The following is a 54391-nucleotide window of genomic DNA, read 5'->3' as shown; positions in this document are numbered from 1 at the left end:
CTCCTTCGTGGGTTTCCTCTTCAGGTCTGCTCCCCGTCCGGTTCCGGGACCGACTCGCCTGTCGTGCCCTCTGCTTGCGCTTCGGGTGTCCCGGCCCCGGCCTGAAGTCCGGGGGTGAACCGGGCCACTCGCGTGGCCCGGCAGGTGCGGGGAGGTTGTGTAGCCGTCAATCCACTCTGGTCGAGTGCTGGGCGATCAGCCCTGCCGCTGCTTGTGCCGCAGGTTCTCGCAGATCACCATGATCCGGCCGTGACGGCGGATCACCTTGCACTTGTCGCAGATCTTCTTGACGCTCGGCTGGACCTTCACGTCTTCTGCTCTCCTAGTAGCTGCTCTTCGTGATCACTTGTAGCGGTAGACGATGCGACCACGAGAGAGGTCGTAGGGCGAGAGCTCCACGACAACCCTGTCCTCGGGCAGGATGCGGATGTAGTGCTGCCGCATCTTGCCGCTGATGTGTGCCAGGACCTTGTGACCGTTCTCCAACTCGACGCGGAACATCGCGTTGGGGAGCGGCTCGACTACGCGGCCTTCGACCTCGATGGCCCCGTCTTTCTTCGCCATGTCCTCCGCATTTCCCTGTCGGTATCGTCTGTCGCCACACCTGATCAACTCGAGCACTAGTGCTGGGTCGGGTGTTGCGTGGCACACTGGTGCCCGGTTCCCAAGATCGTGAATTCACGAGCGCGCAGGATCCGGGCGCGATAAGTGCGCCGACTTGACAGTGTACGCAACCCGTGTCGCGACCCCCAAACCGGGGGTGACCATGCTAAAGGAACGTGCAGGTGGACGTGACCGCGATCACCGCTTGTGGGTGAATGCGCAGGTCAGTGACATCCGGGGCTGCGCCCCGGGCCGGGGGCGCCGCCACCCGGACCCCCGAAAGCGTCAGGCGTCTTCGGGGGCAGTGAGGACCCAGGGACCGTTCTCGGTGATCGCCACCGTGTGCTCCCAGTGCGCCGCGCGGGAGCCGTCGGCCGTGACGACCGTCCAGCCGTCGTCCAGCTCGCGTGTCTCCCCACCACCGCCGGTCAGCATCGGCTCGATCGCCAGCGCCATGCCGGGCTTGAGCCGCGGGCCCTTGCCGGGCTTGCCGACGTTCGGCAGGAACGGGTCCATGTGCATCTGGCGGCCGATGCCGTGGCCGCCGTACTCGAGGATCATCCCGTACTCGATGCCGTCGTCGCGGCCCGCGCGCTCGGCCGCCGTCTGGACGGCGTGCGAGATGTCGGTCAACCGGCCGCCGGCGCTGACGGCCTCGATGCCGGCCCACATCGCCGCTTCGGTCGCCGCGGACAGCGCCAGGTCGGCGTCGGAGACGGCGCCGATGGCCAGCGTGACGGCGGAGTCGCCGTGCCAGCCGTCGAGGATCGCCCCGCAGTCGACGGAGATGATGTCGCCGTCGGCGAGCACCTGGGTCTTCGCCGGGATGCCGTGGACGATCTGTTCGTTCACCGAGGCGCAGATCGACGCCGGGAAACCGTGGTAGCCCTTGAACGACGGCACCGCGCCGGCGTCCCGGATCGTCTGCTCGGCCAGCTCGTCGAGCTCGGCGGTGCTGACACCCGGTTTCGCCGCGGCGCGGACGGCCGCCAGCGTGCGAGCGACGACGAGACCCGCCGCCCGCATCGCCTGGAGCTCGTCCGGGGTCTTGACCTCGATCATGCGCCCGCGGCGGAGCACTTGCAGAACACGCAACCCTCCGAGATTCACGTGCGGTCGCGCAGCGCTTCCAGCACCCGGCCGGAGATCTCCTCGACGCTGCCGACGCCGTCGACGGTCACGAGGATGTCGGCGTAGTACTCCAGCAGCGGCGCGGTGTCCGACACGTAGATCTGCTGACGGCGGCGGATGACCTCTTCGGTGTCGTCCGCGCGGCCGCGCGACATGAGCCTGCCGACGACGACGTCCTCCGGCACCTGCAGCTGGATCACCGCGTCGAGCGAGACGTCCGTGTCGCCCAGGATCTCCCCGAGGACCTCGGCCTGCTTGGTGTTGCGGGGGAAGCCGTCGAGCAGGAAGCCGACCTTGGCGTCCGGCTCCGCGAGGCGCTCGCGGACCATTTCGTTGGTCACCGAGTCGGGCACGAGCTCGCCCGAGTCCAGGTAGCGCTTCGCTTCCTGGCCGAGCGGGGTCTCCTGGCCGACGTGCGCGCGGAACAGGTCGCCGGTCGAGATGTGCGGGATCCGCAGCTGCTCGGACAGGGCCACCGCCTGCGTACCCTTACCCGCGCCGGGCGGACCCACGAGAACCAGCCGCGTCACTTCAAGAACCCTTCGTAGTTGCGCTGCATCAGCTGGCTTTCGATCTGCTTCACGGTGTCGAGCCCGACACCGACCATGATCAGCACAGCCGTGCCGCCGAACGGGAAGTTCTGGTTGTTCCCGCTACCGGTCAACGACAGGAAGAAGTTCGGGAGGATCGCGATGATGCCCAGGTACAGCGAGCCCGGCAGGGTGATCCGGCCGAGCACGAAGCTCAGGTACTCCGCGGTCGGGCGGCCGGGGCGGATGCCCGGGATGAACCCGCCGAACTTCTTCATCTCTTCCGCACGCTCGTCCACGTTGAACGTGATCGTGATGTAGAAGTACGTGAAGAAGATGATGAGCGCGAAGTACAGCGCGATGTGCACCCAGCTGGACTGGTTCACGATGTAGTTCTTGATGAACACCTGCCAGCCGGAGTTGGCGTTCTGGTCGCCGACGAGGCGGCTGATCAGGTCCGGCAGGTACAGCAGGGAAGACGCGAAGATGACCGGGATGACACCGGCCTGGTTCACCTTGATCGGCAGGTAGGTCGACGTGCCGCCGTACATCCGGCGGCCGATCATGCGCTTGGCGTACTGCACCGGGATCCGGCGCTGCCCCTGCTCGACGAAGATGACGCTGGCGATGATGATCAGGCCGAAGACACAGACGACCGCCAGGCCGACCCCACCCGCGTTGCTGAGGATGTTGCCGCCCTCGACCGGGATGCGCGCCGCGATGTTCAGGAAGATCAGGACGGACATGCCGTTGCCGATGCCGCGCTCGGTGATCAGCTCGCCCAGCCACATCATCACGGCCGTGCCCGCGGTCATCGTGACGACGATCAGGGTCAGCGAGTAGATGCTGTTGTCCGGGATGATCGGCGAGGCGCAGTCGGGGAAGAGCTGCTTGCGGTCCGCGAGCGCGACCACACCGGTGGCCTGCAGGATCGCCAGCGCGATCGTCAGGTACCGGGTGTACTGGGTCAGCTTGCCCTGGCCGGACTGGCCTTCCTTCTTCAGCTCTTCGAACCGCGGGATGACCACGGTCAGCAGCTGGATGATGATGCTCGCCGTGATGTACGGCATGATGCCGGTCGAGAAGAGCGACAGCTGGAGCAGCGCACCGCCGCTGAACAGGTTCAGCAGCTGGTAGACGCCTTCCTGCTGCGCCTGGGAACTACAGGCCTGGACGGCTCCGTACGAGATCCCGGGTGCCGGAATGGTCGCACCGATTCGGTAGACCGCGACGATGGCTAGCGTGAACAGGATCTTCTTGCGTAGATCCGGCGTCGCGAGAGCCGAGCGGAAGGCGCTGAACACGCGGGGGACCTCCTCGGCGTCGTCGGCCGTCCTCAACCGACGATCGGCTTGGCCGGCACGGTGGCCGGCGGGAACACACAGCACTACTGGCACGCAAGCCAGGAACGCTTCGGGGCACACTCGTCCCGAAGCGTGTCGCCGACTCTAACAGCTTCACAGGGCGTGTCCGCAGTCCGTGTGCGTTTTCCGTACCAAGGTTGCTCCGGCGGGTTGATCCACATCGTCGTCTTGGCGGTATTCCTTGACAGATTGTGGATCAAGCGCTTAATGCCGGGTACACGGGATTGCGGCTTCCACCTGCGGGACGGCTGCCGGGCGGGTGCCCGTCGCGGGGTTTCGGAGGTGTTCCCGCACCGGCGCGGGCCGAGGGGCGCCGTAGCCCGTTCGATGATCGTCGGCGGGACCGGCCCGGCGAGCACCGTCGGTCAGCGTTCGCCCCTGGCGCAAGCGCGATCAGCCGGACTGCCCGGGCGGTTCCGGCTCTTCGGGCGGCAGGACGGTGATCGCGACTCCGCTCGGCGGTGTCGGGGTGTCGGCGTAGGCGACGGCGGGGTCGGCCCAGTCGCGGTTCCGGAGCGGCAGGTGGGCGACGACCGCGGCGGCGACGGCCACGGCGGCGGCCAGGATCAGCAGCCACATCCCGGTCGCGGTGACGACCTCGAGGTCGACGTCGCCGACCAGGGCGCTCAGCTCGAACCGGTTCATCCCGACGGTGGTGACCACGCCGGCGGTGAAGACGGCGGCCGCCCCGATGAGCAACCGGCCGCGCCCGGTCCGGGAGAAGGCCACGAAGGCGGCGGCGAACAGCAGGACGGCGGCGAGGACGAGCGGCACCCCGAGCGGCGCGCCGGCCCGGTCGGTGGCGTCCTGGCCGGGGATTTCGACGCTGGTGCCCCAGGCGGTCTGGGTGATGACCAGGCGGGTTTCGAAGGACCGCTGGCGGACGCTGAGGTGCTCCTGGACGCGGAAGAGCGGCAGCAGGGTGCCGGCGACGGTCAGGAGGGCCGCGAGGAAGGAGAGGGCGGCCGGGAGGAAACGCAGAACCCCGGCGGCGGGGGCCGGCGCGGGGTCCTCGCCGGGCTGGGCCGGCTCCGGCTGGGCCGGCTGAAGCGGCAGGCCGGGCAGCTGCGCGACGGGGAACGGCGCCGGCAGCGAAGGCTGTGGGTGCGACGCATCGGCCGGGAAGACCGGGGTCGCGGGCGGCTCCACCGGGAAGTCCCACAGCGCCGGCTGCGAAGGGCGTGCCGGCTCCCCCGCCTGCGCACCCGCGCCCGGCTCGAGACCGGCCGGCCTCGGGGCCTCGACCGGGAAGCTCAACGGCGACTCGGCCGGCTCAGCCGGGTCGACCGGGTCCTGCGGTGATCTGTCCACTCCCCGATCCTGGCGTCCGGATCCGCCTCCCGGCAAGGAACCCGGGTACGCCGAAGGCCCGCCTGGCGCGAGCCAGACGGGCCTTCGAAGAGCGGAACAGCTCAGTTGGTGGTGGCTGAACCGCCGGCCGCCTCGAGCTTCTCCTTGGCGGAGCCGGAGAAGGCGTCCGCCGTGATGTCCAGCTTGACGCCGTTGAGGTCGCCGTTGCCGAGGACCTTCACCAGCTTGCCCTTGCGGACCAGGCCGCCCTGCACGAGCTCCTCGGCGCCGATCTTGCCGCCGTCCGGGAAGACGCGGGCGATGTCGCCCACGTTCACCGGCTGGTACTCGGTGCGGAAGCGGTTCTTGAACCCACGCAGCTTCGGGAGCCGCATGTGGATGGGCATCTGCCCACCCTCGAACCCGGCGGGCACGTTCTTCCGGGCCTTGGTGCCCTTCGTACCGCGACCGGCCGTCTTGCCCTTCGAACCTTCACCACGACCCACGCGCATCTTCTCGCGCTTGGCGCCCGGAGCCGGACGCAGGTGGTGGATCTTGATGGCCGTCATGCCTTGACCTCCTCGACCTCCACCAGGTGGCGGACGGTGTGGATCAGGCCGCGCACCTGGGGGGTGTCTTCACGCACGACGCTCTGGCGGATCTTGCGCAGCCCGAGGGTGCGCAGCGACTCGCGGTGAGCGTGCTTCGTGCCGATCTTGCTCTTGACCTGCGTGACCTTGAGCTCAGCCATGTCAGACCCCCTGGCCCGCACGCTGGCGCAGCATCCGGGCCGGCGCGACGTCCTCGAGCGGGAGACCGCGGCGGGCCGCGACCTCTTCGGGACGCTGCAGACCCTTCAGGGCCGCCACGGTCGCGTGCACGATGTTGATCGCGTTGTCGGAGCCGAGCGACTTCGACAGCACGTCGTGGACGCCCGCGCACTCCAGCACCGCGCGCACCGGGCCACCGGCGATGACGCCGGTACCGGCGGACGCCGGGCGGAGCAGCACGACACCGGCGGCTTCCTCGCCCGTGATCGGGTGGGGAATGGTGCCGCCGACGCGCGGGACGCGGAAGAAGTTCTTCTTCGCTTCCTCGACGCCCTTGGCGATCGCCGCGGGAACTTCCTTGGCCTTGCCGTAGCCGACGCCGACCTGACCGTCACCGTCACCGACGACGACGAGGGCGGTGAAGCTGAAGCGACGACCACCCTTGACGACCTTGGCGACGCGGTTGATCGTCACGACCTTCTCGAGGTGCGGGGTCTTGTCCTGGCCGGCCCCGCCACGGCCGCTGTCGCGCCGGTCCCGGCCGCCACCGCGACGGTCATTGCGGTCGTTGCCGCCCTGCCCGCCGGGTCCGCCCTGTCCGCCGCCGAATTGCCGTGTACGTCCCGGCATCAGGCTTTCCTTCCGTTAACAAGCTTCTGCATCGTCAGAACTCCAACCCCGCCTCGCGGGCGGCGTCGGCGAGCGCGGCGATGCGGCCGTGGTAGGCGTTGCCCCCACGGTCGAACACCACGGCCGAGATCCCGGCGTTCTTGGCGCGCTCGGCGACGAGGGCCCCGACCTTGGCGGCCTTGGCCTTCTTGTCACCGTCGAACGCACGCAGGTCCGCCTCGAGGGTGGACGCCGACGCCAGCGTGTGGCCGGCCAGGTCGTCGATCACCTGCACGGCGATGTGCCGCGAGGACCGCTTGACGACCAGGCGCGGGCGCTGCTCGGTGCCCGAAACCTTCTTGCGGAGCCGGAAGTGCCGACGGGCCTTCGCGACGCGGCGCCGGGTCGAGACGTCCGTGCCGACCGGCTTGCGCTTCGTAGTCGTGTCGCTCATGATCACTTACCCGTCTTTCCGACCTTGCGGCGGATCTTCTCACCCTCGTACCGCAGGCCCTTGCCCTTGTACGGGTCCGGGCGCCGCAGCTTGCGGATGACGGCCGAGATCTGGCCGACCTTCTGCTTGTCGATGCCGGAGACCGAGAACCGGGTCGGGGTCTCCACCTTGAAGGTGATGCCCTCGGGGGCCTCGATCTTCACCGGGTGCGAGTAGCCGAGGGCGAACTCGAGGTCCGAACCCTTCGCCTGCACGCGGTAACCCACGCCGTGGATTTCCATCTTCTTCTCGTAGCCGGCGGTGACGCCGACGACGAGGTTGTTCACCAGCGTGCGGGTGAGCCCGTGGAGCGCCTTGGAGGTGCGCTCGTCGTCCGGGCGCTTCACCAGCAGCGTGCCGTCTTCGTCGCGCTCGACGGTGATCGGCTCGGCGATGGTGTGCTCAAGGGTGCCCTTGGGCCCCTTGACCTTGATCTGCTGACCGTCGATGGTCACCTCGACCCCGGAAGGGACGGCGACCGGCAGCTTTCCGATGCGTGACATGCCTGTACCCCTTCCCTTACCAGACGTAGGCGAGGACTTCGCCGCCCACGCTGTTTCGCTTGGCCTGACGGTCCGTCTGCAGGCCACCGGACGTCGAGATGATCGCGATGCCCAGGCCGCCGAGCACGGACGGCAGTTCGGTCGATTTGGCGTAGATCCGCAGACCGGGCTTGGAGACGCGCCGGAGGCCGGCGATGCTCCGCTCACGGTTGGGGCCGTACTTGAGCTCGACGACGAGGTTCTTGTGCTTCTCGCCCGGCTCGTCGTGGTAACCCGCGATGTAACCCTCGCGCTTGAGGATCTCGGCGATGTTCGCCTTGAGCTTCGAGTGCGGGAGCTTGACCTCGTCGTGGTACGCCGAGTTCGCGTTACGCAGACGCGTCAAGAAGTCTGCGATGGGGTCGGTCATCGTCATGGTGACCTGTCAACCTTTCTCGCCCTGGTTCCCCGCCGCCCGGTATCCGGGCGGCAGGGCCTGTGGCGAAGTGGGAGTTAAAAAAAGCTCTTACCAGCTGGACTTGCGGACGCCGGGCAGCTCGCCCGCGTGCGCCATCTCGCGAAGGCAGATCCGGCAGAGCCCGAACTTGCGGAACACGGCGTGCGGGCGGCCGCACCGCTGGCAGCGGGTGTAGGCGCGCACGGCGAACTTCGGCTTCTTCGCGGCCTTGTGAACCAGTGCTTTCTTGGCCATCGGCTCAGTTCTCCTTGAACGGGAAGCCGAGCTTGCGCAGCAGCGCCCGGCCCTCGTCGTCGTTCGTGGCGGTCGTGACGACGGTGACGTCCATGCCGCGCGGGCGGTCGATGGAGTCGGGGTCGATCTCGTGGAACATCGACTGCTCGTTGAGACCGAACGTGTAGTTGCCGTGGCCGTCGAACTGCTTCGGCGAAAGCCCGCGGAAGTCGCGGATACGCGGCAGCGCGATGGTCAGCAGCCGGTCGAGGAACTCCCACATCCGGTCGCCGCGCAGCGTGACGCGCGCGCCGATCGGCTGGCCCTCGCGCAGCTTGAACTGCGCGATGGACTTGCGGGCCTTCCGGACCTCGGGCTTCTGACCGGTGATCAGGGCGAGGTCCTTGACCGCACCCTCGATCAGCTTGCTGTCACGGGCGGCGTCGCCGACACCCATGTTCACGACGACCTTCACGACGCCCGGGATCTGGTGGACGTTGGCGAAGGAGAACTCCGCCTGCAGCTGGCCCTTGATCTCTTCGCGGTAGCGCACCTTGAGGCGCGGCGCGACCTTCTCTGCGGTGGTCATCAGATGTCCTTACCGTTCCGGCGCGAGATCCGGACCTTCTTGCCGTCCTCGCCGATGCGGTAACCCACCCGTGACGGCTTGCCGTCCGAGTCGACGACCATCACGTTCGAGACGTGGATGGGCGCCTCCTGCGTGACGATGCCGCCGGACTGCGCGCCGCGCTGGGTCTGGCTGATCCGCGTGTGCTTCTTGATCCGGTTCACGCCCTCGACCAGCACGCGGTCGCGCTCGGGGTAGGCCTGGATGACCTTGCCCTTGGCGCCCTTGTCCTTGCCGGCGATGACGACGACCGTGTCGCCCTTCTTCACCTTCATCACAGCACCTCCGGCGCGAGCGAAATGATCTTCATGAACTTTCGGTCGCGCAGCTCGCGGCCCACCGGGCCGAAGATGCGGGTGCCGCGGGGCTCGTTGTCGTTCTTGATGAGCACGGCGGCGTTCTCGTCGAACCGGATGTAGGAACCGTCCGGACGACGACGCTCCTTGACCGTGCGGACGATGACGGCCTTGACGACGTCGCCCTTCTTCACCCCGGCGGCCGGGATGGCGTCCTTCACGGTGGCGACGATGATGTCGCCGATGCCGGCGTAGCGCCGCCCGGAACCACCGAGAACGCGGATGCAGAGGATTTCCTTCGCACCCGTGTTGTCGGCTACCCGAAGCCGCGACTCCTGCTGGATCACGTCAACTCCTGTATGTCGCGCCGGTTCTCGCCCGACGAGCGAGCCTTGCGGAACTAAGAACTCTCGAAAGAGCCCTGCTTACTTGGCCTTCTCCACGATCTGCACGAGGCGCCACCGCTTCGAAGCCGACAGCGGGCGGGTCTCCATCAGGGTGACCCGGTCGCCCACGCCCGCCTCGTTGTTCTCGTCGTGCACCTTCACCTTGGAGGTGGAGCGGACGACCTTCGAGTAACGGGGGTGCTTCTTGCGGTCCTCGAGCTCGACCACGATCGTCTTGTTCATCTTGTCCGAGACGACGTAGCCCTCGCGGACCTTGCGGTCGTTCCGGGCCGGCGTCTCGGTGGTGGGCTCGCTCATGCGGCACCTTCACTCTCGGCGTCGGGGGCAACGGACAGGCCGAGTTCGCGCTCGCGCATGACCGTGTAGATCCGCGCGATGTCCGTGCGGACGGTGCGCAGACGGCGGTTGTTGTCGAGCTGCCCGGTCGCCATCTGGAAGCGGAGGTTGAAGAGCTCCTCCTTGTATTCCTTCAGACGCAGGACGAGCTCTTCCGCGGTGAGCTCACGCAGCTCCGATGCCAGAGCACCAGCGTTCGCCATCAGAACTCACCACCTTCACGGGTCACGATGCGGCACTTCATGGGCAGCTTGTGGATCGCGCGGCGGAGCGCCTCACGGGCGGTCTCCTCGTTCGGGAACGAGATCTCGAACATCACGCGGCCCGGCTTCACGTTGGCGATCCACCACTCGGGCGAACCCTTACCGGAACCCATGCGGGTCTCGGCCGGCTTCTTCGTCAGCGGGCGGTCCGGGTAGATGGTCGTCCACACCTTGCCACCACGCTTGATGTGACGGGTCATGGCGATACGAGCGGACTCGATCTGCCGGTTCGTCACGTAGCTGTGCTCAAGCGCCTGGATGCCGTACTCGCCGAAGCTGACCTTCGTGCCACCCTTGGCGGCGCCGTGGCGCTTCGGGGAGTGCTGCTTCCGGTGCTTGACCCTGCGCGGGATGAGCACGTCTCAGCCCTCCGTCTTTTCTGCGGTCTCGGTGGCCGGGGCCGCCGGGGCCTCGGTCGTGGCGGCAGCGGCGGCCCGACCGGCTTCGGTCGAGGTCGCCGTGGTGCCCGACGCGCCGGAACGACGCGGGCGGGACGGCCGGTCGCTGCGCTCGCGACGCGGCGCGCGCTCGGCGGCGTCACGGGCTTCGCGGGCCTTCAGGCCACCGACGAGCTCACCCTTGTAGATCCACACCTTGACGCCGATGCGACCGAACGTCGTCTTGGCCTCGAAGAAGCCGTAGTCGATGTCGGCGCGCAGCGTGTGCAGCGGGACGCGGCCATCGCGGTAGTGCTCGGAGCGGGACATCTCGGCACCGCCGAGACGACCGCCGCACTGCACGCGGATGCCCTTGACCTGCGGCGAGCGCATGGAGGTCTGGATCGCCTTCCGCATCGCGCGGCGGAACGCCACGCGGTTGGAGAGCTGCTCCGCGACCGCCTGGGCGACCAGCTGGGCGTCGGCCTCGGGGTTCTTGACCTCGAGGATGTTCAGCTGGACCTGCTTCTTGGTCAGCTTCTCCAGCGCGCCGCGGATCCGGTCGGCCTCCGCGCCGCGGCGGCCGATGACGATGCCCGGCCGGGCGGTGTGGATGTCGACGCGGACGCGGTCACGGGTGCGCTCGATCTCGACCTTGGAGATGCCGGCGCGCTCCATGCCCGTCGCCAGCAGCTTGCGGATCTTGACGTCCTCGGCCACGTACTCGGCGTACTGCTTGTCGGCGTACCAGCGCGACTTCCAGTCCGTGGTGATACCCAGGCGGAAACCGTGCGGGTTGATCTTCTGGCCCACTACCGGCCACCTGCCTTCTTCTTGCTCTGCGCCTTCTGCGTGACGGCCGGACGCGACTCCACCTCGACGGTGATGTGGCTGGTCCGCTTGCGGATCCGGTACGCACGGCCCTGGGCCCGCGGCCGGATGCGCTTGAGGGTCGGGCCCTCGTCGGCGTACGCGTTCTTGACCCAGAGGGTGTCCGGGTCCAGCTGAAGGTTGTTCTCGGCGTTGGCCACGGCGCTGGCGAGCACCTTCGCGACCGGCTCGCTGGCCGCCTGCGGGGCGAACCGGAGCACGGCCAAGGCGTCGGCGGCGCTACGTCCCTTGATGAGCTCGATCACCCGGCGCACCTTGGTCGGCGAGTCCCGGACGAAGCGAGCCCGCGCGTAAGCCGTAGGCAGGGCCTCGACCGTCGCGTCGTTCTGGGCGTTCATCGCTACTTCCCTTGTCTGGTTTCGTGCCCGCTCAGCGGCGGCGCGACTTGCGGTCGTCCTTGATGTGGCCCTTGAAGGTCCGCGTCGGGGCGAATTCGCCCAGCTTGTGACCCACCATGGCCTCGGTGACGAACACCGGGACGTGCTTGCGGCCGTCGTGCACGGCGATCGTGTGACCCAGGAAGTCCGGGATGATCGTCGAGCGGCGCGACCAGGTCTTGATGACCGTCTTCTTGCCCGATTCGTTCAGCGCGTCCACCTTCTTGAGCAGGTGGTCGTCCACGAACGGGCCCTTCTTAAGGCTGCGTGGCATTGCTTCTACCTCCCTGCTCAGCGCTTGTTCTTGCCGGTGCGGCGGCGGCGGACGATGAGGGCGTCGCTCGGCTTGCGCCGGCGCGTACGACCCTCGGGCTTGCCGTTCGGGTTGACCGGGTGGCGACCACCGGAGGTCTTACCCTCACCACCACCGTGCGGGTGGTCGACCGGGTTCATGACGACACCGCGGACCGTGGGGCGCTTGCCGCGCCAGCGGTTGCGGCCGGCCTTGCCCCAGTTGATGTTGGCGTGGTCGGAGTTGCCGACCTCGCCGACCGTGGCGCGGTTGCGCACGTCCACGTTGCGGATCTCACCCGAGGGGAGACGCAGCTGGGCGTACGGACCGTCCTTGGCGACGAGCTGCACCTTCGCGCCCGCGGACCGCGCCATCTTCGCGCCGCCACCGGGGCGGAGCTCGATCGCGTGGATCACGGTGCCGACCGGGATGTTGCGCAGCGGCAGGTTGTTGCCCGGCTTGATGTCGGCCCGGGGGCCGTTCTCGACGGTGTCGCCCTGCTTCAGCTTCTCCGGCGCGATGATGTAGCGCTTCTCGCCGTCGGCGTAGTGCAGCAGCGCGATGCGAGCCGACCGGTTGGGGTCGTACTCGATGTGCGCGACCTTGGCGGGGATGCCGTCCTTGTCGTTGCGACGGAAGTCGATGACTCGGTACGCGCGCTTGTGGCCGCCACCCTTGTGCCGGGTGGTGATCTTGCCGGACGAGTTGCGACCGCCCGAACCGCTCAGCGGACGAAGCAGCGACTTCTCCGGGGTGGAGCGGGTGATCTCGGCGAAGTCCGAGACGCTCGAACCGCGACGACCCGGGGTCGTCGGCTTGTACTTGCGGATGCCCATTGTCAGCTCAGTCCTTTACGCGGTGGGTCCGCCGAAGATCTCGATCGCCTTGCTCTCGGGCGAAAGAGTCACGATGGCGCGCTTGGTGTCCTTGCGCTTGCCGAAGCCCGCGCGAGTCCGCTTCCGCTTGCCCTGACGGTTGGCCGTGTTGACGCTGACCACCTTGACGCCGAACACCTTCTCGACCGCGATCTTGATCTGGGTCTTGTTGGCGTCCGGGCGGACGATGAACGTGTACTTGTGGTCCTCGAGCAGCCCGTAGGACTTCTCGGAGATGACCGGCGCGAGCAGGATGTCGCGGGGGTCCGGAATGGCGACCGAACTCACTTCTCGTCACTCCCTTCCGTGACCTCGCCCGACCGCGCGGAAGCCTTGACGGTCTTGCCGCGGGCGGGGCCGGCGACGAACACGTCGTACGCGGCCTTGGTGAACACGACGTCGTCGTTGACCAGCACGTCGTAGGTGTTGAGCTGGTCGGCCCAGAGGATGTGCACCTCGGGCAGGTTCCGCAGCGAAACCCAGCTCAGCTCGTCGTCCCGGTGCAGCACCACGAGCACGCGCTTCGCGGCCGTGACGGCGGCGAGGGCGGACTTGGCGGCCTTGGTGTTCGGCTTCTCGCCGGTCACCAGTTCGGTCACGACGTGCAGCTGGCCGGCGCGGGCCCGGTCGGAGAGAGCGCCACGCAGAGCGGCGGCCTTCATCTTCTTCGGGGTGCGCTGGGAGTAGTCACGCGGCGTGGGGCCGTGGACGACGCCACCGCCGACGAACTGCGGCGCGCGGGTCGAACCCTGGCGGGCACGGCCGGTGCCCTTCTGCCGGTACGGCTTCTTGCCGCCACCGGAGACCTCACCACGGGTCTTCGTGTCGTGCGTGCCCTGGCGCGCGGCGGCCTGCTGGGCCACCACCACCTGGTGCATCAGCGCGACATTGGCCTGCACGTCGAAGATCTCCTCGGGGAGGTCCACGGTGCCGTCGGCTTTACCGGCCGGGGTCTTCAGCTCGACGCTTGTCATTCGGAGTTACCACCCTTCGCGGCGCTGCGCACGAACAGCAGGCCGCCCTTGGGACCGGGCACGGCGCCCTTGATCAGCAGCAGGCCGTCCTCGGCACGCACGGCGTGCACGGTCAGGTTCTGCGTGGTGACCCGGTCGTTGCCCATCCGGCCTGCCATGCGCAGGCCCTTGAAGACGCGGCCGGGGGTGGCGCAGCCACCGATCGAACCCGGCTTGCGGTGCACGGCCTGGGCACCGTGGCTCGCGCCCTGGCCCTTGAAACCGTGGCGCTTCATGACGCCCGCGTAGCCCTTGCCCTTGCTGGTCCCGGTCACGTCGACCTCGACGCCGGCGGCGAACACCTCGGCGGTGATCTCCTGGCCGACCTCGTAGGTCTCGGCGTCCGTGGTGCGCAGCTCGGCGAGGAACCGGCGCGGCGTCACGCCCGCCTTGTCGAAGTGGCCGGTGCGCGGCTTGTTCACCTTGCGCGGGTCGACCGCGCCGAACGCCAGCTGCACGGCCCCGTAGCCGTCCTTGTCCTGCGTCCGAACCTGGGTGACCACGTTCGGACCGGCCTTCACGACGGTGACCGGGACAACCCGGTTCTGTTCGTCGAAGACCTGGGTCATGCCGAGCTTGGTGCCCAGGATGCCCTTCATCTGCCTGTCAGACATGAGTCTCTTACTCTCCGCCGCTCGCCCGCCGCTACTACTGGATGTTGACGTCGACGCTCGCCGGCAGGTCGATGCGCATGAGCGCGTCGACCGTCTTCGGCGTCGGGTCGAGGATGTCGATCAGACGCTTGTGCGTGCGCATCTCGAAGTGCTCGCGCGAGTCCTTGTACTTGTGCGGCGAGCGGATGACGCAGTAAACGTTCTTCTCGGTGGGCAGCGGCACCGGCCCGACAACACGGGCGCCGGTGCGCGTGACCGTCTCCACGATCTTGCGCGCCGAGGTGTCGATCGCCTCGTGGTCGTAGGCCTTGAGCCGGATGCGGATCTTCTGTCCCGCCATGGTGGCTGCTCGTTCCTTGTCGTCTCGTGCCGCTATCTCACAAACCCCGCCCGGATGTCGCCACCCTGGCTGGGTTTCCGCAGTTCAACGGCCCTGTCCCCGGTCCACGCGGTCGGGCGTGTCGCGCCCGACGCACAGACGGATCCCGCGGGATCGTCGTCTTGCCTGGTCTTCCTCAACGTGAGGAGGCTATGAGCCGGCTGCCCTTTTGCAAGAACGCCGTCTCACCGCCTTTGCCCGCTCGCCTACCCGAAGGAAGAGGCTCGGCGGACCGTGGCCACTCGCGCCAGGGCGGCCGGACCCTCGTGGAGAAAACTCCGACGTGGATCGGCCGCCCCAGGACGAGCAACCCGAATAGTGTCGCACACGTGATTTGACGCCCCTGAGCCGGGGGTGTATTACCCCCGGCCGGGGCGTCGAATCACTTGTTGATCTTGGTGACCTGGCCGGCGCCGACGGTCCGGCCACCCTCGCGGATGGCGAAGCGCAGACCCTCGTCCATCGCGACCGGCTGGATCAGCGCGACCGTGATGTCGGTGTTGTCGCCCGGCATGACCATCTCGGTGCCCTCGGGGAGGGTCACGACGCCGGTCACGTCGGTGGTGCGGAAGTAGAACTGCGGGCGGTAGTTGTTGAAGAACGGGGTGTGACGGCCACCCTCGTCCTTCGACAGGATGTAGACCCGGCCCTCGAAGTCGGTGTGCGGGGTGGTGGTACCCGGCTTCACGACGACCTGGCCGCGCTCGACGTCCTCGCGCTTGATGCCGCGGACGAGGAGGCCGACGTTGTCGCCCGCCTGGCCCGAGTCGAGCAGCTTGCGGAACATCTCGACACCGGTGACGGTGGTCTTGGTCGACTTCTCGCGGATACCCACGATCTCGACCTCTTCGTTGACGTTGATCTGGCCGCGCTCGACGCGACCGGTCACCACGGTGCCACGACCGGTGATGGTGAAGACGTCTTCGATCGGCATCAGGAACGGCTTGTCGAGCTCGCGCACCGGGTCCGGCACGTTGTTGTCGACCGCGCTCATCAGCTCGAGAACGGCGTCGGCCCACTTCTCGTCGCCCTCGAGGGCCTTGAGACCGGACACGCGCACGACCGGGGCGTCGTCGCCGGGGAACTCCTGCGAGGACAGCAGCTCGCGGACCTCGAGCTCGACGAGCTCCAGGATCTCCTCGTCGTCGACCATGTCGGCCTTGTTCAGCGCGACCACGATGTAGGGCACGCCGACCTGACGGGCGAGCAGCACGTGCTCACGCGTCTGCGGCATCGGGCCGTCGGTCGCCGCGACCACGAGGATCGCGCCGTCCATCTGCGCCGCACCGGTGATCATGTTCTTGATGTAGTCCGCGTGACCGGGGGCGTCGACGTGCGCGTAGTGACGCTTCTCGGTCTGGTACTCGACGTGCGAGATGTTGATCGTGATGCCGCGCTGCTTCTCTTCCGGCGCGTTGTCGATCTGGTCGAACGCCCGCGACTCGTTCAGCTCCGGGTACTTGTCGTGCAGCACCTTGGTGATCGCCGCGGTCAGAGTCGTCTTGCCGTGGTCAACGTGGCCGATGGTGCCGATGTTGACGTGCGGCTTGGTCCGCTCGAATTTCGCCTTCGCCACTGGAATGTCCTCCTGGACTGATTTGCTTCGTGCTCAGCGGGCGGCGTGGCTGCCGCCCGCTGAATGTTCCTTCGTCGGTGCTGCGGACGTTCAGGAGAGTCCCTTAATGCCCGCGAGCGCTGGGGGGAGGAGTTACTCCCCCGTCGCCTTCGCGATGATTTCCTTCGCGACGTTCGCGGGAACCTCGGCGTAGGAGTCGAACAACATGGAGTAGTTCGCCCGGCCCTGGGTGCGGGACCGGAGGTCACCGACGTAGCCGAACATCTCCGACAGCGGGACCAGCGCCTTCACGACGCGGATACCCGCCCGCTCCTCCATGGCCTGGATCTGACCACGACGGGAGTTGAGGTCACCGATGACGTCACCCATGTAGTCCTCGGGCGTGGTCACCTCGACCGCCATCATCGGCTCCAGGATCACGGGTTGGGCCTTCTTCGCGGCTTCCTTCATCGCCATGGAACCGGCGATCTTGAACGCCATCTCCGAAGAGTCGACCTCGTGGTAGGCACCGTCCAACAGGGTGAACTTCAACCCGACGAGCGGGTAGCCGGCCAGGACGCCGTACTGCATCGCGTCCTGGGCGCCGGCGTCCACCGACGGGATGTACTCCCGCGGCACGCGGCCACCGGACACCTTGTTGTCGAACTCGTAGAGCGCGCCGTCGGTGCGCTCGAGCGGCTCCAGCTTCACGATGACCTTCGCGAACTGGCCGGAACCACCGGTCTGCTTCTTGTGGACGTAGTCGAGCTTGTCGACCGTCTTCTTGATCGTCTCACGGTAGGCGACCTGCGGCTTGCCGATGTTCGCCTCGACCTTGTAGTCGGACTTCATCCGGTTCACCAGCACCTCGAGGTGCAGCTCGCCCATGCCCGCGATGATCGTCTGGCCGGTGTCCTCGTCCAGCTTGACCTGGAACGTCGGGTCCTCTTCGGCCAGCTTCTGGATCGCCAGGGACAGCTTCTCCTGGTCGGCCTTCGTCTTCGGTTCGATCGCGACCCGGATGACCGGCTCGGGGAACGTCATCGACTCCAGCACGATCGGGTTCTGCGGGTCCGCCAGGGTGTCACCCGTGGTGGTGTCCTTCAGCCCGATGACCGCGTAGATGTGGCCGACCTGGGCGTCGTCGACCGGGTTCTCCTTGTTGGAGTGCATCTGGAAGATCTTCCCGATGCGCTCCTTGCGCTCCTTGGTCGCGTTGACGACCTGCGCCCCGGCGGCGACCTTGCCCGAGTAGACCCGGATGTAGGTCAGCTTGCCGAAGAACGGGTGCGCGGCGATCTTGAACGCGAGCGCGGCGAACGGCTCGTCGACCGACGCCTTGCGGGACGCCACGGTCTCGCCGTCGGGCAGCAGGCCCTCGACGGCCGGGACGTCCAGCGGGGTCGGCAGGTAGTCGATGACCGCGTCGAGCATGGGCTGCACGCCCTTGTTCTTGAACGCGGAACCGGCCAGCACCGGGAAGACCTGGCTGCTGATGGTGAGCTTGCGGATGCCGGACTTGATCTCGGCTTCCGTGAGCTCCTCACCCTCGAGGAACTTCTCCATCAGCGCGTCGTCCGCCTCGGCGACGGTCTCGACGAGCTTCTCGCGGTACTCCGCGGCCAGCTCGGCCAGCTCGGCGGGGATCTCCTCGACGGAGTAGTCCTCGCCCTTCTGGACCTCGCCGCGCCAGGTCAGCGCCTTCATGCGGACCAGGTCGACGACGCCTTCGAAGTCGTTCTCGGCGCCGATCGGCAGCTGGATGACCAGCGGCCGGACACCGAGGCGCTCGACGATGGTCTTCACGGTGTAGTAGAAGTCCGCACCGAGCTTGTCCATCTTGTTGACGAAGCAGATGCGCGGGACGTCGTACTTGTCCGCCTGCCGCCAGACCTGCTCGGACTGCGGCTCGACGCCTTCCTTGCCGTCGAAGACGGCGACCGCACCGTCGAGCACCCGGAGGTTGCGCTCCACCTCGACGGTGAAGTCGACGTGGCCCGGGGTGTCGATGATGTTGATCTGGTGGTCGTCCCAGAAGGTGGTGGTCGCAGCCGAGGTGATGGTGATGCCCCGCTTCTGCTCCTCCTCCATCCAGTCCATGGTGGCGGCGCCGTCGTGGACTTCACCGATCTTGTAGTTGACCCCGGTGTAGAACAGGATCCGCTCGGTGGTGGTCGTCTTGCCGGCGTCGATGTGGGCCATGATGCCGATGTTGCGGACCTTGTTCAGGTCGGTCAGCACTTCACGTGCCACGAGAGTGTTCCCCTGTTCTCAAGCTTGGGGCCCGGCATGGCTGGCCCAGAAGACGGGCGGCGATGCCGAACTACTTACCAGCGGTAGTGCGCGAAGGCCCGGTTGGACTCGGCCATCTTGTGCGTGTCCTCGCGACGCTTCACGGAGGCACCGAGGCCGTTGGAAGCGTCCAGGAGCTCGTTCTGCAGGCGCTCGATCATCGTCTTCTCGCGGCGAGCCTGCGAGAAGGAGACCAGCCAGCGCAGCGCCAGGGTGGTGGAGCGGCCCGGCTTGACCTCGATCGGCACCTGGTAGGTGGCGCCACCGACGCGGCGGCTCTTCACCTCGATGGTGGGCTTCACGTTGTCGAGGGCGCGCTTCAGCGTGACGACGGGGTCGGTGCCCGTCTTCTCGCGAGCGCCTTCGAGCGCGCCGTAGACGATGCGCTCGGCCAGGGACCGCTTCCCGTCCTTCAGCACCTTGTTCACCAGCTGGGTGACCAGCGGGGAGGCGTAGACGGGGTCGGAGATCAGCGGCCGCTTCGGGGCCGGACCCTTGCGGGGCATTAGCTCTTCTCCTTCTTCGCGCCGTACCGGCTGCGCGCCTGCTTGCGGTTCTTGACACCCTGCGTGTCGAGCGAACCGCGGATGATCTTGTAACGGACACCCGGAAGGTCCTTCACACGACCACCGCGCACGAGCACCATCGAGTGCTCCTGCAGGTTGTGGCCCTCACCGGGGATGTAGGCGGTGACCTCGATGCCGCTGGTCAGCTTCACACGCGCGACCTTGCGCAGCGCCGAGTTCGGCTTCTTGGGGGTGGTCGTGTACACGCGGGTGCACACGCCGCGCCGCTGCGGGCTCCCCTTGAGGGCCGCGGTCTTCTGCTTGGCAGCCTTGTCCTGGCGGCCCTTGCGGACCAGCTGCTGGATCGTGGGCAATGGACCAGCTTCCTGTCGTGATCTGCTTCTTCGTGTCTTCACCGGCCCCCGCGGTCGGGCGTGTCGGCCCGCGTCACGGTCTGACGACCGGTAACTTCCCGGAGGGATTTCCGTCGGAACCCCGACCTGCCGAAGCCGGTGACCGGGTGCCTGAGCACCCCGCCCATGCCGCACGGCACGCGGAGCGGCCCGACGCATGCCGGGCACGGTCTCCAAAGATACCCGCCCGGATCCGGACGGAGCGCGGCGGGGGGTCTGAAGGTCGGCGAACGTTCAGCCTACCTCTCGGCACCGCCCGGCCGGGGGATGTTCCGGAGTCCGGTCACCCCGGTGCGGCGGCCGCACTTCCCGGCTCGCGCTTCTCCCGCCGACAGTGTTCTCAACGCGGGTGACCCCCGGGATGTTCCAGGGGCCGCGCGGACAGGCGCTCCCCCTCCCGCGGCGCTCCGGTCCCGGCAAGACGCGGGCGCCGGCGGTCGTGCCGCTCCCGGTTCCCGGCGATGCACGGGCAGCAGGGCCGCACGTCAGCCGCGGCCGGGCCGCGAACCGCCCCCCTCGGCGGTCGCTGCCCGGACCACTCCGCGACCGGAGCCCGGAGCTCGCCCTTCGTCCGGCGACGTGAACGACCCGTTCACGTCGCCGGACGAGGTGAACGAGTCGTTCACGGCACCGCGGGCGGCTCGGTCCGGGCGCGCGGTGCGTCAGTCTTCGTCGGGCTTCGCGTGGTCCGGCTTGCCCGGGTTCGGGTCCCGCGAGAGGTCGATCAGCGGGTGCACCCCCGCCCCCTCGGGTGCCGCGTGGCTCCCGGTCGACTTCGGCTCCTCGTCGGGCCGGCCGGCCCCTTCGGTGCTGGTCATCACACACTCCTAGCGTTCATCCCTGCTTCCCCTTGCGGCCGGAAACCTACCCATTACCCGACCGGGTGACGCAGTGGGATCGGATCGGCCGTTCCGTGCGTCACACCGCCACCGAAGGGCCACGATGAGTGGACAGGCGATCGGAGGGACGAGGGCATGGCGGCCGAGTTCGACCGACTGGTGACCGAGTTCGAGCGGTTCCAGTCGAGCATCCGGGACGTCGACGACCGGTTCGCCGGTCTCGGCGCGATGCAGCAGGAGCTGTCGGAACTCCAGGCGAGCGCGTCGTCGCCGGACGGCGGGGTGACCGTCGTCACCGGGCCGGGTGGTGCGGTCCTGGACGTCAAGTTCACCGACGCCGCGCTGGCGAAGGGGCCGCAGGCGCTGTCCGCGGCCCTGATGACGACGCTGCGGGAAGCCGTCGGCGAAGCGGCCCGGCGGCAGGCGGTGCTCGTCCAGGAGCACCTCGGCGACGAGCTCGGCCTGGTCGACCAGGTCCTGGAGACGCAGGCCGAGGCGTTCGGAACCACCGTCGAAGAAATGCGGTCGAAGCTGGCGGAAGGGACGCCGTCGCGGGAGCGGCCGTCCGCACCGGAGGACTTCTCCGAGGAGCGGGTGCTGCGCCAGGCCGGCGACGCCCCGCCGCCACCGGCACCGCCGGCGAGCGGAGGGACCGCGGGCGAGTCGTTCCTGCGGAACCTGTTCGACGAGGAGGACTGATGCCCGACGGGACCGGCGGCTACCAGGTCGAGGTCGACGCGCTGCACAAGTACGTCGGCGTGCTCGGCCAGTACAAGGACCAGGGCGCGAAGTTCACCGAGAAGGTCGGGCAGTCCGACGTCGGCGACAAGTCGTGGGGCGTGGTCGGCCTGTTCACCAAGCACGGGTACGACGAGACGCTGCGGGAGCTGCGCGACCTGCTGGCCTCGATGGCCGAGGGCCTGACCTCGGCGCAGGGCAAGTTCACCGACGCGGCGAACGTCTACCAGGGCACCGAAGACGACCACAAGGCCTTCTTCGGGCAGGTCGAGGTCCTGCTCGACGGCCCGAAGAAGCCCTGAGGGGGGCCACGACGATGGCGGAGTTCCAGGACGTCGCGAGCGGCGTCAGCGTGAAGAGCGACGACCCGGGCACCGTGCTGGGGGTGAACGTCGACAACGCGGTCAAGGCGACGCCGTTCGTGGGCGGTGCCGTGACCGCCGGCAAGGACGTCGTCTCCGTGTACCAGGCGGTCACCGCGCCCCACCCCGACGGTGTCGACATCGCGCTCGGGGTGGCCTCGATCGCGACCGACACGACGTCGTTCATCCAGTCCAGCGCGAGCACCGTCACCGACATCGCCACCGACCCGCTCGGCTGGCTCGTCGGGCAGGGGCTGAACTTCCTGATCAGCGCGGTCCAGCCGATCCAGGACGCGATCCACTTCGTCAGCGGCGACGGGCCCGCGCTGGCCACCGCGGCCGGCAACTTCGGCGCCATCGCCACCGGGCTGGACGAGCTGGCGAAGAACTTCGCCGCGGTCGCCGACACGTCGCTGGCGGGTTGGAAGGGCGACGCCGGCGACGCGGCGCGAAGGTCGCTCGGCGAGTTCGCCCACGGCATCGGCGGCGTCTCCGCGAAGTCCGGCGACATGGCGCAGATGCTGCAGCTGAGCAGCATGCTGATGAGCTTCGTCGAGGACCTGATCAAGGCGATCCTCACCGAGCTGGTCACCTGGCTGATCATGATCTGGATCCCGGCGCTCGCGGCCGCGGTGCCCACCTGCGGGGCGTCGGTGGCCACCGCGGGCACGGCGTCGGAGGTCAAGCTCGGCACGACCGCCGCGAAGACGACGAAGAAGGTCTCGAAGGTCCGCGAGCTGCTGCAGAAGATCCTCGAGTGGCTGCAGAAGATGAAGGCCAAGCTGGCCGCCACGAAGCTGGGCAAGGTGTTCGCCGACGGCAAGACCGCGGAGAAGCTCGCGGAGATCGCCGAAGGCAACGCGGGCAAGAGCATGGTCGACAAGCTCAAGGGCGCCGAAGGCATGATCGGCAAGCGGGCCGGCGAGAACGCGCTGTCCGAGATCGCGAAGAAGGGCGGCGAAGCCGCGGCCAAGGGCGTCTTCGGGTTCAACCCGGCCAACCCCGGTGACAACCCGGCCAAGACGCTGAACGACCACCTCGGCAAGCTCAACAGCCACGTCAAGAGCGCCAAGAAGGCGAGCGACCACGGCGAGACCGGCCGGACCCAATCCGACGACGAGACGCGCGAGGACCTGGACTTCTGATGGCAGGAGTGGTGGCGGTCGTCCTGATCGTGGCGGTGTTCGCGGTGGTGGCGGCCCTCTGGTGGCGGTCGCGCACGAAGTTCGTCGAGAGCCGCAAGGAGCACTGGTTCAAGGCCTTCGCGGCCGAGCGCGGCGGCACCTTCGACAGCGGCGTCCCCAGCGACGCGCGGGCGGTCCCGACCTTCGGCGTGCGCCACCCGAGCGGCCGGCCGCTGGCCGGGAGCACCCACACGAAGTGGGTCGAGTTCCGCCACCGCGACCGGCCGGTGATCGCCGTCGACGCCCAGGAGCCGTACCGGCACTTCGACGATCACACGTACTTCCGCGACATCCACGTCACGCAGGTGCGGGTCCCGGTCTCCCCCGAGCTGCGGATCACCGGGGGGAAGGGCCTGTCGGTGCCGTCGGACCCGCGGCTCGAGGGCGAGCTGACCCGGTGGCTGGCCGCGAACCCGCGTTTCGCCGGGCGGGACGTCGTCGTCGAACACGGCTCGGCGCGGACCTGGGGCCAGGGCTGCGCGACCCGGGCGAACATCGTGGCCGAGGCCGACTACCTCGGCGAACTGGCGGACGCGCTGCCCGCCGTGCTGTGGAGCGTCAGCGGCGACGCGTCGTGAGGTGCGTCAGGCCCGCCGACAGCGCGAACACCAGGCCCAGCCCCACGACGTAAGGGCCGGCCAGCAGGGCGAACCCGGCGCCGATGTTGGCGTCGGGCTGGTCGGACGTCGCCCGGAAACCGATCGCGCCGACCGAAAGCAGGATCGCCCCCACGGTGATCAGGAGGACGGCCACCACCGTGAGGCGCTTCGTGACAGTCGTCATGTCCCCATGGTGCCGGGGTACGGGCCAATTCGCTGGACAGCGTCCCCAGGATGGGTACGTGAACTGGACGATCACCCGGACCGACGTGGCCCACCCGGACGCCGTCGCGATCATGCGCGAGTACATGGACGAAGTCGCTTCGCGCTACTACGGCCGCCCGATCACCGAAGCCGAGCTCACGCACTACGTCGCCGAGGAGCCCGGCACCGATCTGGTGCCGCCCGCCGGGGCGTTCTTCGTCGGCAGGCGCGACGGCGAAGTCGCGGGGTGCGCCGGGACGCGCGTCGTCGAGCCCGGGATCTCCGAGCTGACGAAGGTCTTCATCAAGCCCGCCCACCGCGGCACCGGCGGCGGCCCCGCGCTGGTGGCGGCCGCCGAGGAGGCCGCGCGCGGGTTCGGCTCGGCGCTCATGCGCCTGGACACCCGCCACGACCTCGTCGAAGCCCGCGCGCTCTACGCGAAGATCGGCTACGACGAGGTCGAGCCCTTCAACGACGGGCAGTTCGCCGAGCACTGGTTCGCGAAGGCGCTCAGCTGACGCAGGCAGCGACCTCGCCGGGCGCCGACTTCTGCGTCTTGACCACCCGGCCGCCGACCGAGACGCGGCATTCGACCACGCCGCTCCCCTGCCCGAGCAGCTGGATCGACCCAGGCGCCGCCCAGGAGAACTCTTTGCGCCACGGCAGGGGAACCGCGAGCTCCTGGTGGACCAGGCCGAGGCCGTTCGAGTCGTAGACGACCGTCGCCGTGCCGGTGCCGGTCAGCTCGTAGGTCACTTGGTGGCCCGACAGCGCCGGCGGGGTCGAGGTGTACGTCGCCGTCGCCATGATCGTGCGCGGCGGCACTGACGACAGCGACGGCTCCCCCACCACGGCGACCGCTGGAGCCGGTGGGGACGAGCCGTCGTCGCCGAGGACGAAGATGCCCGCGGTCACCGCCGCGATGGCGATCACCGCGATGCCGAGCCTGCCGATCAGCTGCCGGTTCATGGGGACTCCCCAGGGAAAGAGGGCGACCCCTCCGGCAAGAGGGGCCGCCGTCGGGTCAGAAGGAGGGCAGGAGCTTGCCCGGCACACCGTTGATCGACTGGATGAGGCCGAGCACCGGGACGCCGAGCGGGGCGAACGTCCAGATGTTGTTCAGGCCGCTGGTGTCCGGCTCGTCGACCACGACGACACCGGGGGCGTCGGCCGCGAGCGCCGGACCGGCCGCGGTGAACAGGGCGGCACCGGCGAGGACGGCGGCACCGGCCGCGCGAGCGAGGGTCTTCTTCACGGGTTCTCTGCCTTTCAGGAAACAGCGGTGATCAGGTCGAAGACGGGCGCGAGCAGGTCGACCGGCTGGCCGAGCGGCCCGAGCACGCTGCCCAGGTCGACGCCGGGCACGAGCCAGACGGAACCGTCGGTCGGGTCGGCACTGGCGACCCCCGCGGCCAGGCCCGTGAACGCCGTCGCCGCGACGAGCGGCAGCAGCACGCGGGCAGCAAGACGCTTCATATTTTTCCTTTCCTACCAAGGGATTTCAGCGGAGAACCGACGTGATCGGCACGATGGTTCCGTCGGGGACCCACTGGCCCGCGTAGTCGCGGTCCATCACCATTCCGGTGGCGTGGGGTTCGGTGGGGTACATCGGCATGGCGTTGACCTGGGCGGCGGCGAAGATCTGGACGTCGCCCGCGGCGGCACCGCCGGCGCCGAGCCAGTTCCGGAAGCCGCCGAGGGTCGGGCTTTCGCCGCCGAAGCGGTTGCCGACCGCCACGGCGTACCCGACCGCGGTCGCCTCCCGCGGGTCGAACCGCAGCGGCAGCGACGCGCTCGCGACGGCGTTGACGATCGGCCCGTTCAGCAGCCACGGCGCCAGGTACAGCCCGTACTGGTGGGTGGGTTCGAGGCGTTGCAGCTCGGCGGCCCGCGTCATCGCCGTGTAGCCGGCGGCCCAGCCGGAGACGACGACCAGCGCGGTGTCGGGCCCGGCATCCGGCCGCACGGCGAGTCCGGTGCGCGCCGAGGTTTCGCGCACCAGCTTCGCGGCCGCGATCCCCCGCGGGGAGTCGTCCTCGACCAGGGTGAGCGCGGACGGCTTGCGCCCGGCGAGGAACTCGACCAGCTTGACCAGCGCTCCCCCGTCCGCCGGCGTCAGCGCGTCGGCCGGGCAGGCACCCAGCACGTCGGCGCGGCCGGCGACCAGGCCGCCGAGCGCGGCCGACGCGCACTCCGGCGCGTCCGCGTCGGTGATCGCCGGGCCGGGCGCGGTCCCGGTGTCGACCTCGACGACCGTCGTCGTGCCGCCGTGGCGGATCTCCAGGTCGCTGCGGCCGGGCGGCAAGTCGACGTCGGCCCACGTGCCCTCGGCGCCGGGCCGCGCGACGGCCTTCGTGACCAGCCCACCAGCCCCCACGGACAGGTCGTTTCCCGCGCTCGGCGGGAAGTGGACGACGTTGCGCCCCGGCCGCTGCGGGCTGACCAGCACCGGGAACCCGGCGTCGTCGGCGAGCAGCGGCACGCCCGGCACGGGCAGCGGCGGGGGTGCCGGGATCGCGCCGAGCGCGCTCCAGGCGAGGAACCCGAGCGCGACCGCCGCCGCGCCGAAGCGGTAAGCGCGGCCTTTGAAGACCCCGGCGAGCACGCTCACCACGACCGGCAGCACCACGACGGCGACCACCGCGAGCCCGAAGAGCGTGCTGTAGAGCCGCCGGTCGAAGCCGAGGCCGGACAGCCCGAACCGGACCGCGCCGGCCAGGACGAGCAGGCCGCCGAGGGTGAGCGCGAGGGGCCCGGGCCGGACGGCCGCCGTCGTCACCGGCCCGAGCAGCGCGAAGCCGAACCACACGGCCGCCGCGGCGACGAACACCGTGTCGATCGCGAACTCGACGCCGGTGCCGCCGAGCGAGGTCTCCAGCACGACGAGCACCAGCAGCGCGGCCGACGTCCAGCGAGTGGCCCGCGGGAAGACCGGCACCGCCACCGCGAGCACGACGTGGATCGCCAGCGCGACCACGTTGACGTCGACGGCGAAGGCCGACACCACGGCGAGCAGCGCCGAGACCCCGCCGAGGACGTAGAGCGTGTGCCGCGGCCGCTGCCCCGGCGCCCGCAGCAGGCCGCCGCCGGCGAGGAACGCCGTGGCCAGCAACAGGGCCAGCCGCAGCACCAGCGCCAGTACGTCCACAGTGGACGAACCCGACGGCGCAGTGTGGTCGTGTTCCATCAAGACTCCTCGGTGCGAGTTGTCGCGAGTGGTTAGGGCGGTCAGAACCGCCCTAACCACTCACGACCGCGTTACCTGATGTCGGCGTCCGCGACCACGAACAGCTCGGAGTGCGGCTTGGCGTTGCCGAAGTCCCCGTGCGGCCACGACTTGCGGTTGAAGTTGATGCCGACCTGCCCGGTGAACTCGTCCCGGAAGTTCGGGTCGACCGCGACCTTCCCGTCCGGCCCGAGGTTCAGCAGGTTGACCTTGTGGTCACCGTCCAAACCGGACCGTGCGACGAAGTAGTTCGACACCGCGAGGTGCTGCGGCGACGTGGTTTCGCGGTAGAAGCCGTCGCTGCCGAGCGCCCAGTTGTCGTAGGCGCCCCAGTGCGGGCCCGCCCCCGGCGTACCGGGGTTGATCGGGGCCGCGCCGACGACGGTCGGCAGGTCGCCGCCCCCGCCCTGCTGCGCCTTCGCCTTGGTGTCGACCCGGCCCTGGATGTCCTCGATCCGGTCACCGGCGTCGACCAGCTTCTGGATGTCGAGGACGTAGACGCCGCCGGTGGTGCCGGGGTCGTCGGCCGAGAGGGTGCCCTTCTGCCGCCCGACGATCGCGCGGTAGAGGTACTTGTCGTCCGGGCTCGTCTGGATCCAGCCGCCGTTGGAGCTGGCGCCGTTGGAGTCGTTGGTGGCGTAGATGGACTTGTTCGCGGCGCCGTCGTCGAACACCTCGATCCAGTGCGGCTCGGCCGCGGTGATGTCCGGCGTGTAGAACACCGCGCCGCCCTGCATGGTCTGGGCGAACGCGCCCTTGTGACCCGGCAGGTTGGTCACGGTGGTCTCCATGACCGCGCGGCTCTCGGCGTGCAGCGGGTCGGCCGGATCGGCGCGCGGCCCGTCGGCCAGGTACGACACCGACTTCAGCTTCGGGTGGTTGCGGTCGGAGATGTCCCACGTCCGCACGGTCGGCCGCCGCAGGTACGGCGACGGCTGCTTCACCGGGTCGAGGATGATGTTGCGCGGCTCGGCGTAGTCGGACGTGACGAGCGTGTTCAGGTCCTCGCGGGCCTGGATACCGTGCGGGTTGGCGCAGGTCGGCTTGCCCAGCTGCGGCAGGTTGTCGCAGAGCTTCTGGTTGTCGCCCTGCGGGGTCGCGGCCGGCGACTCGGAAAGCACTTCGGCGTTCTTCCCGAAGTGGACGACTTCGCCGGGGCTGCCCGCGAAGCCGTTGCCGACCTGCGTGGAGCCGTCGGCGTAGGAGTGCGGGCCGGGCACGACCGGGCCGCCCATGTACGTGCCGTACGCGGTGCCGTCCTTGAGCACCCAGTAGGCGTCCGGAACGCTGCCGCCGAGGGTGTTCGTCGGCAGGCTGACGCCCTTGAGCTTCAGCTGCGGCAACGCGCTGACGTCGAAGGCGTACGTCGCGGCGGCGAACAGCGCGCCGGCGTAGACGGTGTCGCCCCGGTGCCACACGTACTGCATGTGGTGCGGCTCGTTCTCGACGAGCGGCCCGACGGTGGCGGTGTTGACGACCTTGCCGTAGGTCGGCGAACCCTGCGTCGCGTCGATCACGGCGAGGAAGTCCGGGCCGGGCAAGGCGTTCTTGAGCTTGGTGAGCCCGCCGCCGAGCGTGCCCGGCAGGTTCTTGACGTCCTTGACGAGCGTGTCGGCGATGTTCTCGTCACCGGCCCAGACGAGCAGCCACTTCTTGGGCGTGCCACCCGCCGAGCGCGCTTGGGCGGCGAGGTCCTTGGTGACCAGGTGGTTCTGCACCCAGTACTGCTTGCCGTCGGCCGCCGTCTTGGCGTCGGTGACGGTCTGGACATCGGCGTAGGCGCCGGTGGCCGAGCCGGTGTAGGTGACCGCGCCGGCCGCGAGAGCGAGCGCGGCGGCGCCGGTCACCACCTTTCGCCATCGCCCAGGACGCAACGGAGTTGATCGCATGGTTCTCCCAGTTCTTTCTCACGGACGAAAACCGTTGGGACACAACGGAAAGCTGACGTCAGCAGACCTGGACGGGATGTTCGCGCCAAGCGGGCGAAGCGTCCAGCCGTGATCAAAGAATGAGAACCGACCCAATCGGGTGAATCTCCCACGAAGTGGGCCGAGTTGACAGGCGTCGCTACACCGAACGGGTGAGCGGGAAGTCTAGGCCAACCGGGTGCGTCACAGTTGGTCACAACGGCGCAGCCCCGGCGCCTGAACGCCGGGGCTGTGAGTTATGGATTCGTTATGAAAAGCCGGGAACTCCGGTCAGAGTTTGGCGCCGCAGTCCGAGCAGAACAGCGCTCCCGGCTTGTTGGTCTCGCTGCCGCAGCCGCCGCAGCCGACCTTCAGGGCCAGGGAAGTGCCGCAGGAGGAACAGAACTTGCCGCCGTCGGCCTTCAGGCCGCAGCCGGGGCACGAAACCTTGGCGCGGGTGTCGAGGTCGAGGCCGGACGTCCAGTCCTTCTCGCGGGCCTTGTCCCAGATCTGGTCGCGCTGGGCCGACGCCTGGGCGCGCGAGATCTCCTCCGCGACGCTCGGCGAGCAGCGCAGGCACTGGCCGATCTCCTCGTTCCAGCACTGGTCCTGGCACATCCAGTCGCCGCAGCCGCGGCACTGGCGGAAGCTCGGGGTGATCTCCTTGACCGCCGCGGCCAGCGCGCGGTCCTTCGCCGGGGAGTTGGTCGCGCGGTCGTAGCGCCACTGGTCGGCCGAGTTGCTCAAGTCCCGCAGCGTGCCGCCGAAGAACGAGCCGACCGTGCGAAGCACGCTTCGCCCGGTTTCCATGTTGTCGCGCTGGAAGGCGGAACGGAAACCGTTGCCGCAGCGTTCACAGCGGAACTCGAACTGGTACCCCTGCGTGTTCGAGAGGTCCGAGAAGTTGTCCGTGAAGGGCACAGAGTCAGCCACGGCCCATCTTCGCCAGCCGGCCGCGCCGCCGGGGACGAGAGATTTGCCGACAACGACGCGGCTACCAGCCGTTACGGATCCCGAAGTGCTGCCCGAAAGGCGGCTGAATGTCCGGCATCGGAGGTGCTAAAGGAGAGGGATGCCGATCTTCCGGGCGCTCGCCGCCGTCACCCTCGCCGCCGCCACGGCCCTCGCCGTCCCCACCGCGGCGCAGGCCACGTCCCCCGGCTTCGTCGCGCTCTCCGACGTCGCCCCCTCGATCCTGCAGGACATCCGCTACGCGACACCGCACAACTTCGTCGGCCGGCGCGTCGACGGCTACCTCGCCCCGAGCTGCCTCCTGACCCGCCAGGCCGCCGACGGGCTGCGGAAGGCCCAGCAGCGGCTGCGGAAGCGGGGCTACACGCTGAAGGTCTACGACTGCTACCGCCCGCAGCGCGCGGTCGACCACTTCGTGCGGTGGGCGAAGGACCTCGCGGACGAGAAGATGAAGGCCGAGTTCTACCCGGACGTCGCGAAGGACCGGCTGTTCGCCGAGGGGTACATCGCGGAGAAGTCCGGGCACAGCCGCGGCAGCACGATGGACCTGACGCTCGTCCGGCTCCCGCCGCGGTTCCAGCGGCCGTACGTCCCGGGCGAGCGGCTCGAGCCGTGCTTCGCCCCGCGGGACCAGCGCTTCCCGGACAACACGGTCGACATGGGCACCGGTTACGACTGCTTCGACCCGTTGGCGCACACGGACAACCCGGCGATCACCGGGGTCGCACGGGAGAACCGCGACCTGCTCCGGAGCACGATGGCCGCGGTGGGATTCCGGAACCTGCCCGAGGAGTGGTGGCACTTCACGCTGAACGACGAGCCGTTCCCGGACACGTACTTCGACTTCCCGGTGACCCGCCACGCCCCGTGCTGACCCCGGAGGCCCCGATCCGCCGGAGGCCTCCGATTCCGTCGGGCCGCGTTCCGCCGCCGGCCGGCGCCGGGCACCAGAGCGCCGCCGAGCACCAAGGCGATCAGTGCCGGCGCGCCGAGCCCGAGTGCCTCGGCGCCCGTGCAGGCGGCAGGAGTACAGCCGAAGTGCCCCTTCACGTCGGTGGTCAGCTCACCGGTGACCGGGCAGTGCCGGCCGGAAACGAGGACGACCTCGACCCCGGTGACCCGGGAACGGGAAAGGCCCCCGCCGGAAACCCGGCGAGGGCCTTTCCCGTGACTCAGCTTCAGCGGAAGTCGCGGCCGAAGTCGTAGTCGTCCAGCGGGACCGCGGCACCGGTGCCCGTACCGAACACGTCCGGGGTGTAGTAGCCGTCGTCGTAGGACGGGATCGCGTACGCCGCGACCCGGGCCTCTTCCGTCGGCTGCACCTGGATGTTGCGGTACTTGTTGATGCCCGTACCGGCCGGGATCAGCTTACCGATGATCACGTTCTCCTTGAGGCCCACGAGCCGGTCCGAGCGGCCGTTGATGGCCGCGTCGGTCAGGACGCGCGTGGTCTCCTGGAACGACGCCGCCGACAGCCACGAGTCCGTGGTGAGCGACGCCTTCGTGATGCCCATCAGCACCGGACGGCCCGAAGCCGGCTCGCCGCCCTCGGCGACCGCGGCCCGGTTCGTCGCCTCGAACTTGGTCCGCTCGGGCAGCTCGCCCGGGAGGAAGTCCGTGGCACCGGAGTCGATGATCGTCACGCGGCGCAGCATCTGCCGCACGATGACCTCGATGTGCTTGTCGTGGATCGACACACCCTGCGCCCGGTACACCTTCTGGACCTCGTCCGTCAGGTGCATCTGCGCCTCGCGCGGCCCCATGACCCGCAGGACCTCGTGCGGGTCCGGCGTGCCCTCGAGCAGCTGCTGGCCGACGTTGACGTGGTCGCCGTCGCCCAGCGGGCCGTTCGGGGTGTTCGCGAGCCGCTGACGCTTGGACAGCTTGTCGAAGACGATCTCTTCGCCGCCGTCGTCCGGGATCAGCGTGATCTTCCAGAACCGCTCGCTCTCTTCGATGCGCACGCGGCCATCGACGTCGGCGATCGGCGCCTTGCCCTTCGGGACACGAGCTTCGAAGAGCTCCTGCACACGGGGCAGACCGGTCGTGATGTCGTCACCGGCGACACCACCCTGGTGGAACGTACGCATCGTCAGCTGCGTACCCGGCTCACCGATCGACTGGGCCGCGACGATACCCACGGCCTCGCCGACGTCGACGAGCAGACCGGTCGCCATCGAGCGGCCGTAGCAGGTCGCGCAGATGCCGACGACCGACTCGCAGGTCAGCACCGAGCGGACCTTGACCTTCGAGATGCCGCTGGAGAGCAGCTTGTCGATGGCCGGGTCGCCGATGTCGTCGCCGGCGTTCAGCACGACGTTGCCCTTGGCGTCCACCGCGTCCGTCGCGAGGTTCCGCGCGTACACGGAGGTCTCGACGTGCTGGTCGCGCAGGACCTTGCCGTCGCCGATGTCCTCGCCGATCGGCATCATGATGCCGCGGGTGGTGCCGCAGTCGGTCTCGCGGACGATGACGTCCTGCGAGACGTCCACCAGACGCCGGGTCAGGTAACCCGAGTCGGCGGTCCGCAGCGCCGTGTCCGCCAGGCCCTTCCGGGCACCGTGCGTCGCGATGAAGTACTCCGCCACCGACAGGCCTTCACGGAAGTTGGCCTTGATCGGACGCGGGATGTACTCACCCTTCGGGTTCGACACCAGGCCACGCATGCCGGCCAGCGACCGGACCTGCGTCATGTTGCCCGCCGCGCCCGACTTCACGATCACCGCGATCGGGTTGTCGTCCGGCAGCGCCGTCTCCATGATCTTGTGGACCTCTTCGGTGGCCTGCGTCCACACCTTGACGAGCTCGTTGTTGCGCTCGGTGTGCGACAGCTGACCACGCTGGTAGCGCTTCTCCACCTGGGAGGCCTTGCCCTCGTACTCGTCGAGGATGGCGGCCTTGCCCACCGGGGTGAGCACGTCCGAGATGGCGATGGTGACGCCCGACCGGGTCGCCCAGTAGAAACCGGCGTCCTTCAGCCGGTCCAGGGTCTGCGCGACCTGGGTCATCGAGTACCGCTCGGCGAGGTCGTTCACGATCGCGGCCTGACGCTTCTTCGGCATCGGCTCGTTGATGAACGGGTAGTCCGCCGGCAGCAGCTCGTTGAACAGCACGCGACCCAGGGTCGTCTCGGCCAGCCACGCCTTGCCCGGCTCCCAGCCCTTCTCCGCGAGCGCCGCTTCGTCGGCCTTCGCCGGCTGACGGTCGGTGATGCGGATCTTGACCGGGGCGTGCAGGCCCAGTGCCTTGCGGTCGAAGGCCATGATGGCCTCGGCCGTCGACGAGTACGCGTTGCCCGCGCCCTCGGCCTGCTCGTTGAGGCGGGTCAGGTGGAACAGGCCCGTCACCATGTCCAGTCGCGGCATGGCGAGCGGACGGCCCGACGCCGGCGAGAGGATGTTGTTCGCCGACAGCATCAGGATCCGGGCCTCGGCCTGCGCCTCGGCCGACAGCGGCAGGTGCACCGCCATCTGGTCACCGTCGAAGTCCGCGTTGAACGCTTCGCAGACCAGCGGGTGCAGCTGGATGGCCTTGCCCTCGACCAGCTGCGGCTCGAAGGCCTGGATGCCGAGGCGGTGCAGCGTCGGCGCGCGGTTCAGCATCACCGGGTGGCCGGTGATGACCTCTTCCAGCACGTCCCACACCTGCGGCCGCGAGCGCTCCACCATCCGCTTGGCGGACTTGATGTTCTGCGCGTGGTTCAGGTCGACCAGCCGCTTCATGACGAACGGCTTGAACAGCTCGAGCGCCATGTCCTTCGGCAGACCGCACTGGTGCAGCTTCAGCTGCGGGCCGACGATGATGACCGAACGGCCCGAGTAGTCGACGCGCTTGCCGAGCAGGTTCTGGCGGAACCGGCCCTGCTTGCCCTTGAGGAGGTCGGACAGCGACTTCAGCGGCCGGTTGCCCGGGCCGGTGACCGGACGCCCGCGGCGGCCGTTGTCGAACAGCGCGTCGACGGCCTCCTGCAGCATCCGCTTCTCGTTGTTGACGATGATCTCGGGCGCGCCGAGGTCGATCAGCCGCTTGAGGCGGTTGTTGCGGTTGATCACGCGGCGGTACAGGTCGTTCAGGTCGGAGGTCGCGAAGCGGCCACCGTCCAGCTGCACCATCGGACGCAGGTCCGGCGGGATCACCGGGACGGCGTCGAGCACCATGCCGCGCGGGTCGTTGCCGGTCGCCTGGAACGCGGCGACGACCTTGAGCCGCTTCAGCGCGCGGAGCTTCTTCTGCCCCTTGCCGTTGCGGATGGTGTCGCGCAGGTTGTCGGCTTCCGCGGCGACGTCGAACTCGGTGGCCAGCTTCTGGATGGCCTCCGCGCCCATGCCGCCGGTGAAGTACTCGCCGTAGCGGTCGACGAGCTCGCGGTAGAGCAGCTCGTCGGCGATCAGCTGGCGGGTGTCGAGCTTCGTGAAGGTCGTCCAGACCTCCTCGAGGCGGTCCAGCTCGCGACCGGCGCGGTCACGCAGCTGGCGCATCTCGCGCTCGCCGCCTTCCTTGACCTTGCGGCGGACGTCGGACTTGGCGCCCTCCGCCTCCAGCTCGGCCAGGTCGGCTTCCAGCTTCTGCGCGCGGGCTTCGATGTCCGCGTCGCGCTTGGTCTCGAGGTTCTTGCGCTCGACGCCGATCTCGTTCTCGAGGGTCGGCAGGTCGTTGTGGCGCAGCTCCGTGTTCACGCCCGTGATGACGTAAGCAGCGAAGTAGATGATCTTCTCGAGGTCCTTCGGCGCCAGGTCCAGCAGGTAGCCCAGGCGGGAGGGAACACCCTTGAAGTACCAGATGTGGGTGACCGGGGCGGCCAGCTCGATGTGGCCCATCCGCTCGCGGCGCACCTTGGCGCGGGTCACCTCGACACCGCAGCGCTCACAGATGATGCCCTTGAAGCGGACGCGCTTGTACTTGCCGCAGTAGCACTCCCAGTCCCGGGTCGGACCGAAGATCTTCTCGCAGAAGAGGCCGTCCTTTTCGGGCTTGAGCGTCCGGTAGTTGATGGTCTCCGGCTTCTTGACCTCGCCGAAGGACCACTGACGGATGTCGTCAGCAGTGGCGAGACCAATGCGGAGCTCATCGAAGAAGTTGACGTCCAGCACGTCTAGATCCCCTTGGGGTTGTTTCGGCTAGAGAGGGGGTGGCGGGCGAGCGAGGGGGCCTGCGGGAGGCCGGCCCCCTCGCTCAGCTCGCGATCAGTGCACGACGTCGTCCACCGAGGGCGACTCGTTGCGGGACAGGTTGATGCCCAGGTTGGCCGCGGCGCGCTCGAGGTCCTCGTCGTCGGAGTCGCGCATCTCGATGGCCGCACCGTCGCTGGAGAGCACCTCGACGTTCAGGCACAGCGACTGGAGCTCCTTGAGGAGCACCTTGAACGACTCCGGGATGCCCGGCTCGGGGATGTTCTCCCCCTTGACGATGGCCTCGTACACCTTGACGCGGCCGACCACGTCGTCCGACTTGATCGTCAGCAGCTCCTGCAGCGTGTAGGCAGCGCCGTACGCCTGCATCGCCCAGCACTCCATCTCACCGAAGCGCTGGCCACCGAACTGCGCCTTACCACCCAGCGGCTGCTGCGTGATCATCGAGTACGGGCCGGTGGAGCGGGCGTGGATCTTGTCGTCGACCAGGTGGTGCAGCTTCAGGATGTACATGTAGCCGACCGCGACCGGGTACGGGTACGGCTCGCCGGAGCGGCCGTCCAGCAGGGTCGCCTTGCCGTTCTCCTTGACCATGCGCTCGCCGTCGCGGTTCGGCTTGGTCGCCCCGAGCAGCCCGGTGAGCTCCTCTTCCTTCGCGCCGTCGAACACCGGGGTCGCGGTGTTCGTGCCGGGCGCGACGTCGTAGAGCTCCTCGTTGAGGTTCTTCGCCCAGTCCGGGTCGCCCTCGATCGTCCAGCCCTGCGAGGCCAGCCAGCCCAGGTGCAGCTCGAGGATCTGGCCGATGTTCATCCGTCGCGGCACACCGTGCGTGTTCAGGATGATGTCGACCGGGGTGCCGTCCTCCATGAACGGCATGTCCTCGACCGGCAGGATCTTGCCGATGACGCCCTTGTTGCCGTGGCGGCCGGCGAGCTTGTCGCCCGGCTGGATCTTGCGCTTCTGGGCCACGTAGACGCGGACCAGCTCGTTGACGCCCGGGGGCAGCTCGTCGTCGTCCTCGCGCGAGAACACGCGGATGCCGATGACCTTGCCGGTCTCGCCGTGCGGCACCTTCAGCGAGGTGTCGCGGACTTCGCGGGCCTTCTCGCCGAAGATCGCGCGGAGCAGGCGCTCTTCCGGCGTCAGCTCGGTCTCGCCCTTCGGCGTGACCTTGCCGACCAGGATGTCGCCGTCGCGGACCTCGGCACCGATGCGGATGATGCCTCGTTCGTCCAGGTCCGCTAGCACTTCTTCGGAGACGTTCGGGATGTCCCGGGTGATCTCCTCGGCGCCCAGCTTGGTGTCGCGGGCGTCGATCTCGTGCTCCTCGATGTGGATCGACGTCAAGACGTCGTCCTGCACCAGGCGCTCCGAGAGGATGATCGCGTCCTCGTAGTTGTGGCCCTCCCACGGCATGACCGCGACGAGCAGGTTCTTGCCGAGCGCCATCTCACCGTTTTCGGTGGACGGGCCGTCGGCGATGACCTGACCCTGCTCGACCCGGTCGCCCTCGTTGACGATCGGGCGGTGGTTGAAGCAGGTGCCGTGGTTGGAGCGGCGGAACTTGTACAGTCCGTAGCTCTTCCGCGTGCCGTCGTCGTGCATGATCGTGATCAGGTCCGCCGAGAGCTCCTCGACGATGCCGGACTGCTCGGCGACGAGCACGTCACCGGCGTCGACCGCGGCGCGCAGCTCCACACCCGTGCCCACGTACGGGGCCTGGTTGCGCAGCAGCGGCACGGCCTGGCGCTGCATGTTCGCACCCATCAGGGCGCGGTTCGCGTCGTCGTGCTCGAGGAACGGGATCATCGCCGTCGCGACCGAGACCATCTGCCGCGGCGAGACGTCCATGTAGTCGATGTCGAGCGGGTCGATCAGCTCGACCTCGCCGCCCTTGCGGCGGGCCATGACCCGGTCTTCGACGAAGGTGCCGTCGTCCGAGATCGGCGCGTTGGCCTGGGCCTTGACGTACCGGTCCTCTTCGTCCGCGGTCAGGTAGTCGACCTGGTCGGTGACCCGGCCCTCGACGACCTTGCGGTACGGCGTCTCGATGAAGCCGAACGGGTTGACCCGCGCGTACGAGCAGAGCGAGCCGATCAGGCCGATGTTCGGGCCTTCCGGCGTCTCGATCGGGCACATGCGGCCGTAGTGCGACGGGTGGACGTCCCGGACCTCCATGCCGGCGCGCTCACGGGACAGACCACCCGGGCCGAGGGCCGACAGACGACGCTTGTGCGTCAGGCCCGACAGCGGGTTGTTCTGGTCCATGAACTGCGACAGCTGCGAGGTGCCGAAGAACTCCTTGATCGCCGCGCCGATCGGGCGGATGTTGATCAGGGTCTGCGGCGTGATCGCCTCGACGTCCTGCGTGGTCATGCGCTCACGCACGACGCGCTCGGTGCGGGAGAGACCGACCCGGATCTGGTTCTGGATCAGCTCGCCGACCGTGCGCAGGCGCCGGTTGCCGAAGTGGTCGATGTCGTCGGTCTCGACCGGGATCTCGGTGCCGTTCTGCGCGTCCATCTTGTCCTCGCCGGCGTGCAGCCGGACCAGGTACTCGATGGTCGTGACGATGTCCTCTTCGGTCAGCGTCCCGGTGTCGTAGGCCGTCGACAGGCCGAGCTTCTTGTTGACCTTGTACCGGCCGACCTTGGCCAGGTCGTAGCGCTTCGCCTTGAAGAACAGGTTCTCCAGCAGGGTCTGCGCGCTCTCCTTGGTGGGGGGTTCGCCCGGGCGCAGCTTGCGGTAGATGTCGAGCAGGGCCTCGTCGGTGCCGGCCGTGTGGTCCTTCTCGAGGGTGGCCAGCAGCGTCTCCGAGAAGGAGAAGCGCTCGCGGATCGCCTCGGTGGTCCACCCCAGCGCCTTCAGCAGCACGGTGACCGGCTGGCGGCGCTTGCGGTCGATGCGGACACCGACGGTGTCGCGCTTGTCGACGTCGAACTCGAGCCACGCGCCGCGGCTCGGGATCACGCGGACGCTGAAGACGTCCTTGTCGGTCGTCTTGTCGACGTCCTTCGAGTAGTAGACGCCCGGCGAGCGGACCAGCTGGGACACGACGACACGCTCGGTGCCGTTGATGATGAACGTGCCCTTGTCGGTCATGACCGGGAAGTCGCCGAGGAAGACCGTCTGGCTCTTGATCTCGCCCGTGTTGTTGTTGACGAACTCGGCCGTGACGAACAGCGGCGCGGCGTACGTCATGTCCTTGTCCTTGCACTCCTCGATCGAGGCCTTGACCTCGTCGAAGCGCGGGGCGGAGAAGGACAGGGACATCGAACCGGAGAAGTCCTCGATCGGGGAGATCTCGTTCAGGACCTCTTCGAGGCCGCCGACCGGGTTTTCTTCACCTTCTTCGACACGGCGTTCGAACCACGCTTCGTCCCCGGTGAACCACTGGAACGACTGGATCTGGACGTCGAGCAGGTTGGGCGTGTTGAGCGGTTCGCGAATCTTTGCGAAGGAAACCCGCTTGGGCGCGCCGGGGATTCCCGTGGACTCCGAGCGAGATTCAGCCGAGGTGGTCGCAGCAGTGGCCTGGTTCGCGGGAGAGACTGCCAAGATGCGTCCTTCCGGGGACAATGAGCGGTGACGGCCGCCATAGCAACAGCTATGAGCGACTGTCAAGGGTGCCGTGTGCCCACTATCCTAACTACCGGCTCCGGGCAGCCTGAAAGAGGGCAGCGCAAAGAGGCAGTCTAGCCCGAACGGCGCGGTCTGTCCAGGGGGCGCTCCCGATGGGGCCCAGCCTGCCTCGCGACGTCTTCAGGTATGCCTCCAGGCGAGCCGGTTGTCCCTCCCGCAAGGGCCGCCGGTTTCGCCGTCGGGAGTAAGCGTGAACCCAGCGGCGCCGAGAGTCAAGATGCCACACGGGGGTCGGCCCGGTTGGCGCAGCGTTGAAGAGGGTCAGCGGAGCGTAAGCGACCGAATATCATGCAGGTTACCGGCTGGTAGCGCCAGTAAAGCGGCTCGACCTGCGGGTATACCGCGGATTTCGTCGTCGCTCGTGTGCCGCACGCCACCCGGCACGGGCGGAGAAGTTCTCCGAAGAGCGCGCGAAAGGGTGTCGCGGAGGGCTGGATCGGGCGGCCCGGCGCGTGTCCCAGCGGTCACTCGCGCCCCAGGCGTCACGGCGGCCGGACGGGCCCGCGAGGGGTCTCTGAAGGGCCTCTCGCGGGCGTTCGGGACGCCGCTCGGCCCGGCACCCCACCGAGCCGGTGAACGACGTACAAGAGCGGCTGGCCCCGAGACGCGACGAAGGGTCCCTCCCCTCGGCTCGCGAGCGGACGGGACCCTTCGGCGGAGCTACTTCGTCGGCGAAGGCGACGCCGGCGGGGCGGAGGACGCCGGGGCCTGGGTGGCCGCCGGGACCTTCGGCGCGTTGTACGTGTCCATGTCCGTGATCTTCCACTTGTCGCCCTGCAGCTGGGCGTTCAAGTGGAGCTGGGCGGTGCCCGCGGTGGTCTTCTTCGTGTCCGTGCGGGTCGAGGTCTGGTCGACGAAGACCATCACCTTCGCCAGGTCGCCGTTCAGCATGATGACGGCGGAGCGCGTGACCTTGCAGGTCACGACCATCTTCTGCGCCGGCGCGAGCCGCTTGACCTCGCCCATCAGGGAGTTGTACTTGGCGCGGACGTCGTCGTTGGCCAGCAGGTCGTTCGCCGCGTCCTCGGTCTTCTTGATGTTGTTGAAGTCGTAGGAGAACAGCGCCTCGGCCGCCTTCGAGACGGCGTCCTTGACCTGCGCCGTCTTCGCGACGTCCAGCAGCGCGGTGTTGCTGGTCGCCGAGGAGACCTCGACCTCTTCGGACTTGAACCAGAACGCCAGGCCGCCCAGCACCAGCGCGACGAGCACCAGCGCGCCCGCCACGACGTACGGCTTCTGCACCCGTGCGCCCCTGGCCGGCTCCGCCACCGACGCCGCGTCGGCGACCTCGACCTCGGACTCCTCCGTCGGCTTCGCGATCCCCGTGTCGCGCTTCTTCCGGCGCGGCGCGGGGCGGGCGGGCGGAGCTTCCTCGTCCGCCGCCTCGGCCGGCTCGCCGGTGAGGGCGTCGACCTCCGGCTCCTCCTCGGTGCCGACCGCCGCGAACACCGCCGTGTCCTCGGCCGACGGCGCCGTGTCGAGCTGCCCGCTCGCGGCTTCGAACGACTCGGGCCGGGCCGCGGGCCGCGGTGCCGGGCGCGGGGCCGGCCGGGGGCGCGGCTTGCGCGGCTCGGCGGGCACAGCGGGGAGCTGGCCGGTCCGCTCGGCGGCGGACTCGTCCGCCGGCGGCTTGCGCAGTCCGGCCACGCGCGGCCGGCGCGACGGCGGGGTGCTGCTGCTGCGAGGCGGCTGGCGGCGGGAGGGGGGCACTACGGGCTCCTTACGGGTGACGCTACTGGCCGGCCGCGACGAGCGGGACGCTGTCGATGCCGGACAGCTTCCAGGTGTCGCCCACGCGGGTCATCGACACTTCGAGGCGCAACGGCTTCGCGCTGCTCTTGTCGCCCTGGGTGACGGTCGTGGCGATGGCGGCGAGGAAGCTGGCCTTGCCTTCGTGGTCGTCCAGCTCCTCGACGGCGATGTCCTGGACGTCCGTGGTGACCTTCGTCTTGGCGTCGGCGAGCGCCTTGCGGAACGTCGGCGCCGACTGGTCGATCTGCTGCGCCATCTTGTCGTCCGACACCGACTTCTGCCGGGCGAAGAAGCCGTCGAGGTCCTGGTAGTCGACCTCGGTGTAGGCCTTCAGCGCGTTGCCGCCCGCCTTGACGACGGCCTCGCGCGAAGCCGCCAGCCCGGCGTTGTCGTCGGCCGCGGCCGCCCACCACTGGATCCCGAAGAACGCGGCGGCGATCAGCGCGGCCAGTGCCAGCGCGCCGGCGCCGAGCACCAGGATCCGCGACGAGGACGGCTCCCGGGCCGGCGTCGGGGTGGCGTCCGCCGCTTCGACGGCGGACGGCTCGTCCGTACTCATGGCACTCCAGGGTAGGGGTCGGTCATCAAATCCACGTCAGGCCAGTCCGAGCAGCGCGCCCAGGCTGGTGAGGCTGACGCCGGGGCTGCCGACGATGCCCGGCACGCCCCGGCTGTTGCGCTCCTCCGCCAGCTCCTCGGCCGGCCGGTTCGCGTTGGCCGAGACGTCGGCGTCGGACGGCTTGACCGGCACGCCGCCGTAAGGCGCGTTCTGCGCACCGCGGACGTTGATCGGGCTGCCCTTCGGTTCGGCACAGTACGCGTTGTCGTCCGCGGGCCGGGGCGTCGTGTTGTCCCCGGTCCGGTACTGCGAATACGGCATGTAGCCCTTGGTGCAGGCGGGCGGGTTGAACAGGTTGAGCACCAGGCCCAGGTGGGCGGTCCCGTCGCCGGGGGCGACGCTGCTCGCGGCGCCGGCCAGCGCCGGGTAGGTGACCAGGCCCTGCTCGATCCCGTCGAGCCGGGTCACGGTCAGGTTGGCCGTGGTGAGCAGGTTCGCCGTCAGCGCGCCCAGGCCCGGCCCGGACTCCTTCAGCACCTGGCTGACCTGCGCGGCCACCTGCGGCGTGATGCCGATGAGCTTGCGCAGGTCACCGTCGGAGTTCTTCAGCGTGCCGGTGAGCTCGTTGAGGCTCTTGCTGAACGACGCGAAGTTCGCCGCCTCGTCGTTCTGCGTGTCCAACACCTTGCCGCCCTGGTCGAGCAGCTGGATCGTCTGCGGCAGGTACTCCTGCGCGGTCGTGGTGAAGCTGCGCGCGGTGTCCAGGAGCTTCTGCAGGTCGCCGCCGGTACCGCGGAAGGCGTCGTAAGACTCGTCGACGACCGTGCGCAGCGAGTCGACCGGGACCGACGCCGCGAGCGAGTCGAGGTCGCCGATCAGGCGGTCGGTGCTGACCGGGGTGGTCGTCTTGGCCGCCGGGATCACCGACCCGGCCGCCAGGTACGGGCCCTTGTCGGCCTTCGGCTTCAGGTCGACGTACTGCTCGCCGACCGCCGACCGGTTGGCGACGACGGCGTCGAGGTCCGCCGGCACCTGGGGCGCCGACGGGTCGATGTTCAGGTCGGCCTCGAGCCCGGTCGCGGTGAGCCGCATTTCCCCGACCCGGCCGATGTTGTAACCGCGGTAGGTGACTTCGGCGTTGGTGAAGATGCCGCCCGACTCGTTGAGCTGCAGCTTCACCGTGTAGCCGTCGTTGCCGAACACGGTGCCGAGCCCGGCGAACCGGACCAGCGCGTACACGATCGCGACGACGGAAATGACCGCGAAGGCGATCAGCTGGAGTTTCGTCCTGCGCACCAGCATCAGCCCGCACCTCCCGACAGGAGCCCGAAGAGGTTGCCGAGGCCCGGCTGGGACTGCCCGGCCTGCCCGCTTTCGCCCGGGATCGGCAGCGGCGGCGGCTGGTTGGCGGGGGTGCCCTCGACGCCGCCGGTGAGCCCCGGCAGCGGGATCTGGCCGGCGAGGGCGTTCTGCCTGCTGTTGCCCAGGTTCTCCACGACGGTCTTCAGGTTCAGGTCCACCTTCGCGAACAGGTTGAAGTAGTCGCCCTTCACGCCGTTGACGGCCTGGTCGCTGAACGGGAACGTCAGCAGGATCTGCAGGGCCTTCGGCAGGTCGTTGCCCGCCTCGCCGAGCTTCTGCAACGTCGGGGTCAGCGCCTTCAGGTCGGCGACGAGGTCCTTCTGCGACCGGTTCACGGTGTCGGTGGCGACGCCGGAGAGGTTGTCCAGGGCCTGCAGCATCGTGACCAGCTGGCCGCGCTGCGACTCCAGCACGCCGAGGCCGGGCGCGAGGTTGTCGACCGCGCCGACCAGCTTGTCCTTCTGGCCGTTGAGGGTCGAGGACAGCCGGTTCAGCCCGTCGAGCGCGCGGGTGATGTTGCGCGACTGCTGGTCGAGGTTCGTGACCAGCTGGTTCGCGTTGTCGAGCAGCGCCTTGATGTCCGGCTCGCGGCCGGACGTGGCGTTGTTGAGCTCCTTGGTGATGGTGTTGAGCTGGTCGACCCCGCCACCGTTGAGCAGCAGCGAGAGCGCCCCGAGCAGCTCTTCGACCTCGACGCTGCGGTTCGTCCTGGCCAGCGGGATGGTCGCGTTGTCGGCGAGCTTGCCCTGGGCCTGGTCGTCGCCCGGCGAGGCCAGCTCGACGTACTTCTCGCCGAGCAGGCTCGACTGCTTGACGTTGGCGATCGCGTTGGCGGGCAGCTTGACGTCGCCGTTGACCTTGAGCGTGACCAGCGCGTGCCAGCCGTCCTTGGTCAGCCCGACGTTCTCGACCCGGCCGATCGGCACCTCGTCGACCTTCACCCCGGCTTGCGGGGTCAGGTCGAGCACGTCCCGGAACTCGACGTTCACCGTGTACGGGTGGTCGCCGAGGTCGGCGCCGCCGGGCAGCGGCAGGTCGTAGATGCCCTTGAACGCGCAGCCGGAGAGGACCAGCGCGGAGGCCGTGGCGAGCGCGCCGACGGTCACGAGCTTCTTCACTGGCCACCTCCGTAGAGCTGCCCGGCGATGGGCAGGGGCAGCGGCGGCAGCTGACCGGACTGCAGGGCCTGCACGGTCTGCGCCAGCGACGGCAGCGGGACCACCCCGTCGACCAGGCCGGCGATGCCCTCGCAGGCGTTGCCGAGCACGTCCGGGATGCCCTTGCCGGTCTGCTTGAGCAGCCGGCAGATCATCACCAGCGGGGGCTGGGTCAGCTCGTTGAGGTTCGGCCGGGCGTCGAGCGTGCCGGCCGAGCCGTTGTAGGTGTTGACCAGGTTGCTCAGGCCGACCGGGGCGACGTCGAGGATCTCGGCGAGCGAGCCGCGCTGGTCGACGAGCACCTTGGTGACGCCGGCCAGCTTGTCCACGTTGGACTTGAGCCGGTCGTGGTTGGCGTCGATGAACGACTGCACCGCGGTGAGCGTGGTACCGAGCTGCTGCACGGTCGCGGCCAGGTTGTCCTTTTCGGACGCCAGGTAGCCGCTGACGTCGGCGAGCTGGCTTTCGAAGGTGCGGACCGACTTGTCCGAGTCGGCCAGCGTCTGCGAGAACTTGCCGAGGTTCTCCACCGTGGAGAACAGGTCGTCCTTGTTGCCGGCCAGCGTCCCGGCCGCCTGGCCGAGCTTGGTGATCGTGTCGTGCAGGGCCTGGCCGTTGCCGTCGACGTTGGCCGCCGCGGTGTTCAGCAGGTTCGACAGCGACCCGTTCTTGTTGGCGCCGTTCGGGCCGAGGGTCTCGCTGACCCGGGCCAGGCTGGCGGCGAGCTGGTCGACCTCGAGGGGCACCTCGGTGCGGTCGAGGCCGATGACCGCGCCGTCGGAGATCCGCGGGCCGCCGGTGTAGGCCGGGGCGAGCTGGACGTACCGGTCGGACACCAGCGACGGCGCCACGATGAGCGCCTTCGCGTCGGCCGGGACGGCGACCTTGCGGTCGTACTCGAACTCGACCTTCACCTGGTTGCCCATGGGCTGGATCTTGGTGACCGTGCCCATGTCGACGCCGAGCATCCGCACGCTGTTGCCCTCGTACAGGCCGACGGCGCCGGCGAAGTACGCGGTCAGGTGGTTGCGGCCGGCGTCCTTGAGGGTCCACCAGATCCCGCCGGCGACGACGAGCGCGAGGACGATCGCGATGGTGAAGCCCCGGGTCAGGGCCAGTCCGAAGCGGGTGTCACTCATTTCGTGTAGCACCCCTCTTCGTTGATCGGGCCGAACGACGGCAGGAGCAGGCCGCAGATGTAGTTGTCGAACCAGCGCCCGTTGCCGATGGTGTTGGTGAAGACGCGGATGAACGGCGCGAACTTCTTGATGCCGTCGGCCAGCGAGTCCTGGTTGCGCTGCAGCATCGACGTCAGCTGGTCCAGCGAGGTGAGCACCGGGTCGAGCTGCTTGTCGTTGTCGTCGATCAGGCCCTGCAACTGTGTGGCCAGCTCACGGGAGCCGTTGAGCAGCGAGGTGATCGCGTCTTCGCGCTTCGACAGCTCGTCGAGCAGCTTGTTGCCGTCGGTCAGCAGCTTCTGCACCTCGGCGTCGCGGTCGACCAGCGTCTGCGACACCTCCCGGGTGTTCGCCAGCAGGTTGGACAGCTGCTGGTCGCGCGAGGCGATGGTGTCCGAGAGCTTCGACAGGCCCGACAGCGCGCCCTTCACGTCCTGCGGCGTGTTGGCGAAGGTCTGCGAGATGGTGTCGAAGCTCTGCGCGAGCTGCTTGGTGTCGATGTTGTCCACGGTCTGCGAGAGCCCGCGGAAGGCGTCGAGCACGTCGTAGGGGGCCATCGTGCGGTCCCGCGGGATCGCCGTACCCGGGTCGAGCGCGCCCTGGCCCTGCGGGTCCAGCGACAGGTACTTCTGCCCGAGCAGCGTCTTGATCTTGATCGCGGCGCTGGTCCGGTCGCCCAGCCAGGCGTCCTTGACCTTGAACGACACCTTGACCGACGCGCCGTCGAGCTCGATGTCGCTGATCTTGCCGACCTTGACCCCGGCGACCCGGACGTCGTTGTCCTTCTGCAGCCCGGAGGCTTCGCTGAACTCGGCGGTGTAGGTGGTGCCGCCGCCGATCACCGGCAGGTCGTCGGAGTTGAGCGCGGCGAGGAAACCGAGACCCAGCACGACGATGCCGACCAGGGCGATCGGGACGGGGTTGCGCTTCTGGAAGGACTTCATCCCTTGCACCTCTCCCGGTTGAGAGGCACCAGCGGGATCGGCACGTCGTTGATCAGCGGCGGCAAGCTGACGCTCCCGGTGAACTCGCAGGCGTAGAAGTTGAACCAGGAGCCGTAGTCCGCGGTGCGGGTCAGCGTGCTCACCTTGGTGGGCAGGAACTGGATGAAGTGCTCCAGCTCCGGTTCGTTCTTGTTGAGCTGATTCGTGAGGGTGCCGAGCGCGCTGATGTCGTTCTTCAGCGGCTCGCGAACCTCGCCGAGCAGCCCGGACGTCGTTTCGGCCAGGTTGCCGAGGCTCTCGATGGCGTCGCCGATCGGCTTGCGGTCGGCGGCGAGGCCGGAGGTCAGCTGCTGCAGCTTGATGATGAGGTCGTTGAGCTGCGGCGTGTGCGCGTTGACCGTGTCGAGGACCGAGTTGAGGTTGTCGATGACCTCGCCGATCACCTGGTCCTTGTTCGCGATCGTGGTGGCCAGCGACGCGGTGTGCGAAAGCAGGCTTTCGACGGTGCCGCCCTCGCCCTGCAGGACCTGGATGACCTCGTACGACAGCTTGTTGACGTCGTCGGGGTTGAGCGCGGTGAACAGCGGCTTGAAGCCGTTGAACAGCTCGGTCAGGTCCAGCGCCGGCGTGGTCCGGTCCAGCGGGATGGTGCCGCCGGGGCCGAGCGTCTTGCCGCCGCTGTTCTCGCCTTCGCCGAGGGAGACGTAGCGCTGGCCGACCAGGTTGCGGAACTTGATCTGCGCGGTCACCCCGGCCGGCAGCTGCCGGCCGGCGTCGACCTCGAACTCGACCTCGGCCTGGCGCTTGTCGACGATCTTGACGTCCTTGACCTGCCCGACCCGGACGCCCGCGATGCGGACGTCGTCGTTGGGCAGCAGGAGCGTCGCGTCGGTGAAGCGCGCCTTGTAGGCGTTGGTGCTGGTGGTGTTGATGTTGGCGATGCTGATCCCGAGGATCGTCGTGAACAGCACGGTGACGACGACGAAGACCGCGAGCTTGATCAGCGGTGCGAGCAGTCCCCTCACTTGACCGTCACCTCCGCACCCCGGTACAGCGGGCCGACGAGCAGGGCGCTCCAGCCCGGGACGTCCGAGGCGTTCATGCCCAGCTGCGGGCCGAGCAGGTCGGCCAGGAAGCCCTGTTCCGCGCTCGAATACGCCAGGTCACCGGCGCCCGCGCCGTTGCCGGCCGCGTCGGCCTTGAACTTGGCCGGGTTGAGCCCCTCGCCCACCGTCTTCGGCGCGGCCTGGTGCTTGGTCCCGTCCTGGAAGGCACCGTCCGGCGGTTCCGAGGGGAACGGCTTCGGGATGTCCTTCATGTCGTAGCAGCGCGGCCCGCGCTTGTCCTCGAACCGCGGCTCTTCCTTACCCGCCTCGTACGGCGCCCGCGGCACGATGATCTCGATCGTGGCGTGCAGGCCGGGCTTGTCGGTGCCCTTGCCGAGCGCCTGGTCGATCAGCGGCACGTTCCGGGCCATCTGGGAGATCACGCAGGGGTACTCCGGGGCGTACTTCGCCAGCAGCTCGGCCGTCGGCCGGGCGGTGTCGGCGAGGGAGATGATGTTCTCCTTGTTGTTCTGCAGGAACGTCTGCAGGTCGATCGACGCCTGCGTCAGGCTGCCGTAGAGGTTCGACAGGTTCTGCTGCTGGTCGACCACGGTCCGGGTGGTCGTGCTCAGGTTGTCGAGGGTCTGCACCAGGTCCGGCGCGGCGCCGGAGAGGTGGTCGGAGAACTCCGCGAGCGCCTTGAGGTTGTGCTGCAGCTCCGGCTCGTGCGGGTTCAGCTCGCCGATGTAGGTGCCCAGCTGCGTCAGCGTGTCGCCGAGCTGGTCGCCGCGGCCCTGCAGCGCCGTCGAGATCGCGGTGAGCGTCGCCGACAGCTTCTGCGGCTGCACCGCCTGCAGCACCGGCATCAGGTGCTCGAACGCCTGGTCCAGCTCGATCGCGCTCGACGTGCGGTCCTGCGGGATGACGTCACCGCTGGCCAGTGTCTTGGCGGAGGGCGCTTTCGGGATCTCCAGCGAGACGAACCGCTCGCCGAAGAGCGTCTTCGGCAGGAACCGCGCCGAGACGTTCTCCGGGATCAGCTTCGCCGACTCCGGGTTGAGGGCCAGCGTCAGCTCGGCGCCGTGGTCGGTGGCGACGATGTCGGAGACCGAGCCGACGATCAGCCCGCGCACCTTGACGTCGGACTGCTTGATCAGCTGGTTGCCGATCTTGTCGGCCTGGAGCTTGACCGTGACGAACGGCGTGAACGCCTTGTCGTAGAGCGCGATGGACAGCGCCACCCCGCCGACCATCACGGCGATGAGCAGCAGGCCGAGCAGCCTGCGTCGGAGCGTCCTCATCCCGCGATCCTTACCGTGACGTCGGTTCCCCAGATGGCGAAGCCGATGAAGAAGTTCATGATCGACACCGTGACGATGGACAGGCGCACGGCCTTGCCGACCGCCACGCCGACCCCGGCCGGGCCGCCGGTCGCCCGGTACCCGAAGTAGCAGTGCGACAGGATGATCAAGACGCTGAAGAGCAGCACCTTGATGAACGAATACAGCACGTCCTGCGGTGGCAGGAACAAGTCGAAGTAGTGGTCGTAGGTACCGGCCGACTGGTTGTAGATGTAGATGACGACCAGTCTCGACGCGAGGTACGAGCTCAGCAGGCCGATGATGTAGAGCGGGATGACCGCCACGAACCCGGCGATGATCCGGGTCGTCACCAGGTACGGCAGGCTCGGCACGCCCATGACTTCCAGCGCGTCGATCTCCTCGGAGATCCGCATCGCGCCCAGCTGCGCGGTGAACCCGGCGCCGACCGTGGCGCTCAACGCGAGGCCGGCGACCAGCGGCGCGATCTCGCGGGTGTTGAAGAACGCGGTCAGGAAGCCGGTGAAGGCCGACGTCCCGATCGAGTTCAGCGCCGAGTAGCCCTGGAGGCCGACGAGGACACCGGTGAACAGCGTCAGGCCGACCATCACGCCGACCGTGCCGCCGATGACCGCGAGCGAGCCGGACCCGAAGCTCACCTCGGCCAGCAGCCGGAGGACTTCCTTGGTGTAGCGGCGCAGCGTCCGCGGCGTCCACAGCAGCGCCCGGCCGTAGAACGACATCTGGTCACCGAGGGTGTCCAGCGTCTGGAGGGGTCGGTTGGCGACGCGTTTCGCGCCCTGGAGGAACGTCATGGCGCTAGTCCAGCTTTCCGGGCACGATCTGCAGGTAGATCAGGGTGATCACGAAGTTCACGACGAACAGCAGCAGGAACGTGATGACCACCGACTGGTTCACCGCGTCCCCGACGCCCTTCGGGCCGCCGGAGGGGTTCAGACCCCGGTAGGACGCGACGACGGCGGCGATGAACCCGAAGATCAGCGCCTTGAGCTCGCCGACCCAGAGGTCGGGCAGCTGCGCGAGGGCGGAGAAGCTCGCCAGGTACGCACCCGGCGTCCCGCCCTGCAGCACGACGTTGAAGAAGTAGCCGCCCAGCACGCCGATGACGCTGACCATGCCGTTGAGCAGCAGCGCGACCAGCATCATCGCGAGGGTGCGCGGCACGATCAGCCGCTGCACCGCGGAGACGCCGAGCACCTCCATCGCGGCGATCTCTTCGCGGATGGTGCGCGCGCCGATGTCGGCGCAGACGGCGGAGCCGCCCGCGCCCGCCACCAGCAGCGCGGTGACCAGCGGACTGGCCTGCTGCACGGTGGCGAGCACGGAGCCCGCGCCGGTGTAGGACTGCGCGCCCAGCTGGCGGGCGAGCGAACCGAACTGCAGCGAGATGACCGCGCCGAACGGGATCGCCACGAGGGCCGTCGGCAGGATGGTCACGCTCGCGATGAACCACGACTGCTGGATGAACTCCCGCAGCTGGAACGGGCGCTGGAACAGGCCACGGACGATGTCCAGGCCGAGTGCGAACAGGTTCCCGGTCTCTCGGAGCATGCCGATCCCGGGGATCTTCGCCTGTGTTGCGGGAGAACTCACCGGCCACCTGGCCCGTTGTCACGCGGCGGCGGCATCCGGTGCGAGCCGGGTCTCGGCGGCTGGCCGCCGCCCGGGATGCGCGCCACCTGGTCGGCGGGCAGCTGCCCGTGGTGCTGGTTCGGGACGCCGTCACCCTGCGGGCGGGCGCCGGCCGGCACCTGCTGCTGTTGCTGGGCTTGGGCGACGCGGCGGGGGCTGACGCCGTAGTGGCGCTGCTCCTCCGGGCTCAGGGAGGCGATGATGCCCTCCTGCGCGGGCTGCGGCAGCCGGTGCAGGACCTCCATGACCCGGTCCTTGCGGCGGACCGCGCCCATCCGGGTCGGCACACCCGGCGTCGTCTGCATCTGCGGCGGCACCCCGGAGATGTCCTCGACCCCGCCGGCGTGGTGCCCGGCGTCGAACATCGCCTGCTCGGCCGCGATCTGAGCGGAGTCCTTCTCCTCGGACATGCCGATCGGGCCCTGCATCCGGCCGTTGAGGAACTGCTTGACGACCGGCTCTTCGCTGGTCAGCAGCACCTCGCGCGGGCCGAACATGACCAGTTCCTTGCGGAAGAGCATGCCCAGGTTGTCCGGCACCGTGCGGGCCAGGTTGATGTTGTGCGTGACGATCAGGAACGTCGCGTCGATCTGCGCGTTCACGTCGAGGAACAGCTGCGAGATGTAGGTGGTGCGGACCGGGTCGAGACCCGAGTCCGGCTCGTCGACCAGGATGATCTCGGGGTCGAGCACCAGGGCGCGGGCGAGGCCGGCGCGCTTGCGCATACCGCCGGAGATCTCGCCGGGGAGCTTCTTGTCGGCGCCGTTCAGACCCGTCATGTCGAGCTTTTCGAGGACGATCCGGCGGATTTCCGTCTCGGACTTCTTCGTGTGCTCGCGCAGCGGAAAGGCGACGTTGTCGTAGAGGTTCATCGAGCCGAACAGCGCGCCGTCCTGGAAGAGGACGCCGAAGAGCTTCCGGATCTCGTAGAGCTTGTGTTCGGAGCACGTCACGATGTCGACGCCGTTGATCACGCAGCGCCCGCGATCGGGCTTGAGCAGGCCGATCATCGACTTGAGGAACACCGACTTGCCGGTTCCGGACGGTCCGAGCATCGCCGAGACCTCGCCCGGGGGCAGGGTCAGCGTGACGTCCCGCCAGATGGCCTGCTTACCGAAGGACTTGGTCAGACCTTCGATGACCACCTCGGCACCCATCGCACCTCCAGGAGCTGTTCCGCGTCATTGCGCCCGCTGCCACACCCATGCCACCCCACGTCGGCGGCGGGTGCGGGCCGTGCGCCGCATTAACCCGCGTCAACCAGGTGCAACGAGCTGAGTGCGAACAGGTTACTCACCAGTTTTCTTTTCTGGCCAGACCCGGACCCATCGTCACCCCGCCGTGATCGGCAACTGCAGGGAACCTAGTCCATTCGGGGCAACGACGCAGATCTCCGCGGCCCCGCACCCGCGTTTTAGGGACCCGGGGCTATTCGGACACCACTCCTAGGGGATGCCCGTGACCAGGCAACACGGAAGGGGCGGGCATCCGAGTGGATGCCCGCCCCTTCTCGAGGTGGTGCTGAGGCGCTTTCGCGCCCGAGATCACTTGATGGAGATCTTGGCGCCCGCGGCCTCGAGCTTCTCCTTGGCGGCCTCGGCGGCCTCCTTGTCGACCTTCTCCAGGAGGGCCTTGGGAGCGGCCTCGACCAGCTCCTTGGCCTCCTTCAGGCCCAGACCGGAGACGACCTCACGGACGACCTTGATGACCTGGATCTTCTTGTCGCCGGCGCCCTCGAGGACGACGTCGAACTCGTCCTGCTCCTCGACGGCGGCCGGGGCGGCACCGGCGGGGCCGGCGGCGGCGACGGCGACCGGCGCGGCGGCGGTGACGTCGAAGGTGTCCTCGAACTCCTTCACGAACTCGGACAGCTCGAGGAGGGTGAGCTCCTTGAAGGCGTCGATCAGCTCGGCGGTGCTCAGCTTCGCCATGATGGCTTCCTCTCAGAAAAACGAACTAAAAGCGTTCGGGGTGGGGGGTGGATCAGCTCTCGGCGGGTGCTTCGGCTGCTTCGGTACCGGCGGCGTTGCGCTGCTTCTCCTCCAGCGCGGCAGCCAGGCGGGCGACCTGGGACGCCGGCGCCTGGAACAGCGCGGCGGCCTGGGACAGCTTCGCCTTGAACGCGCCCGCCGCCTTGGCGAGCAGGACCTCACGGCTGTCGAGATCGGCGATCTTGTTGATCTCGTCCACGGACAGCGCTTTGCCGTCCATGTAGCCGCCCTTGATCACAAGCGCGTTGTTGTCCTTCGCGAAGTCGCGAAGCGCCTTGGCGGCGTCGACCGCTTCACCCTCGACGAAGGCGATGGCGGTGGCACCGACGAACAGGTCCTCGAGCCCCGTGACGCCCGCGTCTTCCGCGGCACGCTTGACGAGGGTGTTCTTCGCGACCCGGTACTTGGCACTGGTGCCGAGAGCGCGGCGCAGCTGGGACAGCTGGGACACGGAGAGGCCGGTGTACTGGGTAACGACGGTGGCCGAGCTGTTGCGGAAGCTCTCCGCGATCTCGGCGACGGCCGCCACCTTGTCGGGCTTCGCCATGGTCGCCTCCTCTCTTGGCTAGTGTTTCCACTGGCGTCGAGGAGCCCCCAAACGACGAAACGCCCTCGCGCAAGCAGGCGCGGGGCGTTCTTCCGGCACACGTGCCGGGGCCTCGTTCCTCCTGCGCGGGCCGCCCGGCGAGTTGCGGGACCTTCGTTCCCCACGGAAGCGGGGACAACCAGCGGTCTTCGGTAGAACCATCGAGAAGAATACATTGTCAAGTCGACAAGCCTTCTCCGACCCCCACCTTCGCGGCGCCGTGGGGCATCATGGTCACGTGGCGGAGCAGCGCGATGACGGAAAGCCGGGCTCGGAACTCGAACCGGCGGGCTCGAACGCACCCACACCCCCGGGCGGCACCCCAGCGCTCCCGCAGCCGTCTGGGCAGCCGCCGGTGGACCCGGCGCAGCTGGAGCAGTTCCGCCAGTTCCAGCAGTTCCAGGACTACCTGAGGTTCACCCAGTCCCAGCAGGGCAACCAGCCGGCTCCTCCACCGGACGCCGGCTTGGTCCAGGCGCCACCGCCCCAGCCCCCGGTGATCCCCCCGGGCTACCAGCTGGTCCCGGCCGAACGCCGCCGCGCCCCGAGGTGGCTGAGCTGGCTCGGCAAGAAGGTCATCGCGTGGGTCCTGGCCCTGGTCATCCTCGGGGTGGCGGGAACGTGGCTGTACAACCACTTCTTCCCGAACGACAAGGCAGAGGACACCTCTACTTTCGTGCAGCACGGCGGAGGCAAGTACCACACGAACCAGACACTGCCGACCGATCCGTTCCAGGCGGTCCGGGCGATCTACGATTCGATCGGCAAACCGGACGCGGAACAGAGCAAGATCGACCGGGTGTGCCTGTCGATGAGCGAGGAAGCGCAAGCCCAGTTCGCCCGCGACCTCGGGTACGCGGACTGCGCCACGGCCGTGCCCGCTCTGGCCAAGCAGGTCGATGACATGACCTCGTACATCTACGCCGTCCATTCCATCTCAGGCATGACGTACGGCGATCCAGTGACGATCCACTCATGCTGGTACGACATCCGGGGTGGCCCGAAACTGGGTAGTTTCACCCTCGCGAAGGTCGAGATGGGTCAGTGGCTGATCATCGGTCACTCCACCGAACCGGACGCCTGCCCTGCTCCGCCCACCGCCACGCGTTGACGACCCACCGCTGACTCAGCGCGGGTGTGGCGCCGACAGGAACGCCACCAGCGCCTCCGAGAACGCCGGGGACATCACCGCCGTCATGTGGTCGCCCGGGATGCGGACCAGCCTGGCTCCGGCGATCGCCGCCGCCAAGCGCTCCGGTTCCGCGGCCAGCTGGTCCTGGTCGCCCGCCAGTACCAGCGTCGGAACTCCGATCGCGGACAGGTCCAGGTGGCCCTCCTTCGACGCCAGCGCCACCGCCGCCAGTGCGCGGCGGTCGCCACCGACCGCGTCCGCCAGCAGCCGGAACGGGACGCCCGACGGCGGGACCGTCGACGGGTCCTCCGCCAGCAGCGCCGAAGCGATGTCCGCCGGCTTCACCACGCGCAGGTCGACGCCGCCGAAGTCGACGATGCCCGAGCCGACGCCGCCCGTGGCCAGGCAGCGGATGCGCTTGTCCGCGGCCGTGGCCGTCAGGGCGATGATCGCGCCCATCGAGTAGCCGACCATCGAGACCTCGTCGAGGGTCAGTTCGTCCAGCAGGGCCGAGACGTCACGGGCCATCGTGTCTTCGGTGTAGCAGGACTCGTCGTGCGGCTTCTCCGACCGGCCGTGGCCGCGCGCGTCCAGGGAGATCACGGTGAAGCCGGCCGAGCGCAAAGCGGCGACCACGCCGGTGGAGATCCAGTTCGCGTTCGTGTCGGCCGCGAAGCCGTGTTGGAGCAGCACCGGGCGGTGGGCGCCGTCGCCCTCCCACACGGTGTAGTTCAACCGGAGGCCGTCGAACGACGCGAAAGTCGGCATGGCGTCCATCAGACACGAAGAAAGGGCGCCCCCGCAGTAAGCGGGGACGCCCTTTCTGGTGATCTCAGACTCAGACCGCAGCTTCCTCGGAAAGGAGGTTGCGGGTCCGCAGCGGGTCGACCGGGATGCCCGGGCCCATCGTCGTGGTGAAGGTGACCTTCTTGAGGTAGCGGCCCTTCGCCGAGGACGGCTTGGCGCGGAGGATCTCGTCCAGCGCGGCGGCGTAGTTCTCGACCAGCTTCTCCGTGTCGAAGGAAGCCTTGCCGATCACCAGGTGCAGGTTGGCCTGCTTGTCGACGCGGAAGTTGATCTTACCGCCCTTGATGTCCTTCACGGCCTTCTCGACCGCGGGGGTCACCGTGCCGGTCTTCGGGTTCGGCATCAGGCCACGCGGGCCGAGGATGCGGGCGATGCGGCCCACCTTGGCCATCTGGTCCGGCGTCGCGATCGCGGCGTCGAAGTCGAGCCAGCCACCCTGGATGCGCTCGATCAGTTCGTCGGTGCCGACCGCGTCCGCACCGGCGGCTTCGGCCTCGGCGGCCTTGTCGCCGACGGCGAAGACGATGACGCGGGCGGTCTTACCGGTGCCGTGCGGCAGGTTCACGGTGCCGCGGACCATCTGGTCGGCCTTGCGGGGGTCCACCCCGAGACGCATCGCGACCTCG

63 protein-coding genes (1 of these 63 only partly in view) are annotated in these 54391 nt (G+C 68.7%); 7 read left to right on the top strand and 56 right to left on the bottom strand.

The window, feature by feature from the left end:
* Positions 1-195 precede the first annotated feature (195 nt).
* From rpmJ to ACLJQM_RS02455, 32 genes are all read right to left on the bottom strand, one after another.
* Entirely contained in the window at positions 196-309 is a 114-nt protein-coding gene (rpmJ, locus tag ACLJQM_RS02610) for a 50S ribosomal protein L36 (protein ID WP_004558882.1), read from the bottom strand.
* 33 nt (positions 310-342) lie between these two features.
* Entirely contained in the window at positions 343-564 is a 222-nt protein-coding gene (gene infA, locus ACLJQM_RS02605; protein WP_004558881.1) for a translation initiation factor IF-1, read from the bottom strand.
* A 324-nt stretch (positions 565-888) separates the two neighbouring features.
* Positions 889-1665 (bottom strand): type I methionyl aminopeptidase, encoded by a 777-nt coding sequence (map, locus tag ACLJQM_RS02600; RefSeq protein WP_410630278.1) that lies wholly within the window; start codon positions 1663-1665, stop codon positions 889-891.
* 44 nt (positions 1666-1709) lie between these two features.
* Positions 1710-2264 carry an adenylate kinase gene (locus ACLJQM_RS02595; protein WP_086862317.1) on the bottom strand — a complete coding sequence of 185 codons (555 nt, stop codon included), beginning with the start codon at positions 2262-2264 and terminating at the stop codon, positions 1710-1712.
* On the bottom strand, positions 2261-3568 hold the full coding sequence (gene secY / locus ACLJQM_RS02590) for a preprotein translocase subunit SecY (RefSeq protein ID WP_247025374.1): 1308 nt from the start codon (positions 3566-3568) through the stop codon (positions 2261-2263). The genes ACLJQM_RS02595 and secY overlap by 4 nt, the downstream gene beginning before the upstream one ends.
* 453 nt (positions 3569-4021) lie before the next feature.
* Entirely contained in the window at positions 4022-4939 is a 918-nt protein-coding gene (locus ACLJQM_RS02585; protein WP_410630024.1) for a hypothetical protein, read from the bottom strand.
* Between the two features lie 101 nt (positions 4940-5040).
* Entirely contained in the window at positions 5041-5487 is a 447-nt protein-coding gene (gene rplO / locus ACLJQM_RS02580) for a 50S ribosomal protein L15 (RefSeq protein ID WP_247015080.1), read from the bottom strand.
* A complete protein-coding gene (rpmD, locus tag ACLJQM_RS02575) occupies positions 5484-5669 on the bottom strand; it encodes a 50S ribosomal protein L30 (RefSeq protein WP_155548877.1) in 186 nt (61 codons plus the stop codon). Before rpmD ends, rplO begins: the two co-directional genes overlap by 4 nt.
* 1 nt (position 5670) lies before the next feature.
* A complete protein-coding gene (gene rpsE / locus ACLJQM_RS02570) occupies positions 5671-6318 on the bottom strand; it encodes a 30S ribosomal protein S5 (protein WP_103342416.1) in 648 nt (215 codons plus the stop codon).
* A gap of 34 nt (positions 6319-6352) precedes the next feature.
* Positions 6353-6751, bottom strand: a complete 399-nt coding sequence (gene rplR / locus ACLJQM_RS02565) for a 50S ribosomal protein L18 (protein WP_247015082.1) — start codon at positions 6749-6751, stop codon at positions 6353-6355.
* A 2-nt stretch (positions 6752-6753) separates the two neighbouring features.
* A complete protein-coding gene (gene rplF, locus ACLJQM_RS02560) occupies positions 6754-7293 on the bottom strand; it encodes a 50S ribosomal protein L6 (RefSeq protein WP_103350708.1) in 540 nt (179 codons plus the stop codon).
* Between the two features lie 16 nt (positions 7294-7309).
* Entirely contained in the window at positions 7310-7708 is a 399-nt protein-coding gene (rpsH, locus tag ACLJQM_RS02555) for a 30S ribosomal protein S8 (RefSeq protein WP_103342413.1), read from the bottom strand.
* Positions 7709-7798: 90 nt separating this feature from the next.
* Positions 7799-7984: a type Z 30S ribosomal protein S14 gene (locus tag ACLJQM_RS02550; protein WP_004558870.1), complete on the bottom strand. Its 186-nt coding sequence runs from the start codon at positions 7982-7984 to the stop codon at positions 7799-7801.
* Between the two features lie 4 nt (positions 7985-7988).
* On the bottom strand, positions 7989-8552 hold the full coding sequence (gene rplE, locus ACLJQM_RS02545; protein WP_247015084.1) for a 50S ribosomal protein L5: 564 nt from the start codon (positions 8550-8552) through the stop codon (positions 7989-7991).
* Positions 8552-8866, bottom strand: coding sequence for a 50S ribosomal protein L24 (gene rplX / locus ACLJQM_RS02540; protein WP_086857322.1), 315 nt, complete (start codon positions 8864-8866; stop codon positions 8552-8554). The genes rplE and rplX overlap by 1 nt, the downstream gene beginning before the upstream one ends.
* Entirely contained in the window at positions 8866-9234 is a 369-nt protein-coding gene (rplN, locus tag ACLJQM_RS02535) for a 50S ribosomal protein L14 (protein WP_004558867.1), read from the bottom strand. The genes rplX and rplN overlap by 1 nt, the downstream gene beginning before the upstream one ends.
* Before the next feature lie 78 nt (positions 9235-9312).
* The gene (gene rpsQ, locus ACLJQM_RS02530; protein ID WP_247015086.1) at positions 9313-9591 is read right to left on the bottom strand and encodes a 30S ribosomal protein S17; all 279 of its coding nucleotides are present in this window, start codon (positions 9589-9591) and stop codon (positions 9313-9315) included.
* Positions 9588-9833 carry a 50S ribosomal protein L29 gene (rpmC, locus tag ACLJQM_RS02525; protein WP_086675500.1) on the bottom strand — a complete coding sequence of 82 codons (246 nt, stop codon included), beginning with the start codon at positions 9831-9833 and terminating at the stop codon, positions 9588-9590. The genes rpsQ and rpmC overlap by 4 nt, the downstream gene beginning before the upstream one ends.
* On the bottom strand, positions 9833-10252 hold the full coding sequence (gene rplP / locus ACLJQM_RS02520) for a 50S ribosomal protein L16 (protein WP_004558864.1): 420 nt from the start codon (positions 10250-10252) through the stop codon (positions 9833-9835). The genes rpmC and rplP overlap by 1 nt, the downstream gene beginning before the upstream one ends.
* Positions 10253-10255: 3 nt before the next feature.
* Positions 10256-11083 carry a 30S ribosomal protein S3 gene (gene rpsC / locus ACLJQM_RS02515; RefSeq protein WP_086857324.1) on the bottom strand — a complete coding sequence of 276 codons (828 nt, stop codon included), beginning with the start codon at positions 11081-11083 and terminating at the stop codon, positions 10256-10258.
* Entirely contained in the window at positions 11083-11499 is a 417-nt protein-coding gene (gene rplV / locus ACLJQM_RS02510) for a 50S ribosomal protein L22 (RefSeq protein ID WP_247015088.1), read from the bottom strand. Before rplV ends, rpsC begins: the two co-directional genes overlap by 1 nt.
* 31 nt (positions 11500-11530) lie before the next feature.
* A complete protein-coding gene (gene rpsS, locus ACLJQM_RS02505; protein WP_003102083.1) occupies positions 11531-11812 on the bottom strand; it encodes a 30S ribosomal protein S19 in 282 nt (93 codons plus the stop codon).
* A 17-nt stretch (positions 11813-11829) separates the two neighbouring features.
* The gene (gene rplB, locus ACLJQM_RS02500) at positions 11830-12666 is read right to left on the bottom strand and encodes a 50S ribosomal protein L2 (RefSeq protein WP_360768211.1); all 837 of its coding nucleotides are present in this window, start codon (positions 12664-12666) and stop codon (positions 11830-11832) included.
* A 15-nt stretch (positions 12667-12681) separates the two neighbouring features.
* Positions 12682-12993: a 50S ribosomal protein L23 gene (gene rplW / locus ACLJQM_RS02495; protein ID WP_003102087.1), complete on the bottom strand. Its 312-nt coding sequence runs from the start codon at positions 12991-12993 to the stop codon at positions 12682-12684.
* Positions 12990-13679, bottom strand: a complete 690-nt coding sequence (gene rplD / locus ACLJQM_RS02490; RefSeq protein WP_247015090.1) for a 50S ribosomal protein L4 — start codon at positions 13677-13679, stop codon at positions 12990-12992. Before rplD ends, rplW begins: the two co-directional genes overlap by 4 nt.
* Positions 13676-14332, bottom strand: a complete 657-nt coding sequence (gene rplC / locus ACLJQM_RS02485; RefSeq protein ID WP_247015093.1) for a 50S ribosomal protein L3 — start codon at positions 14330-14332, stop codon at positions 13676-13678. The genes rplD and rplC overlap by 4 nt, the downstream gene beginning before the upstream one ends.
* Before the next feature lie 34 nt (positions 14333-14366).
* Complete coding sequence (gene rpsJ, locus ACLJQM_RS02480; RefSeq protein WP_003102098.1) at positions 14367-14672, bottom strand: 30S ribosomal protein S10; 306 nt, start codon at positions 14670-14672, stop codon at positions 14367-14369.
* 421 nt (positions 14673-15093) lie between these two features.
* Positions 15094-16287 carry an elongation factor Tu gene (tuf, locus tag ACLJQM_RS02475; protein ID WP_247015095.1) on the bottom strand — a complete coding sequence of 398 codons (1194 nt, stop codon included), beginning with the start codon at positions 16285-16287 and terminating at the stop codon, positions 15094-15096.
* A gap of 132 nt (positions 16288-16419) precedes the next feature.
* Complete coding sequence (fusA, locus tag ACLJQM_RS02470) at positions 16420-18519, bottom strand: elongation factor G (protein WP_247015097.1); 2100 nt, start codon at positions 18517-18519, stop codon at positions 16420-16422.
* 74 nt (positions 18520-18593) lie between these two features.
* Positions 18594-19064 (bottom strand): 30S ribosomal protein S7, encoded by a 471-nt coding sequence (gene rpsG, locus ACLJQM_RS02465; protein WP_003102106.1) that lies wholly within the window; start codon positions 19062-19064, stop codon positions 18594-18596.
* Complete coding sequence (gene rpsL / locus ACLJQM_RS02460; protein ID WP_003102113.1) at positions 19064-19438, bottom strand: 30S ribosomal protein S12; 375 nt, start codon at positions 19436-19438, stop codon at positions 19064-19066. Before rpsL ends, rpsG begins: the two co-directional genes overlap by 1 nt.
* A 701-nt stretch (positions 19439-20139) precedes the next feature.
* Positions 20140-20295 carry a hypothetical protein gene (locus tag ACLJQM_RS02455; protein ID WP_086857727.1) on the bottom strand — a complete coding sequence of 52 codons (156 nt, stop codon included), beginning with the start codon at positions 20293-20295 and terminating at the stop codon, positions 20140-20142.
* 156 nt (positions 20296-20451) lie between these two features.
* Here ACLJQM_RS02455 and ACLJQM_RS02450 point away from each other — a divergent pair, with 156 nt between their 5' ends.
* The 4 genes from ACLJQM_RS02450 to ACLJQM_RS02435 are packed head-to-tail and all read left to right on the top strand — an operon-like array spanning position 20452 to position 23178.
* Entirely contained in the window at positions 20452-21015 is a 564-nt protein-coding gene (locus tag ACLJQM_RS02450; protein ID WP_360768207.1) for a YbaB/EbfC family nucleoid-associated protein, read from the top strand.
* Positions 21015-21356: a hypothetical protein gene (locus ACLJQM_RS02445; RefSeq protein WP_247015101.1), complete on the top strand. Its 342-nt coding sequence runs from the start codon at positions 21015-21017 to the stop codon at positions 21354-21356. The genes ACLJQM_RS02450 and ACLJQM_RS02445 overlap by 1 nt, the downstream gene beginning before the upstream one ends.
* Before the next feature lie 14 nt (positions 21357-21370).
* Complete coding sequence (locus tag ACLJQM_RS02440; RefSeq protein ID WP_410630016.1) at positions 21371-22561, top strand: WXG100 family type VII secretion target; 1191 nt, start codon at positions 21371-21373, stop codon at positions 22559-22561.
* On the top strand, positions 22561-23178 hold the full coding sequence (locus ACLJQM_RS02435; RefSeq protein WP_360768200.1) for a hypothetical protein: 618 nt from the start codon (positions 22561-22563) through the stop codon (positions 23176-23178). The genes ACLJQM_RS02440 and ACLJQM_RS02435 overlap by 1 nt, the downstream gene beginning before the upstream one ends.
* Here the strand turns inward: ACLJQM_RS02435 and ACLJQM_RS02430 are convergent.
* Complete coding sequence (locus ACLJQM_RS02430) at positions 23159-23383, bottom strand: hypothetical protein (protein WP_247015107.1); 225 nt, start codon at positions 23381-23383, stop codon at positions 23159-23161. The genes ACLJQM_RS02435 and ACLJQM_RS02430 overlap by 20 nt on opposite strands.
* A 58-nt stretch (positions 23384-23441) precedes the next feature.
* Here ACLJQM_RS02430 and ACLJQM_RS02425 point away from each other — a divergent pair, with 58 nt between their 5' ends.
* A complete protein-coding gene (locus ACLJQM_RS02425) occupies positions 23442-23921 on the top strand; it encodes a GNAT family N-acetyltransferase (protein WP_410630013.1) in 480 nt (159 codons plus the stop codon).
* On the opposite strand, the gene ACLJQM_RS02420 is transcribed toward ACLJQM_RS02425, so the two are convergent.
* From ACLJQM_RS02420 to ACLJQM_RS02395, 6 genes are all read right to left on the bottom strand, one after another.
* Positions 23914-24372: a hypothetical protein gene (locus ACLJQM_RS02420; protein WP_360768194.1), complete on the bottom strand. Its 459-nt coding sequence runs from the start codon at positions 24370-24372 to the stop codon at positions 23914-23916. The two genes, ACLJQM_RS02425 and ACLJQM_RS02420, sit on opposite strands and share 8 nt — an antisense overlap.
* Before the next feature lie 55 nt (positions 24373-24427).
* Positions 24428-24658 carry a hypothetical protein gene (locus tag ACLJQM_RS02415; RefSeq protein WP_360768192.1) on the bottom strand — a complete coding sequence of 77 codons (231 nt, stop codon included), beginning with the start codon at positions 24656-24658 and terminating at the stop codon, positions 24428-24430.
* Between the two features lie 14 nt (positions 24659-24672).
* On the bottom strand, positions 24673-24879 hold the full coding sequence (locus ACLJQM_RS02410; RefSeq protein WP_360768190.1) for a hypothetical protein: 207 nt from the start codon (positions 24877-24879) through the stop codon (positions 24673-24675).
* Positions 24880-24904: 25 nt separating this feature from the next.
* Entirely contained in the window at positions 24905-26590 is a 1686-nt protein-coding gene (locus ACLJQM_RS02405; protein WP_410630010.1) for a hypothetical protein, read from the bottom strand.
* A gap of 71 nt (positions 26591-26661) precedes the next feature.
* Positions 26662-28518 carry a hypothetical protein gene (locus ACLJQM_RS02400; RefSeq protein WP_360768184.1) on the bottom strand — a complete coding sequence of 619 codons (1857 nt, stop codon included), beginning with the start codon at positions 28516-28518 and terminating at the stop codon, positions 26662-26664.
* 309 nt (positions 28519-28827) lie between these two features.
* Entirely contained in the window at positions 28828-29469 is a 642-nt protein-coding gene (locus ACLJQM_RS02395; protein WP_360768181.1) for a zinc ribbon domain-containing protein, read from the bottom strand.
* A 139-nt stretch (positions 29470-29608) separates the two neighbouring features.
* Here ACLJQM_RS02395 and ACLJQM_RS02390 point away from each other — a divergent pair, with 139 nt between their 5' ends.
* Entirely contained in the window at positions 29609-30382 is a 774-nt protein-coding gene (locus ACLJQM_RS02390) for a M15 family metallopeptidase (RefSeq protein WP_410630008.1), read from the top strand.
* Positions 30383-30686: 304 nt separating this feature from the next.
* Here the strand turns inward: ACLJQM_RS02390 and ACLJQM_RS02385 are convergent, their stop codons facing one another.
* The 15 genes from ACLJQM_RS02385 to rplJ all read right to left on the bottom strand — a co-directional run bounded on the left by ACLJQM_RS02385 (position 30687) and on the right by rplJ (position 51787).
* Entirely contained in the window at positions 30687-34598 is a 3912-nt protein-coding gene (locus tag ACLJQM_RS02385) for a DNA-directed RNA polymerase subunit beta' (protein ID WP_360768176.1), read from the bottom strand.
* A 93-nt stretch (positions 34599-34691) separates the two neighbouring features.
* On the bottom strand, positions 34692-38195 hold the full coding sequence (locus ACLJQM_RS02380; protein WP_247015127.1) for a DNA-directed RNA polymerase subunit beta: 3504 nt from the start codon (positions 38193-38195) through the stop codon (positions 34692-34694).
* Between the two features lie 744 nt (positions 38196-38939).
* Entirely contained in the window at positions 38940-39926 is a 987-nt protein-coding gene (locus tag ACLJQM_RS02375) for a hypothetical protein (RefSeq protein ID WP_410630277.1), read from the bottom strand.
* An 85-nt stretch (positions 39927-40011) separates the two neighbouring features.
* Entirely contained in the window at positions 40012-40590 is a 579-nt protein-coding gene (locus tag ACLJQM_RS02370; protein ID WP_410630005.1) for a hypothetical protein, read from the bottom strand.
* Positions 40591-40626: 36 nt separating this feature from the next.
* On the bottom strand, positions 40627-41892 hold the full coding sequence (locus ACLJQM_RS02365) for an MCE family protein (protein ID WP_247015131.1): 1266 nt from the start codon (positions 41890-41892) through the stop codon (positions 40627-40629).
* A complete protein-coding gene (locus ACLJQM_RS02360; RefSeq protein ID WP_360768170.1) occupies positions 41892-43070 on the bottom strand; it encodes an MCE family protein in 1179 nt (392 codons plus the stop codon). The genes ACLJQM_RS02365 and ACLJQM_RS02360 overlap by 1 nt, the downstream gene beginning before the upstream one ends.
* Positions 43067-44248, bottom strand: a complete 1182-nt coding sequence (locus ACLJQM_RS02355; protein ID WP_360768168.1) for an MCE family protein — start codon at positions 44246-44248, stop codon at positions 43067-43069. The genes ACLJQM_RS02360 and ACLJQM_RS02355 overlap by 4 nt, the downstream gene beginning before the upstream one ends.
* The gene (locus tag ACLJQM_RS02350) at positions 44245-45231 is read right to left on the bottom strand and encodes an MCE family protein (RefSeq protein WP_247015137.1); all 987 of its coding nucleotides are present in this window, start codon (positions 45229-45231) and stop codon (positions 44245-44247) included. The genes ACLJQM_RS02355 and ACLJQM_RS02350 overlap by 4 nt, the downstream gene beginning before the upstream one ends.
* Entirely contained in the window at positions 45228-46256 is a 1029-nt protein-coding gene (locus ACLJQM_RS02345) for an MCE family protein (protein WP_360768165.1), read from the bottom strand. Before ACLJQM_RS02345 ends, ACLJQM_RS02350 begins: the two co-directional genes overlap by 4 nt.
* Positions 46253-47578 (bottom strand): MCE family protein, encoded by a 1326-nt coding sequence (locus ACLJQM_RS02340; protein WP_360768162.1) that lies wholly within the window; start codon positions 47576-47578, stop codon positions 46253-46255. Before ACLJQM_RS02340 ends, ACLJQM_RS02345 begins: the two co-directional genes overlap by 4 nt.
* Positions 47575-48411 (bottom strand): MlaE family ABC transporter permease, encoded by an 837-nt coding sequence (locus tag ACLJQM_RS02335; RefSeq protein ID WP_003060266.1) that lies wholly within the window; start codon positions 48409-48411, stop codon positions 47575-47577. The genes ACLJQM_RS02340 and ACLJQM_RS02335 overlap by 4 nt, the downstream gene beginning before the upstream one ends.
* 4 nt (positions 48412-48415) lie before the next feature.
* Positions 48416-49168 (bottom strand): MlaE family ABC transporter permease, encoded by a 753-nt coding sequence (locus ACLJQM_RS02330; RefSeq protein ID WP_013222532.1) that lies wholly within the window; start codon positions 49166-49168, stop codon positions 48416-48418.
* 38 nt (positions 49169-49206) lie between these two features.
* The gene (locus tag ACLJQM_RS02325) at positions 49207-50406 is read right to left on the bottom strand and encodes an ABC transporter ATP-binding protein (RefSeq protein ID WP_360768157.1); all 1200 of its coding nucleotides are present in this window, start codon (positions 50404-50406) and stop codon (positions 49207-49209) included.
* A gap of 387 nt (positions 50407-50793) precedes the next feature.
* Positions 50794-51180, bottom strand: a complete 387-nt coding sequence (gene rplL, locus ACLJQM_RS02320) for a 50S ribosomal protein L7/L12 (RefSeq protein ID WP_247015145.1) — start codon at positions 51178-51180, stop codon at positions 50794-50796.
* Positions 51181-51232: 52 nt separating this feature from the next.
* Entirely contained in the window at positions 51233-51787 is a 555-nt protein-coding gene (gene rplJ, locus ACLJQM_RS02315) for a 50S ribosomal protein L10 (protein ID WP_247015147.1), read from the bottom strand.
* A gap of 394 nt (positions 51788-52181) precedes the next feature.
* On the opposite strand from rplJ, the gene ACLJQM_RS02310 reads away from it, so the two are divergent.
* Positions 52182-52937, top strand: coding sequence for a hypothetical protein (locus tag ACLJQM_RS02310; RefSeq protein WP_410629999.1), 756 nt, complete (start codon positions 52182-52184; stop codon positions 52935-52937).
* A gap of 15 nt (positions 52938-52952) precedes the next feature.
* On the opposite strand, the gene ACLJQM_RS02305 is transcribed toward ACLJQM_RS02310, so the two are convergent.
* Together ACLJQM_RS02305 and rplA are read right to left on the bottom strand one after the other, a co-directional pair.
* Positions 52953-53726, bottom strand: a complete 774-nt coding sequence (locus ACLJQM_RS02305; protein WP_360768151.1) for an alpha/beta fold hydrolase — start codon at positions 53724-53726, stop codon at positions 52953-52955.
* Positions 53727-53796: 70 nt separating this feature from the next.
* Positions 53797-54391, bottom strand: the 3' portion of a protein-coding gene (rplA, locus tag ACLJQM_RS02300) for a 50S ribosomal protein L1 (RefSeq protein WP_247015153.1). 125 nt of this gene lie beyond the right edge of the window; the window shows 595 of its 720 coding nt (coding positions 126-720); its start codon lies beyond the right edge, outside the window; its stop codon occupies positions 53797-53799.

The sequence above is a fragment of the Amycolatopsis sp. cmx-4-83 genome (assembly GCF_046548815.1).
Taxonomy (GTDB): Bacteria; Actinomycetota; Actinomycetes; order Mycobacteriales; family Pseudonocardiaceae; genus Amycolatopsis; species Amycolatopsis pretoriensis_A.
This window is presented reverse-complemented; position numbering and strand designations above follow the sequence as displayed.

Coding starts and splice junctions, on each gene's coding strand:
- infA (WP_004558881.1), bottom strand. CDS start 564: ATGGCGAAGAAAGACGGGGCCATCGAGGTCGAAGGCCGCGTAGTCGAG.
- map (WP_410630278.1), bottom strand. CDS start 1,665: ATGATCGAGGTCAAGACCCCGGACGAGCTCCAGGCGATGCGGGCGGCG.
- rplO (WP_247015080.1), bottom strand. CDS start 5,487: ATGACGGCCATCAAGATCCACCACCTGCGTCCGGCTCCGGGCGCCAAG.
- rpmD (WP_155548877.1), bottom strand. CDS start 5,669: ATGGCTGAGCTCAAGGTCACGCAGGTCAAGAGCAAGATCGGCACGAAG.
- rpsE (WP_103342416.1), bottom strand. CDS start 6,318: ATGCCGGGACGTACACGGCAATTCGGCGGCGGACAGGGCGGACCCGGC.
- rplR (WP_247015082.1), bottom strand. CDS start 6,751: ATGAGCGACACGACTACGAAGCGCAAGCCGGTCGGCACGGACGTCTCG.
- rplF (WP_103350708.1), bottom strand. CDS start 7,293: ATGTCACGCATCGGAAAGCTGCCGGTCGCCGTCCCTTCCGGGGTCGAG.
- rpsH (WP_103342413.1), bottom strand. CDS start 7,708: ATGACGATGACCGACCCCATCGCAGACTTCTTGACGCGTCTGCGTAAC.
- ACLJQM_RS02550 (WP_004558870.1), bottom strand. CDS start 7,984: ATGGCCAAGAAAGCACTGGTTCACAAGGCCGCGAAGAAGCCGAAGTTC.
- rplE (WP_247015084.1), bottom strand. CDS start 8,552: ATGACCACCGCAGAGAAGGTCGCGCCGCGCCTCAAGGTGCGCTACCGC.
- rplX (WP_086857322.1), bottom strand. CDS start 8,866: ATGAAGGTGAAGAAGGGCGACACGGTCGTCGTCATCGCCGGCAAGGAC.
- rpsQ (WP_247015086.1), bottom strand. CDS start 9,591: ATGAGCGAGCCCACCACCGAGACGCCGGCCCGGAACGACCGCAAGGTC.
- rpmC (WP_086675500.1), bottom strand. CDS start 9,833: ATGGCGAACGCTGGTGCTCTGGCATCGGAGCTGCGTGAGCTCACCGCG.
- rplV (WP_247015088.1), bottom strand. CDS start 11,499: ATGAACGCCCAGAACGACGCGACGGTCGAGGCCCTGCCTACGGCTTAC.
- rpsS (WP_003102083.1), bottom strand. CDS start 11,812: ATGCCACGCAGCCTTAAGAAGGGCCCGTTCGTGGACGACCACCTGCTC.
- rplB (WP_360768211.1), bottom strand. CDS start 12,666: ATGGGCATCCGCAAGTACAAGCCGACGACCCCGGGTCGTCGCGGTTCG.
- rplD (WP_247015090.1), bottom strand. CDS start 13,679: ATGACAAGCGTCGAGCTGAAGACCCCGGCCGGTAAAGCCGACGGCACC.
- rplC (WP_247015093.1), bottom strand. CDS start 14,332: ATGTCTGACAGGCAGATGAAGGGCATCCTGGGCACCAAGCTCGGCATG.
- rpsJ (WP_003102098.1), bottom strand. CDS start 14,672: ATGGCGGGACAGAAGATCCGCATCCGGCTCAAGGCCTACGACCACGAG.
- rpsG (WP_003102106.1), bottom strand. CDS start 19,064: ATGCCCCGCAAGGGTCCGGCCCCGAAGCGGCCGCTGATCTCCGACCCC.
- ACLJQM_RS02455 (WP_086857727.1), bottom strand. CDS start 20,295: ATGACCAGCACCGAAGGGGCCGGCCGGCCCGACGAGGAGCCGAAGTCG.
- ACLJQM_RS02450 (WP_360768207.1), top strand. CDS start 20,452: ATGGCGGCCGAGTTCGACCGACTGGTGACCGAGTTCGAGCGGTTCCAG.
- ACLJQM_RS02445 (WP_247015101.1), top strand. CDS start 21,015: ATGCCCGACGGGACCGGCGGCTACCAGGTCGAGGTCGACGCGCTGCAC.
- ACLJQM_RS02440 (WP_410630016.1), top strand. CDS start 21,371: ATGGCGGAGTTCCAGGACGTCGCGAGCGGCGTCAGCGTGAAGAGCGAC.
- ACLJQM_RS02435 (WP_360768200.1), top strand. CDS start 22,561: ATGGCAGGAGTGGTGGCGGTCGTCCTGATCGTGGCGGTGTTCGCGGTG.
- ACLJQM_RS02430 (WP_247015107.1), bottom strand. CDS start 23,383: ATGACGACTGTCACGAAGCGCCTCACGGTGGTGGCCGTCCTCCTGATC.
- ACLJQM_RS02420 (WP_360768194.1), bottom strand. CDS start 24,372: ATGAACCGGCAGCTGATCGGCAGGCTCGGCATCGCGGTGATCGCCATC.
- ACLJQM_RS02410 (WP_360768190.1), bottom strand. CDS start 24,879: ATGAAGCGTCTTGCTGCCCGCGTGCTGCTGCCGCTCGTCGCGGCGACG.
- ACLJQM_RS02405 (WP_410630010.1), bottom strand. CDS start 26,590: ATGGAACACGACCACACTGCGCCGTCGGGTTCGTCCACTGTGGACGTA.
- ACLJQM_RS02400 (WP_360768184.1), bottom strand. CDS start 28,518: ATGCGATCAACTCCGTTGCGTCCTGGGCGATGGCGAAAGGTGGTGACC.
- ACLJQM_RS02390 (WP_410630008.1), top strand. CDS start 29,609: ATGCCGATCTTCCGGGCGCTCGCCGCCGTCACCCTCGCCGCCGCCACG.
- ACLJQM_RS02370 (WP_410630005.1), bottom strand. CDS start 40,590: ATGAGTACGGACGAGCCGTCCGCCGTCGAAGCGGCGGACGCCACCCCG.
- ACLJQM_RS02365 (WP_247015131.1), bottom strand. CDS start 41,892: ATGCTGGTGCGCAGGACGAAACTCCAGCTGATCGCCTTCGCGGTCATT.
- ACLJQM_RS02355 (WP_360768168.1), bottom strand. CDS start 44,248: ATGAGTGACACCCGCTTCGGACTGGCCCTGACCCGGGGCTTCACCATC.
- ACLJQM_RS02350 (WP_247015137.1), bottom strand. CDS start 45,231: ATGAAGTCCTTCCAGAAGCGCAACCCCGTCCCGATCGCCCTGGTCGGC.
- ACLJQM_RS02340 (WP_360768162.1), bottom strand. CDS start 47,578: ATGAGGACGCTCCGACGCAGGCTGCTCGGCCTGCTGCTCATCGCCGTG.
- ACLJQM_RS02335 (WP_003060266.1), bottom strand. CDS start 48,411: ATGACGTTCCTCCAGGGCGCGAAACGCGTCGCCAACCGACCCCTCCAG.
- ACLJQM_RS02330 (WP_013222532.1), bottom strand. CDS start 49,168: ATGCTCCGAGAGACCGGGAACCTGTTCGCACTCGGCCTGGACATCGTC.
- ACLJQM_RS02325 (WP_360768157.1), bottom strand. CDS start 50,406: ATGGGTGCCGAGGTGGTCATCGAAGGTCTGACCAAGTCCTTCGGTAAG.
- rplL (WP_247015145.1), bottom strand. CDS start 51,180: ATGGCGAAGCTGAGCACCGCCGAGCTGATCGACGCCTTCAAGGAGCTC.
- rplJ (WP_247015147.1), bottom strand. CDS start 51,787: ATGGCGAAGCCCGACAAGGTGGCGGCCGTCGCCGAGATCGCGGAGAGC.
- ACLJQM_RS02305 (WP_360768151.1), bottom strand. CDS start 53,726: ATGCCGACTTTCGCGTCGTTCGACGGCCTCCGGTTGAACTACACCGTG.